This window comes from Pseudomonas sp. AFG_SD02_1510_Pfu_092 (genome assembly GCF_003331055.1).
In the GTDB taxonomy this organism is placed as follows: domain Bacteria; phylum Pseudomonadota; class Gammaproteobacteria; order Pseudomonadales; family Pseudomonadaceae; genus Aquipseudomonas.
Genome location: NZ_PUQD01000020.1, coordinates 1 through 57671, shown reverse-complemented (window position 1 = coordinate 57671; position 57671 = coordinate 1). Strand labels below are relative to the sequence as shown.

Below are 57671 nucleotides of genomic sequence, written 5' to 3'. Positions count from 1 at the left end.
GGTCAAAGCCACGGGCGCCGGCCTGCTGGGCTTTCGCACGCGGTTGCTGCTGACCTGGCTGGCGCTGTTCGGCCTGTTCGTTGCGTTTTTCCTCAGCTTCGACCTGAAGTTCGCGATCATTCTGGAGAAGTTTCCCAACCTCGCCGGCTTCAAGCTGGGGCCCAACGGCTTTCTGCAAGGCGCGGCGCTGACCCTGTTCCTGTGTTTGTGCTCGATGCTGGTGTCGGTGCTGTTCGGCTTTGCCGCGGCGCTGGCGCGGTTGTCGAACAGTGCGGTGCTGGTGGGGGTCGCCAGCTTCTACACCTCGTTCTTTCGCGGTACACCGCTGCTGATCCAGATTCTGCTGATCTACCTGGGGTTGCCGCAGCTGGGCCTGGTCCCGGGTGCGATCAGCGCCGGCATCATCGCCTTGTCGCTGAACTACGGGGCGTACCTGAGCGAGATCTTCCGCGCTGGCATCCTCGGCGTCGCGCGCGGGCAGCGTGAAGCCGCACTGGCGCTGGGCATGCGCACGCCGCAGATCTTCTGGCATATCGTGCTGCCGCAAGCCATGCGGGTGATCATCCCGCCCACGGCCAACCAGTTCATCTCGATGCTCAAGGATTCATCGCTGATCTCGGTGATGGGGGTGTGGGAGGTGATGTTCCTGGCGCAGTCGTACGGGCGCTCGAGCTACCGCTACCTGGAGATGCTGACCACGGCGGCGGTGATCTACTGGGTGCTGTCGATTCTGCTGGAGCTGGTGCAGGCGCGGCTGGAACGGCATTTCGGCAAGGCTTACCAGCGCTAAGGCCTCAGCCGAACTGGCTCGGCCTTTGTGGGAGCGGGCGCGCCCGCGAACACCGGCGCAGCCGGTGCCAGCCACCGCGTCGCCTGCTTCGCGGGTGAACCCGCTCCCACAGGATTTGTGTGGCCTTTGGGCCTTGTGCAGTACCTGTGCGAGCAACTGTCTTGCTCAATCTTTAAATACTGGCGCAATCCCTGTGGGAGCGGCTTTAGCCGCGAACACCGGCGCAGCCGGTGCCAGCCACCGCGTCGCCTGCTTCGCGGGTGAACCCGCTCCCACAAAATTTGTGTGGCCTTTGGGCCTTGTGCAATACCTGTGGAAGCAACTGTTTTGCTCAATCTTTAATACTGGCGCCAACTCTGTGGGAGCGGGCGAGCCCGCGAACACCGGCGCAGCCGGTGCCAGCCACCGCACCGCATGCTTCGCGGGCATGCCCGCTCCCACAGCGCTACAGCGCTTTCATCTCACCGATATCCCGCGCCACCTGATCGGCAGACTGGTCGAACATCGCCTGCTCCTGCGCATCCAGCGGCAACTCGATCACCCGCGCCAGCCCCTCTTCTGCCAGTACGCAAGGCACGCCCATGGCAATATCCGTGCGCCCATACTCCCCTTCCAGAATCGCCACCGCCGGCAAAATGCGGTTCCGCCCATTGGCGACCGCATCCACCATCTGCGCAATGGCCACACCCGGGGCATCGCAGGCGCTGCCCAGCTTCTTCAGCCCAAGAATTTCGCCGCCACCCTTGCGCGTGCGCTCGACGATCTGCTCGATTTGCCCAGCAGACAAGAACTGCGACAGCGGCACCGAGCCGATCTGGCAGTAACGCATCAACGGCACCATGCTGTCGCCATGCCCGCCCAGCACCAGCGCGGTGATATCACGGGCGGAAAACCCGGTCTGCTCGGCGATGAAGCACTTCATCCGCGCGGTATCCAGCACACCCGCCTGGCCGAACACCTTGTTGCGCCCCTGCCCGCTGAGGCTCCAGGCGCGATAGGTGAGCACATCGACCGGGTTGGACACCACCAGCACCGTCGCGCTCGGCGCATGCTGCTTGATGTCCGCCATGATGCCGTCGATGATCGGCAGGTTGGTACTGAGCACATCCTGCCGCGACTGGCCGGGCTTGCGCGGCACCCCGGCGGTGATGACCACCAGTTCGGAACCCTGCAGCAAAGCGGCATCGCCCCCGCCATGCACACGGGTATCGGAGCCGGACTCCACCGCCGCCTGCCACACATCCAGCGCCTTGCCCCGGGCCATGTCACCCTGCACATCCATCAGCACCAGCTCACGGCACAACTCTTCCCGGGCGATGATCTGCGCCGCCGCCTCGCCGACCATGCCGGCGCCCACGATAGACAGTTTGTTCACCTGACACCTCCTAGCGGCGCGCGCCACCAGGAACACGCCTGTAATTCAGAAGTATCGTCTGCCGCCAGCAAAAGGCCACCTGAGGTGGATGTACGGCCAGCCGTGTTCTGCTCAGGCCAGCATGGGCGCCAACACGCCGGGCGTCTGCGCACCGAATATAACCGTACCGTTGATGCGGAACGAGGGGATCACACGCCCGGCCCAGGCCGCGACCGAGGCTTCTATTTGCTCGAGCTCGACGGCACACGCGTCGCTGCGCATGAATGCCAGGATGTCGGCAAACGACACCCCTTCCGCACTCAGCAACCGTTGCAAAACCGCCTCGTCGCCAATGTCCTGGCCGTGGCAATACAAGGCCTCGAACACGCGCTCGACGAATGCCACAGCAGGCTTCCCCGTGCGCTGCAGCCAGAGCACCGCTACCAGCGCCGGGCAAGTGTCCGGAGCGCTACGGATTGCGCTGAACGCCAGCTCGATACCCAGCTTCTGCATTTCCGCCGCAACGAGCGATTGATGCACCGCCGCCTGGGTGCCGAAGCGGCGCTCGAGAAATTCGGCATACGCGCCCCCGGCAGCCACTCGGCTCAGCGGCGAACGGCAAGGTTGAAACAAGACGTCGAGTGGCTCGCCGACCTGGGCCATCGCAATCGCAAGCCGACGCACTGCAACCCAACCCCACGGGTCAAGAAAGTCAAAGGCCAGTTCGGGTGCAGTGTTCATCGTCAATATCCTTGAGGCTGTGTTCGCCTCAAGGTTAAGGAGTTGCCGGAACTTGCAGTAGCCATCCAGCACGCAAGGGAGCGTTGCGTCGGCTGCTAGGCGATGTTCAGTAGCTCTTTCATGAACTGGGCGAAGACTCTGATACGGGTCGATTCGCGATTGATCGGCAGGTAAACGATATTGATCGAAGCGTTTACCGCTGTCGGGTTGACTTCATATTCCGGCAGCAAGCGGGTCAGCCGCCCGTGTTGCACATCTTCTGCCACCAGCCAGTCGGCCAACAGCGCCACGCCCTGCCCCGCCACCGCCGCCTGCCGCAATATGTCGGCGTTATTGCTCTGCATCCGGCCCTGCACCGCCACAGGCACGGTCTGGCCATCCACCTGGAAATGCCAGTCCCTCAATGGGCCACCGTAATCGAAGCGCATGCACGCATGGCCCGACAGCTCGCCCGGTTGGGTCGGGGCGCCATGCTGTTGCAGATAGGCCGGGCTTGCCACCAACCAGCGCTGGAAGTGGCCGATGGTGCTGCAGATGACTTCTTCACTGGAAACCGTCGACCCCAGGCGAACGGCCAGATCGACCCGGTCCTTGAACAGATCGACCATGCCATCGTTCAGGTTCAGGCTCACCTCCAGTTCCGGATGCGCTGCCAGAAAGCGCCCGAGGTGGGGTGAGATCAAGCGGCGGCCGAACTCCACCGGAACGCTGACCCGCAGCTTGCCTTTGGCTTCGCTACCCCGGTCGGTGACCAGGCTGTCGGCGGCGGCGAGTGCATCGAGAATGGCCACGGCATTATCGAAATAGGCCTGGCCCAGGTCGGTGGGGCTGTTCTGCCGTGTGCTGCGGGTAATCAGCGTGGTACCCAGCTCCGCCTCCAGCGCAGCCACCTGCCGCGCTACCGAGGATGTCGCCACGCCGAGCTTGCGTGCGGCGGCGGAGTAGCCGCCGCAGCGCACGGTCTCTACAAACATGCTCAACGCGAGAAACTTGTCCATCTGTTCAGCTCCGCTGATGATCCATGAAGGGCTGCGTGGCGCCGCCCTTCGAGGTTGCAGGTAGTCTGGATCATAGTGACCTGAACGGCTTCGAGCTATGACGAGTGTGCTGCGCAGGCGTCAGCGCTTGCCGGCGTGCTTGCCGAGGAAAATCACCAGTGCCAGCGCGGGGATCACAGCGGCAACCAGGCTTGTGGTGGCCCAGCCAAAGCGCTCGTAGAGCGGGCTGGCGACCATCGAACCCAATGCACCACCGACGAAGATACTGGTCATGAACACCGCGTTCAGCCGTGCCCGGCTGTTAGGGTCCAGCGCGTAGACCTCGCGCTGGCCAAGGACCATGTTCAACTGCACCGCGAAGTCCAAAGCAACCGCAGCAGCGACCAGGCCCAGATAGCCCAGCCCCGGAATACCCCCGATCAGCAGCGCCGCCGGCGCCATAAGCAACGCTGCCAGCGTGCTGACATGGCCATGGCCGGCATCGGCCAGGCGACCAGCGATTGGCGCGGCGATGGCGCCCACGGCACCGACCAGGGCGAACAGCGCCACACCGTTCTGGCTGAAGCCGTAATGACGGATCAACTCGATCGGCACCACGGTCCAGAAGAAGCTGAAGCTGGCGAACAACAGCCCCTGATACAACGAACGCTCACGAAGCACCGCATAGCGCCTGGCCAGGCCGAACACCGAGCCGATCAACTGACCATAGGTGGTGTGATGGTTAGGCATACGCTTGGGCAGCAGCACCGCCACCAGCGCAGCGATCACCACCATCAGCACGGCGGCGCTGAAAAACACCCCGCGCCAGCCAATATATTCCGACACCAGGCTGGAGGCCGGACGCGCCAGCAGAATCCCCAGCAGCAGGCCACTCATGATGTTGCCCACCACCCGGCCCCGGCTGCTCTCCGGTGCCATGTGCGCGGCGAGCGGTACCAAAATCTGCACCGCGACAGAGGTCAGGCCGATCATCAGCGAGGCGATCAGGAACAACGACGGCGATTCGGCAACGCCTGCTGCGGCGAGAAACACGCCGACCACCAAGGTAAAGCCGATCACGAGACGCTTGTTTTCCATCAGGTCGGCCAGCGGCACCAGAAACAGCAGGCCCGCGGCGTAGCCGAACTGGGTCAACGAAACGATCAGGCTGGCATGTTCGGGCGACAGGCCGATGCTGGGCGCGATGAGTTCGACGATGGGTTGTGCGTAATAGAGGTTGGCGACCACCGCGCCACAGCAGAACGCAAGAAAGATGACCAACGCCTTGGACAGGGTCGGCGCTGCTTCGGCATGCGCCGACGATGAAGCGGTTACATCAGGGCTGCTCGCTGACATGGCGACATCTCCGAATGGGGTGAGAAAGTTCAGGAGAAAGCCTATTCGCCAGGTACCGTTGTTGGAATACGAACTTGCAGCAACGAACTTATGCACGTTGCGCAAAGCTGGCAGCGTTATGTGAGTGATCTGTGCCCCCAACCAAGCGGCACCCGAGGCAATGTCACAGGTCGATTTGTGGGAGCGGCCTTGCGTCGCGATGGGCTGCATAGCAGCCCCAATAACGCCGCCCATACCCGCAAGCCCGCATCAAGAAAAAGCCCCTCACAAACACGCACAAAGCCCATGCCATTTGCTCAGCTGCAGATCGTGCGCACATTCCTGGACTAGCACGGTCCTTAGAGCAACTGTCTTGCTCAATTTTGAATATTGGTGCGATCCCTGTGGGAGCGGGCGTGCCCGCGAACACGGGCGAAGCCCGTGCCATCCACCACGCCGCCCTCTCTAACAAGTAGTACACAAATCTTGAACACACCGCGGCCAAGGTAGGAGCTGGCTTGCCTGCGATGGGCTGCACAGCAGCCCCATAACCCGCTTGACAGAAACAACCCCCAAGCAACCGCAACAGCAGACCAGCCGCAACCACGGCGCCTGGCCCGCCACTCCTCAATAACCCCGCCTATGTCTCGGCGGCGTCCTGATCGTTCCGCGCCATCACCTTCCCACACTGCTCACTGGTCAAACGACTGATGATCCGGATCGCCTGATGGATACCAGCCGTGTTGCGAAAGCTCAGGTGCGGGTTGTGTTCGCATTCCAGCGTTTCATCGTGCTGGACCAGGGCCTCGCCGAGCAGTTCGAGGGTCCAGGCGTAGCTTTGGATGGTGGAGAGGCGTTCTTGGTTAGTCATGGTGGGCCTCCGTTTTTGCGGAGATTGGGCGGGGGTGACTGGAGATAAAATTTCTGGAAACCGTCGAGAAACGGTGGTGGTGAGCGGATGTGAGGATGTTCAACGAATTTACGATGGTCATGCATGCGTTCCTTTCGTGATGGAACCGCCACCGCTCGCGGCCAAGCAAGTTAAGGTGGCAGCAGTACGCGGGTTGGCCGACCGGGACGAAAGGAGCCCGGCACACCCGAAGGTGTCCCGCGCACCACCGCCATAACGCGACATCACGAGCACAAAAAAGCGCCTGCGATGAAGATTGGGCGCTGATACGCCTTTCGATTCCGACCGGCCAAGGTCGCATCGCCGATGCGTCGGCGACGGGGGGACTTTATTCCCTAGGGGTTGGTTTCGCAAGTTTCCAAGGGTACGAAAGGGCTGCGCGCTTTGTGGGAATATGGTTGTTTACCAATTGGGGGCAAAGCGAACGCGAGCTTCGCTGTCGTCCGCCAGCCTTAGCCTGCGTAGCAACGCCAGTGCGGCCGGTACCTCAATCAGCGAGCGAAGGGTGGGTTAAGACGCTGCGAAACGTGATAAGTAAACCGGGCGTTTCAAAATCATCTCTAAACGACGAAACCATTACCTAAAAAGCCACAGTCCCCCGTCGTGAAAAAAACAGGTACAAAAAAGCCCCGCAGAAAGCGGGCATTTGCTTGATGCCAGACAGCGAAAACTCGCTACAACTGACTCTGGTGCGGAGAAAGGAATCGTATCAGCGCTCAAAGCTCTGAATTTATTCATATTTGTCCATCACGGCAAAAGTCCTTACCCAAAAGTTATCCTCAGTCTATTTTCCAGCTAACGAAACGCTATACTCCTAGAAAAACAATGGTAAATGCAAAAGCGATTGGCCATGCACAGACCAACTAAGAAGCAGGCCTTATTAATACAAAGCAAATCTCAAGCACATCCATATGCAAAGAGATCATACTTATGTGAAAAGAACCATTGAGAATAGCAAAACCTAAAGCGCAACCACACCCTAGATGTTCGCCACCTCAACACTATAATACTCATAGTGCGGATGTAGATTATTGAATACGCTACCAAAACCCAACATAAGGCTACTCGTAAAGCTGTCATTGTTAACAGATTTACTCGCGCCGTTCCCAGCAAGCACCCGATTCACCTTCTTCATTGCAGCTGTAGCGAGAAAGTGACCTCGCATAAAATCAAGAGCTCTATGCCCAGTCGCTGCAAACACGGCTTTTGTTGCAGTCATATGAGTATGCAAATTAAGGTTAGCTGCATGTTTCACTAGTTCTGCCCCGATCTTGGCATCACATGGGGAGCACGACTTCTGACTAGTCATAAACCTCGTACAATTGTCCGAAAGTACTGACTCTCCAATTCCATTAATTTGATTAGCTGCATCATAGAAGATTAAATCTTCAAAACTGTTCTCCAAACCTTCCATCCAATCGTCGAAATCCACCTCCGATATCGTACCGACTGGGACCCGACCGTACACCCTTGCAAGATGAACAAGCCCAGGTGATGTGATCAGTGTATTTTCGATTGAGTGTCCATACGTCACAACAACATCTGGAACGGCAACATAGCTCAAGTCCAGCTTATTAAAGTCCGAGTCCCTGGCCGCAGCCGAATCAATATCGCGATTAGCAATTTTGATAATCTTTTTCTTCAGCTCTTCAACTCCGCCCACAGACTCTACTTTATATCCGTCTTTTCCGAAGGCGCTTAGAATGGACTCCCAGAAGATGACGTCATCATCACCTTCAACATAAAGCATACGATTTTGGCCAAAAAATGCCGCCCGAACATTCAAGGCCTCATCCGAATATTCAAGCCCGGCCATTGATGACACCCTTCATATCAATGATATTATCGCGATATTTTGAAGCCACCTCCGGCGAGTGAGTAGCTGCAATTATTTGAGCATTTTGATTGAGTTTCTTAATAGCAGGGATAATTTTCCTCTGCCAGTCTATGTGCAATGAGAGTTCAGGTTCATCTGCGAGATAAACATAATGCCTTCCTCTCTGAAGCAAGGCTTCTGCCAGAAGGATTATTAATTGCTTCTCCCCGGAAGAAAGTTTAGCTATTGGGATTTCTTCGCTGTCGCCCTCAGTACTGCTAACTTTCAGCTCGCCAGAGCTTATACTAAAGCTTTTATCCGGAATGAATTCTTTTAGCGTAGACGTGAACTGATTCATCTCGCTATATATATCAAGCGTCTTCTCTTCTGCCATGAGGGACATCTCTACAATATTTTGAGTCCTCAAGAACGACTCAATGGCAGTGAAGTGCTTATCTTTCATATCCTTGGCATTATGCGTATAGAAAACCTTAAAAGCTTCGTCAACAGCCGCTATATGCGAAGAAATCTTTTTCTGAGTATTTGTATCGCTAGCTCCAAGCCTTGTATAAGCATTAACGAGCTTCCGTTGCTCTTTATCTTTTTCAAAATTTGCTGGCACTCTTCGGGAGCTTGTGGAACTTTCGGTAAAAAGGATTGACGCCAGCACGTCTTTTTGTAGAGTCGACGAAATCTCGCGCGCCTTAACAGATAGTTCGTACTGATATTTTGTTATATCCGCCCTTAATTGCATAAGCCGGAAGTCAATAGGCGATATCAGCCGCCTACCTGCTCGGTCCTTGATTTCATAATCTTCCGAGCTTTTAAGCCGATATACTGAGAGGGACGACAAACTGATAAGTTCAGCAAGACAGCTACGCACAGCTGCTGCCTCTTCTAGGATTCGTTTCTTGAACCCCATTGGCACGCGGACTTCGTCGCTACTAGCGATAGCCCTAAGGGAATGCCGCCTATTTGAAATCTTATAATCAATGGAATGAAAATTAAAACTCGGACCATCACTTTTTGTCACTCGAATTAATCGACTCTTACTGCCATTAACAAGTTTAATAGTAATGGTGGTAAAATCATTCTCAGCCAACTCTTCCAAATCTACCGTCAAAGCAGCGTGCAGCATATTCATGAAGGTAGTTTTGCCAGTGCCGTTACGTCCAATGATGATGTTTACATCGTCATTAAATGTGCATTTGGCATCCAGTCTATGCCAAAAATTATCTATTTTAACTTCCCTGACAGTGTACATTATAGCTCCGACTTATTTATGGTCTTCCCCGACATCACTCAGACACGACAAGCAGGCCCAATGCCATCACGGAAATGTACTACACCTGCTTCTTGCCTTGAAAGCCTCTGTTGAGCTAAAGCCTCACATTCCTGTTCTGCCAGCTTTTTTCAACTCCTTGGCAGAGAGAAACGTATCCACGAGGCGGCCATCTGCTTCGGAACGCCTAAGTTCGTCCATTATTTCTTCACCTGGCACCGAAGCCACATGGCTTTCCCAAGCGACAAGCAAGCAGTCTCACGGTCAACAGGTAGTAATATCTTGTAGCCTCGGGTCGTCCAGTTAGGCGCTGCTAAAGAAACCATACCAAATTTTTTTTCCGCCAAGCCCAAGGCGTCTCTAACTGCCAGCGCTTTGCGATTCAGCTTGGATAAGCTTCGCCGGCCTAAAATAGCGCTGCCTCGTTGCATTCGAGCCCGTCAGCACTGCAATCAAGAACAGCTCCATGTCAAATGGTTTGCTCATGCTCGACCACCATAGGCAGCGACCACATCGATTCTACCGTGCCCCAGCTCATAGCTGATCTTCCTCCTGGTCTCTTGATCAAGCTTAGACTGCACCGGGCTTGATCACCTCTTTCAGGTAATCCATGGCGGTCTCGATGTAGGCAATTTTCGGCAACCGGTGTGTGCTGCCGGCTTTCCCTTCGAGCTGCTGTCGATGTAAGTCGGCCAGTGCGGTGTGGTTGCCCTCGATCTTGGCCGACGCCAAGCTTTTCAGGGTGCGGAAAAAGAGTTTTCAGCTAAACGAACACCTAAGGTGGGGTGTCGCCCTCCAGCCTCAGTCTGCGGAAAAATTCCAGTTCGGCCAGTAGATCAACCAGCGACGAGTCGAAGGGTGGGTTCAGCAGCTGAAAATCGTGAGGAGTAATTGGGGGCATTTCAAAAATTTATCTCTAAATGACGAAACCATTATCTAGAAAAATCCCGGCTTTCACCCCGTAAACATTGGCCGAAACCTAAACGACAGATAACTATTATCTAAAAAATCCGGCAACCCTAAATGGAAAACGGCACGCCGCGAAGTGAAAAAACCACAGCCCCGCCGTGAAAATCCAGACACAAAAAAACCCGCACTAGGCGGGCTTTCTCTTGCTGCCAGTCAGCGATAAATCGCCAAAGGCCAATGGATTCTGGTGCGGGAGACAGGAATCGTATCAACACGAAATGTCCTGAATTCAATGGGTATTATTCTTAAGGGTACAACTCTTTATCTCTAAAATTATCCCCAGCATATTTTCAGGATCCCGACCACTGCGAAATGGCATGACAGGGTGATGGAGGACGGCTACCCAATCGCCAAAACCAGGCTCAGGCTCTTCTGGGGAAAGGCAGCTATCGACCCTTAGCGGCCCATCGGGGCGGACTGCTAAGGGCCACAAGACGCGGTTCGTAGTTGTCTAAAAAACTAAGATTTTTCAAATATATGGCGTCTCCTTTGCGCTCGACCAACACGGGGTTTGGCAATCGCTAAAATGGAGCTCGCGACTGCTAGGCACTGTACGAAAAGTAGTGTCGTAGACACCGCCGGCAGCAGGCCAATGTGACCATCGCCGCATAACTTGTTGCGAGCTTACAGTAGCGGGTCGACAGGCGGCAGTGCTCCTTCAACCAGCCAAACAGGCGCTCGATGAAGTTCCGCTCCCTGTACTTGGGCTTGTCGAATAGCCGCGGCAGACCTGGCTTCGGCTTGCGCTTCATGGCTCGGTAAGGGATGACAGGCTGCATGCGATAGCGGTCGCAGTACTGCCTGAGTGCTTCAGCGTCGTAACCCTTGTCTTCCATGAGCTTTCGGCATCGCTTGCGAGGTCTGCCCCAGCCTGTGTGCACCTGAACTCCATCAAGTAGAGGCTGAGCATGCGAGATATCGCTGGCCTGTCCGCCGGACAAGGTGAAATGCAGTGGCACACCGCGGGCGTCGCAGACCATATGAATTTTCGTCGTTAGCCCTGCCCGACTTCGCCCAAGTGCGTGGTCCGCTGGTTCTTCCTCCCCCCTTTTTTCCTGCTCCAGAGGAGGCCCGGGTTGCTTTGACTGCCGTTGAATCGATGCACCAGGTATCCAGATTGATCAGCCCTTGTGCGTTGAGCTTGACGTGCATCCGCCTGAGCATCTTGTTGAAGGTGCCCTGGTTTCGCCAGTCTCGAAACCGCTTATAAATCGTGGACCAAGGACCGTATCGCTCAGGCATGTCACGCCAGGTCGCGCAGCACCAAGAACACACCGTTGAGCATCACTCGATCATCGGCTGGTGGGCGTCCGGTGCGGCGGGGTGTATTGAAGAGATCGGCGACCAACTCCCAGTCGGCGTCGGAGATTTCGTATCGCTGTTTGGGCATGGCAGAGCCCTGCGCTAAAAAGCTCAGAACTCTACGGAAACTCAGGCGGGTTGGGGCGTTGGCGGAATTTCAAAGGATTTCGTACAGAGCCTAGTCCGAGAGTCTCTGCCTTTGCGCCCCCCTCAATCCCTTTGCAAAGCCGTTGCATCTTCAGTTGCGTACGACCGTATTGATAAATTTTATGCCATCCTCGGCTCATCGTGCGGCACGCTCAAAAACCAAGGAGAAATGGTGACTTTTTTTCAAGTAGACAGAACTCAATACCCAATCGGCCAAGGTAGCTTCCACGCCACTGCAATCCGCCGAAGAGGGAGCAAGCTGAGCATGGTCATCGACTGTGGTGGAGCCACTGCGGCGCACCGCGCCGTGCTGATTGATGAATTTGCTCAAGGGCAACGCCGACACGACATATTGGCCATCAGTCATTTCGATCAGGACCATATCAATGGTATCGAGGAGCTACATGCTGCTGGGGTGAGCTTCGACTCGGTGTTTTTACCCCATGCAGAGATTCGTAGCTATCTGCTATGGATGACGTTGAAACTCAGTGGTGAAGAGTTAGCCGACGAGGACATAGCCAACGTCATTCGTATAGGCGGGCGCCTTTACGGAGGTGACTTCGGTCCGGTGGTGCTGGTAGGCACAGGGTCTCCGGAGCAGCCTGGTGAAAGAGATTTGGGCCCGGACTCAACGAATGTGTTGAGGGACCAGCTCACAGATGACGCCTTCGAAGCGTTAAAACGAGCAAGAGAAGGCGGTCAAATTTTCTCTTGTTCGCAGTCGCTGAACATGAGAAATGTTGACTGGCTCTTTCGGTTCTATTCACGCGAATGGATCTATCCCGAGGAAGCGCGCGTCATCTGGAGCCTACCACTCTTTGCCGGTTTGAAGGCCGTGGTCAATCAAGCCAACCAAAAGATGACCCAAGCACAATGGAGCTCTTTCGCCTCCGCGCTTGAAGTCGAATTGTCGCGCAAAGTTTCGCACGCAGATGCCCCTCAGATCAGGAAGATCTTGGGGGCCGGGTTGAGCAAGACGGACACTCGACAGGAGCCGTTGCGAAGACTGGCTCATAAAATTCGGAATACGCCAGGGCTAAGTTGCAAAGAGGTGCTCACTACGCTGTATTCTCTTAGCCAATCACTGGAAGACTATAATGATGCATCGATGTGCGTTTACTCAGGACCAGCTCAACGCGGTACCGACACTTGGCCCGAACAGTTCTCACGAACGGTCCACCAAGGACAGCGGGCCCTGCGCAACGAGAAGCTGTTGTTAGCACACAATCGCGAAGTCGGCTGGATCACCACTGGTGATGCAGATTTTTCTACGCCGGAAAAAATGAAAGAATTCCTGCGGCATTACCATGCCGAAACAGCGCTGACCTCGGTGTTTGTGCTCCCCCATCATGGCTCGCGAAACAGCTACGACTCCAATATGGACCGACTGCGGGAACTTATCGCTAACCTTTGTGATAGGCCGCTGTTCATTGCACCAGCGAACCCGGAGCATAAAAAATTTCGCCATCCGCATTGGCCAGTTGAATCTACTTGTCGTAAAGCGGGAGATTTTTACATCGTCGACAACGACTTCGCCTCTTACTATCGTGAGACCATAAAGCCAGTCCGAGCGCTCGCCGAAGTACTCTCCTGGGAGTGGCCGTAACGAGTGACCTTGAGTTTCTCAAAAAGACAAAGCCCTTGTTACTCCAAGACTCGGGCTTTACATCAAGAATTTTGGGGATCATACAGACAGCCAAAACCTCCAACTCAGCTGATCTGCCCAGCACCCACTCCCCCCTCAGCGCGTACTACTAATCACGAATGCACGTTATGAGATTTGGGAACGGTGGGCCGTAGATATCTATACAGCCTGGTGACACACTGGGCCGTTCCATCGGCCGCTAGTTGCTATGGATCAATAGGTTCTGTGTACCAGATTAAGTTGAATTCTTATATTGGAGGGCAAGAATCCAAATTTAGGTATAAATGGCTGAAATTCCAGATTTTATTCATTCAGCGACTTCTTCCACTCTCACCAATACAATCTGATGCTGGTCAGTTATAGCCTCATCCCATTTACTCAAGCCCAGGCGCCTTTCAACGTATTGGCGCAATGCTATCCGTGTGCGGATTTTTATCTCCCCACTCACCATGTTGTAATCATGTTCTATGGCTAGCCGACGCGGTTCCGAGTAATTGGGGTTTGGCGAAATAACCAAGTCAACAAACTTATTCCACTCTATGTCTGGCGGAACGTTCTGTATATCGTCTTCGGCTTCAGCGATGGTGCGAATTCTGCCTAAAACAAAATCTTTATACATGGCGGATCTGAAGCAGTAAGCACGTAAGTGCCATCTGAATCCATCGAACCCGAAAGCGCTTGGGTATATTGTCCTTTCTGTTGGTTCGGGATGCGCCATAGATTGGTAGCCAACCTCTACTGCGCATTTGTTTCTTAATGCTCTAAGTAAATGTATGAGTACTGGAGTAGGAACATGGCGGTTGGGAAACGGCACAATGTCGGCTTCAGGGGACCATCCGATAAAACTTTCGCTCGGACTCAGCGAACCTGATTGGCGCCCAAACAATTCTTTGAGAAAGGTGTCGCTGTCCCGGCGACAGAGAATTGGTTCGAAGCCTGCCGTGGCCAGATAGGCTTTAGCCGTTCGATCGTAGACCAGGTTATCTGGAGCCAACTCGATATACCGGGCCAAATCCAGCGAGGCTTGGGGAGTAGAGATTTGGAAGAAGCCGATAAGGTCGGCACGGTTCAGCCGTCCCTCCCACATCAACCGAAAATCGATAAATTCGAGGCGGCGTTCTTGGCCCCAACGGCCCGTTCGCAGTGCCTTCTGGCTCATTTTGCTTACCTTCATCCCATCACACGATTAAAAATTATACGTCCAGTATCTAGACGGGTCTAGTTTTTAGGCTTAGCATCCTTCGCATTGGATCCAACTACCAAAATCGGAGGTCTCTCTTGGGTGCAAAGATTACGTTTTTCCCCGTTGCTAACGGGGACATGACACTGATCCGCCTCGCGGACACTAGGGTTACGACCATTCTGATTGACATTAAGATCCGGAAACCTGCTGACGACACTCCAGACGTCGCTGCGCAGTTGCGCAAACGCCTGCAATACGACGCCAAGAATCGCCCTTTCGTGGATGTTTTTCTGCTCAGTCACCCCGACCAAGACCACATTCTGGGCTTGCAGAAGCATTTCTGGCTTGGGCGCCCCGAGGACTATCCAGACGACGACAAAAAGGCATCTGAGCGGCGCATCATAATCAGGGAGATCTGGTCGTCCCCCATGGTTTTCCGACGTCATGAGAAAAATAATCATGTGCTTTGCCAGGATGCTAAGGACTTCGCCACCGAGGTACGCCGGCGAGTGAAGCACTGGAAGGCGAATCGCACCGCTGGTCCTGGCAACCGCCTGCTCATCCTCGGCGAGGATGAAGGCAACAAAACCGACGACTTGCAGGAAATTTTGATCAAGACGGGGGAAACACTGGACCGCATTGGCGGTGAGTCATTCTCTAGCCTGTTCTCCGCCATCCTCCTCGCTCCGGCACCGCGCCAGGACGACGAGCTTGAAGAGAAGCTGTCCAAGAACAACTCAAGCGTCATCCTGCGCATGAAGATCTTTGCCGCTAAAGGGTCGGCCAACCACGTGAAATTCCTTAGTGGAGGAGACGCTGGTGTAGTGATCTGGGAACGTATGTGGGACAACTACAAAAACGAACCGGAAGTACTGGAGTACGACCTTTTGCAGGCCCCTCACCACTGCTCGTGGCGGTCACTGTCCTATGACAGCTGGTCGGACAAGCAAGATGAGGCCAAGGTATGCGAGGGTGCACGCGAGGCCCTGAGCCAAGCTTTGGACGGCGCCACCATTGTCTCCAGTAGCGCCAAGATTGTTGATGATGACAATGATCCTCCCTGCATCCGCGCGAAAACTGAGTACAAGTCTATCCTGCGGTCGGTAGATGGTGCGTTCCTCTGCACCGGCGACGACAAAGCTGGGAACGAGACCGAGCTCGAGATTCAACCCAACGGAAAACTGGTGCGTGTTGTGGTCGGAGCGTTGGCCGCCGGTTTGAGTGTCGCGGCAGCTGCAGCGCCGAGGGCGGGTAAGCAATGACAGAGTACTTCGAGCCCGGGGAACGGGTGTGCCTCAATGACTACACCCCAAATTTCCCCCAGACTCGGGCGCTTTTGAATGCTTGTGAAGCGAATCCCTTCGTTGAGGTGGTTGAGCTGAGGCTCTCGCAGCAGCCACGCCTTACAGAGCTCATTGTGATAGATGCCGGCGACGCGACGATCGAGCACGCTAGCCCATCCGGCATCAAACGTAATGAACGACTAGCAATCAGGGTTTCGGACTCTACTACCGCCCCTGTCGAAGTGCTGGCACTGCGCAAAGACTTTCCGAGCCTTTCGCACCTGAACCACACCTTGGACAACGAACCTAAGTCCCTGTGCTTGTACAACGTTGACTGGAGTACAACTGAGCGGACCTGGACTGCACCGAAGTTTTTGCAGCGAATTTTCTGGTGGCTGAGGCAATCAGCAATTGGACAGCTACACCGGCCTGATCAACCGTTGGAGCAGCTTTTTTACATGAGTCCGTACCAGCTGTTTCTGCCCGCTGACTCCCTTCAATACGCCGCCGGCCAGGATAAAAAGCTGGCAATCCATTCGATCGATGGCCAGCACGGCATTCTTCGAGCGGTGCCGTTAACCAGCCCACTGCACAACCCTGCCTCCAAAGGACGTTTCCAACTCCTACCGATCGAGGTGGCGTCACTAGAATCCCATGAGGTGGTCGCGCCGCCTCAGACCCTCGGTCAGATACATGACCGCCTCGTTTTATGGGGAAGCGATTTGGTCACGCCACTGGCTGACAGCGTGAAAAACGCTTTTGGGGATGGCTCCGGCGTACTCACAAGTACGCTTTCAGCCATTACCGGGCTGGTGATCTTGATCGGCATCCCAAGAACCCGGCAGGGGGTTTTTGATCGCCATGACGTCCTAGGTTATCTCGCCCTAAAAAACCCGGCTGAGCTGGCTAACATGCTCGACTTTCCGGTTCAGGAAATTGGTGAGAAATCCTACCTGACGACATTGATAGGAAAATCATTCCCAGAGCAATCGGAGAAATGGAGGAGCTTGCCTGTCAAGCTCATTGAAATCCGGCGTTGTCTGGACAGTAAGTTTTCCCAAAAATTATCCGGTATTGATTCAGAGACCGCAGACTTCCGCGGTGTTCTGGCTGGCGTTGGTGCTCTCGGCAGCTTACTTGCGGATATATGGGCCAGAGAGGCATGGGGGTCATGGACCTATGTCGACCCCGACAGGGTGCTGCCGCATAACTTGAGTCGCCACATCGCGGTCGACGCCAACCTGGGCTTGGCCAAAGCAGAAGTCGTCCGAGCACACGTGATCAGTATCTTCCCTGATTCACCTCCACCGGTTGCTATTCATGCCAGCGTCACCGATGACGAAAGCGCGCTAGTCCAGGTCCTCTCGAACGCCGATGTGCTTGTGGACGTGACGACGACATTAGGCGTACCTCGCGAACTCTCCAACCGCCCAGACTGTCCTCGCCTGGCAACTCTGTTTATCACACCATCAGGAAACGGATGTGTTCTGCTCCTTGAGGACCAGCAAAGAGATTTGCGGAGCAAGGCCATCGAAGCGCAGTACTACCGAGCCATTCTCAACAGTGAATGGGGTGAGGAACACTTGGCAAACCACCATGGCGACATCTGGGTTGGGGGAGGCTGCCGAGATATCTCAGTCAAGCTAGCACCTGAGCGTATTCACCTGCATGCAGGAATTCTGGCCAGGCAGTTAAGACGCAGCCTGCAATCTACGGAGGCTCGAGCATGCGTGTGGGTAGTCAATGATGAGAGCGATGCCGTCACGCATATGGAACTAGAACTGCAGGCCTCCTGCTCGGTTGACACTCAAGGCTGGAAGATCATTTACGACCGGGGGTTGGTTGCCAAGTTTACTCAGTATCGACGCGAAGGATTACCGCGCGAAACCGGCGGCATGCTCCTTGGCGTTACCGACACTAAAAATATGGAAATTCTAGTTGTCGATGCTCTGACTGCGCCACTGGACAGCGAAGCGAGCGCTTGTCACTTCATTCGAGGTAAAGAGGGCCAGCAGGAAATCCTGGAGCGATGCCATCAGCGTACTGCGAACCTCGTGGACTATATCGGCGAATGGCACTCACACCCATCAGGGTATCCATCCAATCCAAGTGCGGATGATCGAGCCCTCCTTGCTAGTCTCACGGACAGAATGTCGAATGACGGCTTGCCGATGCTCATGGTGATTGTCGCAGAGGACTCGATCAGTTTTACCCTAGGTGTACCGCCCGTAGCGTAGATCGTCATTTACCAGTTCCCCGGGATCAGCCTATCCAAGGAGCAATTTCCAACTATGCTGTACGTCATTTTTCTTTACCTGCTGCTCCTGCTATTCGGAGCGACCTATTCAATCAGCGCCATGGAACTGGGCTGGCTCTCTCTGCCTTATGAGGTAATCAGGGTGCCACTCATGTGCGCCGCAATAGCTTGTGTGGGTGGTTGCCAGTACTGCCTCCGGGCTCTTTACCTCAACAAGTGCGTTCACAAACGCTGGGATCCAGACTGGTATGCGTGGTACTTCATCCGCCCCATCACCAGTATGGTGGCGGGCGCCATAAGCTACCTGTTCTTGAAGGCAGGCCTGCTGGTACTTGAGTCAAGCTCTAAAGAAAATGCCAGTGAGATCGGTTTCTTCGCCCTGGCGTTCATCGCTGGCTTCAACGTTGATAAGTTTTTCGCCAAAATCGAGGAAGTTGCTAAAGCGGTTTGGGGAATCGAAAAGTCTCGTGCATCCGAACCCCGTACTGGGCCACAGCCACCGCAGACGCCATAAGGTTAAATCTACTCCATATGTAGAAGGAGCTTCCGGTGCTTTCATGGATAGGGCAGTGGATGGGAAAAGCCTCCCATTACAGCTATGAGCAACGATTCGATCAAGCGCTGAAACGAACAACTGCATGGGGGCTGCCAGAAACACTATTCTGCCGATCACCCGAACGCTTTGTGAACGAGGACAGGTGCCAGATCTTCCAACAAGTGGTGACAGACGCCTTGTCACCGCTTCGTGCTGAAGAGGTTTCTCAGCAGTGCTTCACCATCACCGCGGCGCTGAAAGCACCACTCGAACACGCGCTACAGATACCTCTCGTATATACATTGGGCTATGTTGAGTACAACCATGGCAAGGTATTCCATAGCGATGTCCAGCAACTCAAGGAGTTGCTGGACAACGGAATAACATCTCCAAGCTTGGACCTGCATGCCTGGCTCACGCTACCAAGTCATGAAATCATTGATATAACGTTCGGTACAACATATGGAATTCTGACAGGTACGCCAGACTGCGTTGGAAAAATGTGCCTCTTGCATCCGGATGACATGCCAGTTGAAATGCAGTATCACCCTCAGTTGGTCGGTGAAGACTATTTGGAGCGAATTGGCGGAATGTATTCACTGACGGTACTGAATTTGGGACGTTGCACCTGACTTGATCAAGCGTTTGTATCCCACTTGACCACCTGTTTGCATTCGACTTGACCAGCCATTTGCATCGGATGTGGCCAGCGCACGGGTCCGTTTTGACCGGCAGGTATCGACCCGAAGCGGACAGTGGCATGAGCTGAATCAGCCGATAGTGGTTGGGAATGTCACTGAAAGTTTGTGATGATAAATAGGGATTGACGACAGCTCTGGTTCGTTTGGTATTCCCCACAGTCGTGAATCAAGCCATCTGAAAATAGCCAGGATCAGGATTTAATTCACTATCCAACCCTATCAGAACAATTTATTTATTTCAGAAGAACGTTCTATATCAGGTCGAAAGACCTCAATAATCAGCTTCTTAGTATTTTCCCGGATGGCACTCAAGCTTTGCATAAACTCACCTTCCGATATTTCTTTGTTACAAAGCAAAATTTTCCTATACAGCAAATTAAAATTATCTTCTTTTTTACCACTCCTTTGATTCATCATTAGAAGCGAAATGTAAACTATAGATTCCTTGATTGCCTCATCATTCATCAAGCCAGATAATTCCTTAACCCTTCCTTTGTTGCCCTCAAGTAAAAATACGAAAGGAGCAATAAATATTTGGTTCGTGCCAGGCTTTTGAAGAACCTCCTCAGTTGCAAGTATGTAGAAATAAAAGTCAAGATGAGCATTGAAAACAAACCAATATTCAGGCTCATTCATTTTGAATTTTCTAGAATACCCATTGACTACGGACAGAAAGGCATCTATAAAATCGGAGGTAGGTTCACCCTTGATCGAAAACACGTTAGAAAATAAACATATGCTTGGCGCTTTTTCTATATTTCTGAACTCTGCATTCTTTACGGCAAGCTCTTTCTTTCGCTGCAACTCCAGCTCACGCGCTTCGGATCTAGCCAAGTCATCCTTGTAATAATTTATTTGATCATACAAAAATAATGAGTAATACTTGAATGCCGAATAAAAATAATTCGCAGTTTCTTTAGCTACGCTTTCCTCTAGCTCAGGTATATCTACGAGCCGCTCTGCTAGATTCTTAAGATTCTCATCAGATGCAATGTATTTCCGAATGCTCTCTTTGTCTTTGAAGTTATCTTCCCCCATTAGCTCCACAATTGTCTCTTTGTTGGCATTCATTTGAACGAACGAGGCAAACGCCACAACCGAGTCATTGGATGAGTAATTGACGAGGATAGACCCTCCATGTGCATGATTAATAACATCAATCAGAGAGGCGTCATTTCTTTTCAAGCAAGAATATACAACCCTAAATATATCGCACACCACCTCAAACGATATTTTTCTAAAAGTCAAGCCTGTCGATGAATTTATTATTATGTCTGACTCTACAAATTCTATACTTGAAATCCTGAAGAAAGGAATATGCCCACTCTCGCCAAGAAGGTTATACACAAGATAATTTTTTGTAAAAAGAACCCCTTCACCCCATAGCCCTAAAAAGCTATCATCAAGGAAAAGTAAGCAGTCATCATCTGCCATGATCTTAAGGTTAGCGCGGGTCAAGAAATTATTCAGTTTGTGTTTTTCAATTTCGCCTTTAATGAAAACCCTTCTTAAAGATGAGAACTCATTGAAATCACTATTCCTTAACATTATTCCTTCCTTTAATAAGAACTAAACCTAGAAAACAATTCCACGAAATCAGGGTCAATTCATGCGCTCTTCACAAACCTCAAGTGGCTAGCATTCTTGAATACTCAGCGTCGAGATATGCATCCACCGCATCTGCGTCGATAGAACCTGCCATGTAGATCGCCTTGACTTCCTTAATCGCAACTGTTCCAAATCGAACCCAAGCGATCATATTACTGCGCATCAGGAAGGCGACGATGTTCCCACCCGAACGTAATCCTGCGTCAGCCACGTCTACTAAACACAATGAGCCGTGGCCGATGAGCAACATCCGGCGTAGTTCTGGGTTATTGGCTGACGGGATGCAGTTACGCCAATCTTGGCCATGATAGAACCGGCGTTTGATCACCCACATCATCCGGGTAAACAGCTCTGTGATAAGAACCGGGATGGCTATCGCGAGGCCATGCCGCATGTCGTAACCAGACTCAAAAACCTTCACTGCGATGGTCGAAAAGGTCTGACGATGCTGTCCGAATGAACCAACGTTAACGAACTGGAGTAGCGAGTAGAAAGGAATTGGAATGCCAGAGCCTCGTCCGCCACTTACGCCCCCGCGGCCGCCTGATGATCCTGCCATATCTGAAAACAGATGGCCGAGCCAGTTCATGAACCCTGCGAAAATCTTCGCCATCAGGTTGCTGCCGCTAAGCTCAAATGTCTCAGTGTTGATAGAGATCAGCTTTCCCTTGTCTACGAAGTGAGCTGTGCTGGTGAACTGATCTAGAATTGAGAAAAATAGACCGACCAGGTCAGGCGAATGCCCCAAGCTTTTAACGTGATGATTGCTCATCGACATGTTTTTTACCGCACCACCGGTTGCATGCGTGGTAGCGTGGTCATAGTTGATCTTGAATTTCCTTTCTAAGAAGCCGATTGCGCTCGCCGTGCCGTCGCCTTCCTTGCCCTTGCGACTCCATCCATTCAATTTGGCAAAGCGCTGTACTGCATTATCGGTCTGCGTGTCTGCCCATTTGCCAAGCGCTCCTTTGCCTGGCACCCCTACAAAAAATACGTCTACGAGCCCACCTATGAGGCCGCAGGTCCCCGCAATCATGTAGTCGTATTTGTCGCAGTTAGCAGCTTTAAGCGAGAAGTCTTCCTTGATGCGCTTCTCCAGCGCGATACGCTGGGTATCCGTCATCAGGTGACGGAAGGGGTCCTCGGTAGGCTCAATGCCTTGCCTCGCTGCATAGTCATCCAACTGGGTGAGATAAGAAGCCCAGCCGGCTGTTGGATCAGCGTCGACAGTGTCGAGCATTTCCAGCGGCTGTAGTGTTGGTTCATAGGTTGACGATGCTTCTACGAGGTAATCGTCAAAGACCACTTCAACACAATCATCCATCACGAACTCGATGGTCTGCCCGTCAACGATACTTTCAGCTTGAGCTATGAGGCTATCCAAAAGAGCATCATTGCTGCGCTGATCCTGAGCCATGGCATCAAGCGACCCGAGCATTTTGTCGAGATGCTGATTTGTCTGATCGAGCTGGTGTTGCTGAATCAGCATCGCCTGCGCTTGATCATCCAGTAGGCGTTTCTGGGTCATGAGAACAGACCGCTCAGCTTGTCACGGGCTTTGCCTGCAACGTCGGCTGCGGTTCCCTTGAGGACGTCGCTGACGTTGAAGTATCCGATGGCCTCAAATGCTCTGGCCAAGCTTTCCAGCTCTTGGCTACTTCTGCCGGACTTGATTACAAGCTTGGTGACTATTTGCTTATCCTCATCCTTGCTGGCTGCAACGATTTCTCGTTCTTCATAGAAGCCGAAAATGAAGTCATAGAGTTCAGCTTTGGTAGGTTCGCGCGTCAGTGCCTTGAGTTTGCCCTCATCGAGATACTGAGCGCAGCGAAGCTTGTTAGCGCTGGCCTGGGCAGAGCTGGATTTATCGGTCAGCACTGTTCCGGCACTCGTCATCTGAACCATTAGCCCCATGAGCTTTTTGATTTTTTCGTCCTGTGCACCATGAGCCTGAATGTACTCATTCAGTTTGCCAGTGATGAAGTTGATGTCCTTCATGACGAGAGATATGGTCAGTTGGGTTTGCTTGATGACCTCGTTGAGCATCAGCTCGCGGCGTTTAGAGCGGTTTATCTCGTTCGCACCTGTGAGCTTTCTAACACCTGCGTAAGCGCCGACACCGATCAGCACTGCGACCCCGATCCCGGTCATCATGCCTGACATGCCGAGCAAACCGCCCATGCCTAGGCTGGCAAGCCCCGAAGTCAATCCAGCAGCAGACATGCCGACCACGGAGCCGGATAAATACACGGCAGCCAATGGCGTGCCCACGGCGGCTGCTTTCGCTGACAACAACTTTAGAGCAGAGACGATCTGGTCATCAGTCATGTCATCGCGAAGCATGTCGTGATCGTTTTTGATGGCCGAGATCGCCAGCTCAATCTCTTCGTCGCTAACCTGCAGCAGAGCACGATTTTTCTGAAGAAAAGCGAAACTAGCGACGTCGCGGCCGCCAGTGCTGTAGAACAGATTGATCAGGTCTTTCACCAGAGAGATGTGCAGAGCCTTGATCTGACCAGCTGGACTCTGAGTATTGATTTGCTCAACCAGAGTCGCCAGAGGGATCTGCGCGCTGCTGGAAGCCATATAGGCCCTTAGCGTGAACCGCGTATCAGGGCTCAGATCCAAGCGCGTCATCAACTGAAGTATCTCAGCGAATTCTTTGTCATCGACTACGTCGTCGTTGTCGTAAGCCATGTTGATGACAGCTTGAACATAGGCCATCTTCAAGTGTTCGCTCAATTCAGAGATTGGAACGAGCTGCCGTTCTTCCTTGAACTCTTCAAAGCCGTCGATGCATCCCTGTAGCGTCTCGGCTAATTTTCTGTAGTCGCAATTGATGAGGGCAGTGATTGACAGATCGCTAGCGTCACGTCGAGAAATTAGGACTGATGCCTCAATTTTGTCCTTCTTACTACCAGTTAAGGTCTCGACGTAAGCAGCGGAAGCGATCGATGCATACGGCACGCTGATTGGATCTGAAAAGCTGGCGCGATAAATTATCTGTTCACCCGTGAACAGGATGCCATCTTTGCCGCTGCCCATTAGCGTGTTATCGAGCAGAGCTACTACGTTTGATGGGCTTCCAGAGAAGCCGAATGCCTTGACCGCGTTGTTGAGTTTTTTCTCGTCGATGTTCGGTGCGATGGAGATCTTGCTGGTAACGTTGGCGAGGTTTTCTCGCAGGTAAACGTTGACGTTGGTCATTGCACGTCCTTGTGAAAGAATAGGGTGTAGTGGCTTGTTGCTATCTCGGAAACTTATCAAATTCGATCGAGCTTTGGTACAGGATTGTCGGCCACAGCGTCCTTTCTGGGGTCGTAGCCTGGGTACGGGCATGTATACACAAAGGGTGAGTACGCATGGAAACCGGACGCTGGAGACATTCCGACCGAACCGCCGGATATTTCCGGTGTACGGTATGGGGGTAGGCTGTGGGAGTGGAGTAGTGGTGGCTAGATTGCTTCGATGGGCGATGCGCCGGAATTTGATGAGCCCAAATTTTTGCGCGTTTTCCATCTTCACTGATTTCAGGACTCGCCAGTTTTGCCCGAATGCGGTTTGTCGTGAATATCAATCGCGTATTTGGCATTTGAAGACCCATGGCTTTTCTAAACGACCCACAAGCAGCCGCACCGTCAACAGGTAGTAATACTGAGTCGACTCGCATCGTCTAGCCAGGCGATGCTCAAGAAACCAAGCCACATGTTTTCTCCGCCAGGCCCAAGGTGTTTCGAGCTGCCACCGTTCTGCTATCTCCGCTTGGATGATCTTTGCTTGACGTAAATGGCGCTGCCGCGTTGCGTATGACCCCGTCAGCACCGCAGACAAGAACAGTTCCATGTCGAATGGCTTACTCACGCGCGCCCTCCAATGTAAGCAGCTACCACATCGACCCGAGCGTGCCCCAGCTCGTAGCTGATCTGCTTCCGGGCTTCACGATCAAGGTTCCTATCTACCTGGCATAAGTGGCCGCCATTGATAGGCGCACGGTGTTGGGCGATTTGCTCATAGCGCTCACAAGCGTATGCCGCTCGTAGCTCATGGAATCCTTTGAGGTTGTGTGCATGCAGGATGTTTCGCGCAGGGCGGATGATTCGTTGCAGAAGGCTCAGGTAGCTTTCGTGTGGCGCAATCAGGTTGCGGCTACCTGCAGGCGAAATCTGCCGCGCAAACCCAAGGGCACCTCGAACATGGTCGTCCACCGCAATCCAACGTGGCGCTGAGGCACCGGCGCGGCCACCTTTGGTGCCGTTCTGAATGTTGATCCTGCGTAGGTCGTTAGCCTCACGGCTCAGCCGTGGCAGGTCAGCCAAGATGGCCTCGCGCAAGCGCATGCCGGCGGCTCGGGCCAACAGAACAATTGCGGCGGCCCGTAGCTGATGTTGGCGACAAAGTGCATCGACGATCTGTTTAACCTTTGCGCGGTCTTGGCCATGCGGCACCGACTGTCGAACCCCGCTGCGCTGCATACCCAACGCCTTGCTCGGGCTGGGCAATTTCACGTACTGATCACCGCGAAGCGCTGCCATGGTTCTGTTAACACTGGATAGCCGATTTTGCGCGGTGCTGATGGCGAGGTCACCGCGCCTAACTACCTCACGCAGATGATCCGCATAGTCGGCCAACACCTTCCGATCAATCTGCCGTGCATCATTCAATCCGGGCCCCTGTTCGGAGCGGCACCATTTGACGAATGCCTGCCAGCGATCACAGTGCGCTTTGACCGTACCGTAGTGACCAGCGCCGAACATGTCTTTCATTGCCTGCGGCCCTGCATAGCTCAATTGTCTGCCGTAACCGAAATTACGGCCATCGCGCCTACCCACCAATGTCATGTCGGTCACCTCATCTTCCGATCTCCGATCCTCGCCCCACGTCATCCCGCCAAGAATGCTGAGTGTTATCAGGGATCAAGGCCCCTGCGACCTGTGGGGAATGTCCTCTACGCGGGACTGGCGGCTCCTTACGTCCGGGAGCTAGGGCATCTCATGATCTGGCCTCCTTAACACCGTTGCCGGTGGGCGGGTGGAGGCAGTGCTGGCTGACTAAACCAGCGCCTGAAGATCCTGAGCCGGGTGAGCGCAGCAATGCGATGACCGGGGCATGCCTGACTGTCAGTCAGGTGCAGTCCATTCCGTGGTCTGCGGCACCATCATCTACATCGCTGTTGCTGGTGACATCAGCGTTTGTCACGCCGATTGTCACGAGTGGAGTAGCCGCAAAGCCAATTGCGATGAGGGCTGCAGCAGTGTTAGAGGCGCCCGTCTCTTTCCAGGAGAAAGAGACGGGCGCAGGTTGGCGCAAGATTCGGCCAAGCGGAAAGGTTGCTGCAGGGCAGCGAAGTAGGAAGTGTTGTCTGGCGCACGAGGGCCATCATCTGAAGTAGGCATCCATCACCGGGGAGGTGACCGGGCGAGCTGCCGGATGCGAATCGCCATTTGGGGGGAGAACCACCGCAGAAGCGGCGTGACCTTGAAGGCTCGAGTCACCTAGGGTGCTGTCAACGACAGCCTTTGCACTGTCTTTTCTACGCCCGCAATCCGAGAGGGTCAAGCGATGTGCACCGCATGGTTTTGCGATTGAAAATGGTACTGGCCGTATGCGGAACACCGTGGCACCCAGTGCCCGATGTGGTGCTTTTGATCTTTTTAGGTAAGGTCCATCCAAACAGGGCGGCTTTGCAGCCCTGTTTGGATGGACCCGCATGGAAAGCAGATCACCGAAATTTCAAAACCGTGCGCTCACTCGACTGCGCCACGCCTTGCTCTTAGGCTAGAAACGTTTGCCCCGGTCTGATTGGCGAACTCATGCGGCGAGATATGCTCCTGCCGGTTCGCTTCGAGATAACGGCTCCACCAACTCATGATCATTCGCCGTTCCTCCAGGAACTCGGCCTTGTGGATATACGCCGCCCGAACGTTGTTGCGCTCCCTGTGGCTCATCTGCCGCTCGATAGCGGTCTCTGACCACAGCCCGGATTCGACCAAGGCACTGCATGCCATGGACCGAAAGCCATGTCCGCAGATTTCGGTCTTGGTGTCGTAGCCCATGTTCCGCAAAGCGCTGTTGACCGTGTTCTCAGACATCGGCTTCCACGAGCGAGCATCACTGGTGAACACCAGATCGAAGTACCCCGTGATCGCGTGAATCTGTTCGAGCAACGCCACCGCTTGCGGTGACAGAGGGACCAGATGGATGTGGCCCGCCATCTTCGTGCCTCTGGTCGAATACGGGACGCCATCCAAAGCGGGCCGCGTATCAGGTATCTCCCATATACCGCGCTTCAGATCGAACTCACTCCAACGTGCGAAGCGCAATTCGCTGGACCGGACAAACACATGCAGAGACAGCATGACGGTCAGCCGAGTGAGCGCACGTCCCTTGTAGTTCTCAATACGGTCCATCAACTCAGGCAGGCGTGACAGCGGAAGTGCGGGCCGATGCGTAACCCGCGGCGCGCTGATGAAGCCCTCAAGGTCATACGCAGGGTTGACCGTGATCAGCCGTAACCGCTTCGCCTCACGCATGATGCTCTGAAGGTAGTTTTGTACCCTTAAGGCCACATCGATCGTGCCGCGCTTCTTGATCGCCTCAAGCGGCTGCATGAGGTCGAAGGTATCCAGATCGACGATGGCGCGTGCGCCTAGCAGCGGGAATACGTGAGTCTTCAAACGACTCAGCACGGTCCTCGAATGGCCAGGCGCCCACTTCACGGACATTTCCTTATGCCAGTCCAAGGCAACGCGCTCGAATGTGTGGCCTCTGACAACCGCCTCGACCTTGGCCTGATGCTTAGACGCAATCGGATCAATGCTCTCAGCCAGCATCCTCTTAGTTTCCAGGCGCTTCTGCCGAGCATCTGCAAGACCAATGACGGGATAGTTGCCAAACGAGGTCAGCCCCTCTCGCCCATCCGGTTTCACATACCGGAAGCGCCAGCCTTTACGGCCATTGGGGTAAACGAGGAGGTAAAGACCGTCACCGTCAAAAAGCTTGTACGGGCGGTCAGTAGGCTTGGCCGAGCGGCATGCGGTGTCGGTCAGGGGAGCAGTAGTACGAGCCATAAGGGTAAACCCCTTTATCGAATCGACTTTATCCCAAACGTTACCCCTAAATCGGCTGGCAGCTGTCGGAATCCGACGGAACGCCATAACGAAAAAACCCGCCAAAATGCGGGTTTTACGGGGGTTCCAGAGATTTTGGTAGCCTTCGCTGGAACCTGAACTGGTGCCGGAGACAGGAATCGAACCTGCGACCTTCGCGTTACGAGTGCGCTGCTCTACCGACTGAGCTACACCGGCGTGTAGCGCAACGTACCACTGCTCGCACCCGTTACGCAAACCCCTGTTTCCCCTGGCTTATTCCCCCACCCTCAAGGCGCCTTGCACCCCTTCGGCGCCAGGTCTGTCTCGATGTCGGTGGTGCAGGCCCACCCGCTAGCCGAGCGCGTCAGGGTCAGTGCCTTGCCCAGCACCGTGGCGGGTGCATCCACCAGGGTGCACACGATGCTCCCGGTGCCATCCGCCGCTTTACCGCCAGCGGTAATCGCACAATGGGTCGTCGCTGGCTGGCCGCCCAACTCCGCCACACCCGTGACGTCCTTGCCTTCGTTCAAGCGCAGGTCCATCGCCGTTTTCAGTGCGCTGATCTCCAGCAACCCGGCGGCGGCTTTCGAGCGGGACTGGTGGTTGGTGTACATCGGTAAGGCGATGGTCGCCAGAATGCCGATGATCGCGACGACGATCATCAGTTCGATCAGGGTGATACCGCGTTGCCCTTTCATGAACGGTTTCCTTTTGATACGCGTACTCGTTGAGGTCAGGCTCGACCCCGGCTGGCAGCGGCGCAGTAGGCCTGAACAGACACCTTTTGTCACCCCTGCCCGCTTGGGCGTCGTCTTCGCTGAACTACTCTAGTGAGCAACACGGAAGCGCGCCCCTTCATGGACACGGCAAGCTGTTTCCAGGCTTGTCGCACGGGCAAAAAAGGACCTTTGCATGAACACCTCGACCCTCCTTTACAGCTGGCACGGCACCGACGCCAACGGCGCGCCGGTCAGTGGCCGAACGCCCGGGCGCAGCCCGGCCTATGTGCGTGCCGGGCTGATTCGCCAAGGCATCAAGGTGGCCAGCTTGCGGCCCGCCGGCGGGCTGACGTTGAGCCTGCCCAAGCGCCGCGAGAAGGCCGACCCGGCGGGGTTCAGCCGGCAACTGGCGACCTTGCTCAAGGCCGGGGTGCCGCTGTTGCAGGCATTCGAGGTGATGGGGCGCAGTGGTTGCGATGCGCCGCAGGCGGCGTTGCTGGACAGCCTGAAACAGGATGTGGCAGCTGGCCTGGGGCTGGCGGATGCGTTGCAGCGCCACCCGCAGTGGTTCGATGGGTTGTACTGCAACCTGGTGCGGGTGGGTGAGCAGTCGGGCACGCTGGACCGGCAGCTGGAACAGCTGGCCGGCATGCTGGAGCAGCGCCAGGCGCTGCACAGGAAGGTGCGCAAGGCGATGATCTACCCGTTGCTGCTGTTGCTGACCGGGCTGGGGGTGTCGGCGATTTTGTTGCTGGAGGTGATTCCGAAATTCGAGAACATGTTCTCTGGCATGGGCGCTGAATTGCCGGCTTTTACCCAGTGGGTGATCGACTTGTCCACAGGGCTGAGTCGGTTTGCACCGCTGTTGCTGGTGATGGCCGTGGTGCTAGGTTTGGCCGCTCGCCAACTCTACCGGCAGCATGCGCCGGCGCGCCTGTGGATACTGCACAAGGTGCTGGGCTTGCCGGTGTTCGGCACGTTGCTCGGGCAGGCGGCGCTGGCGCGGTTTTCCCGCAGCCTGGCTACGTCCTACGCGGCCGGGGTGCCGTTGCTGGACGCGCTGGGCACGGTGGCCAGGGTCAGTGGCAGCGAGCTGCATGAACAGGCGGTGTTGCGCCTGCGCCAGGGCATGGCCAATGGGCAGGCGCTGAACCAGGCGATGGCGCTGGAGCCGTTGTTTCCGCCGCTGCTGGTGCAACTGACCGCCATTGGTGAATCCAGCGGCACGCTGGAGCAGATGCTGGAAAAAGCCGCCAGCCATTACCAGGAACAGGTCAGCCAGGCGCTGGAGCAGTTGACCAGCCTGCTGGAGCCGGCCATCGTGCTGGTCCTGGGCCTGCTGGTGGGTGGCCTGGTGGTGGCGATGTACCTGCCGATCTTCCAGTTGGGTAGCCTGATCTGAACATGACTTTATGGACATTGCTGGCCGAGCAGCCGGCGTACTTCCTCACCTTGGCCGGCGTGCTCGGCCTGTTGGTGGGCAGTTTTCTCAACGTGCTGGTGTACCGGCTGCCGATCATGCTGGAGCGGCAATGGCAGCGTGAAGCGCAGGAAATGCTGGGGCTGCCGGTAACGCCGCACGCGCGTTTCGATCTGTGCCTGCCCGCCTCGCGCTGCCCGCATTGCGCGCATCGGATTCGCCCGTGGGAGAACATCCCGGTCGTCAGTTACCTGGCATTGCGCGGGCGCTGTTCAGCCTGCAAAACCCGCATCAGCCCGCGCTACCCGTTGCTGGAGGTGGCCAGCGCGCTGCTGTCGCTGGTGGTGGCCTGGCGCTTTGGCGCTTCGGCCGAGGCCTTGCTGGCGTTGCCGCTGACCTGGTGCCTGCTGGCCCTTAGCCTGATCGATGCCGAGCACCAGTTGTTGCCGGATGCGTTGGTGCTGCCCACGCTGTGGCTGGGCTTGATCGTCAATGCGTTCGGCATCTACGCGCCGCTGGCCGCTGCGCTGTGGGGCGCGGTGATCGGCTACCTCAGCCTGTGGTCGGTGTATTGGCTGTTCAAGCTGGCCACCGGCAAGGAAGGCATGGGCTATGGCGACTTCAAGCTGATGGCGCTGATTGGCGCCTGGGGTGGCTGGCAGGTGCTGCCGTTGACCTTGCTGCTGTCATCGGTGGTCGGGGCGTTGGTCGGGCTGTGCCTGCTGCGCCTGCGCCGGCATGCGCTGGGTACGGCGATCCCGTTTGGCCCCTATCTGGCGATTGCGGGGTGGATTGCCGTGCTCTGGGGTGATGAAATGTACGCCTCATACCTTCAACTGCTTGGATTCTGATGACCATTGCGGCCTTTACCCCCTGGATACTCGGCCTGACCGGCGGCATTGGTAGCGGCAAAAGTGCCGCTGCCGAGCGTTTCGTCGAGCTTGGCGTGCACCTGGTCGATGCCGACCAGGCGGCGCGCTGGGTTGTCGAGCCTGGCCGCCCGGCCTTGGCCAGCATCGTCGAGCGCTTCGGCGCTGGCGTGTTGCAGGCAGACGGCCAGCTCGATCGCGCCGCCCTGCGCCAGCTGATCTTTGCCGACCCGGCGCAGCGCAAATGGCTGGAACAATTGCTGCACCCGCTGATCGGCCAGGAGATTTTCAGCTACCTGGCCAAGGCGGAGTCGCCCTATGCGGTGTATGTGTCGCCGCTGCTGATCGAGTCGGGGCAGTACCAGAAAACCCAGCGGGTGCTGGTGATCGATGCGCCGCAGGAGCTGCAGGTGGCGCGCACCCTGGCCCGTGACAACACCAGCGCCGAACAGGTGCAGGCCATTCTCGGGGCCCAGCTGGCCCGTGAGGAGCGCCTGCGCCATGCCGATGATGTGGTGGTCAATGACGGCGACCTCGCCGCGCTGCATCAGCAGATTGACCGCCTGCACCACTTTTACCTGACTTTACGAGGAGGCCAGCCATGAGCCAGCCATTGACCGTCGATTGCCCGACCTGTGGCGCACCTGTGGAATGGAACGAGAAAAGCCCGTTCCGGCCGTTTTGTTCGGACCGTTGCAAGCTGATCGACCTGGGGGCGTGGGCGGCCGAGGAGCACAAGATTCCGGGGGCGGACGAGTCCGAGGATGAGCTGTATTCGGGGGACCTGGAGCCGCGGCATTGAGTTGATAAATGGGTGGCTGTACTGGCCTTTTCGCGGGCTCGCCCGCTCCCACAGGTACTGCACTAGCCTTGAAAGCCGTGGGGTTCATGTGGGAGCGGGCGAGCCCGCGAAAGGGCCGGTACAGCCACCACAAAATCACTGCTCATCCTCCTTCCACGGCGCTTGCAGGTACCGGGTGCGGTTGAAGGTTTCCAGCCACTCCGGGCAAAACACCACCAGCGCACTGATTACCGTGCCGTTGATGAACGCTTCAGGAAACATCATCAGCCACAGGTAGCCGACAAAGTCGCTGAGCCACTCCGGCATGGCGAAGCGCCCGTTCAGCCACAACAGCCCCAGCCCGGCCAACAGGCAGGCCAGTACGGTCAATGCCGCCGGGAAAAACCCTGAACAGAAGATATACACGAACAGGTTGCGCGGCTGGGCGCGCTCCACCCCTATCGCGCACGCCTCGGCAATCAGCACCGGCAGGCCAACCAGCAACAAGCCGTTCACGCCCAACGCCGCCAAGTCCTGGCGCCCCAGCGCCAGCAAGCCGAGCTGGGCCATGAACCCGCCCACTAGCGCCAGCGGCCAGTCGAGCAACAGGGTGACTGCGGTCATGCCGATGAAGTGGTAAGACACGCCGGTATCGAAATCGCGCCGCACCAGCCACAAGGCAAACAGGCAGAACACCGTGCCGAACAGCAGATGCTGACGCCGCCGGTCGGTGAACAGCTCGACCCAGCGCACCCGGCAGACTGCCCAGATCAGCAGCGGCACATAACCAAGCCACCCGATCGTGAGGGTGGTGCCGGACAACACCTGCGCACTGATCACCTTGGAATACCCCTGGCAGCCCTGTGGATAAGGGCGAGTCTACACCCATTCGCCGGCGCGCCTGGCAAAGGCGGCCGGTACCGGGCCGATTTGCGCGCACAAACAGCATCTTATCGTCATCGATTAGCGTCTAAGCTTGTCCCATGGATGACTCAGACTACCTGCGCCTGCTTACCATCCAGGCCGAACAAGCCAATGCCTTTCTCTCCAACGCCCGCAAGTGGGAGCGGGAGCGCTGGGTGTGCCAGCGGCTTTTGCAGGGGCTGAACATCCCCTACCGCAGCGAGGACTTCACCCCGGCCGGCCAGGAACCGCCGGATGTGCTGTTCCGCGACGCCGCCTTCGAGGTGTTTTTCGTGCTGGACGAGGGCCGCCGGCTCAACGATGAATGGCGCGAAGAACTGCAGCGCCGGCGCAGCGCCTTTTCCCTGGCGCAACTGGTGCGCCGCGAAGCACGCCCGCGGCGCATCAGCGCCACCGAGCTGCTGGGGCGGCTGGCGCCGACCTTGCGCAAGAAGGCGCACAACTACCGGGAACGCGGGCTGGAGCTGAACGAGCTGGACATCATCGCCTTCGCCAGCCTCAAGCGCGAGGTGCTGGACCTCAACACCCACTTCCCGCCGCCCACCGAATACCTGCGCCAGGGCTGGCGCTCGCTGTCGCTGGTCGGGCCGACCTTTGCCCGGGTGCTGTTCGCCCACCCCGACGCGCCGGACTTCCTGCGGGGCAACCTGGGCCGCAGCATCGTTTTCGATGTGGGTATCAGTCTTTGATCCGGTGCAGCGAATGTTTGCGATGGCGTACACTCGGCGCCAGAGATAGAAAGCATTATCATTTGTTTCAAGCGCTTGCGTGAACACTGTAGCGTTTACGCAGTCACAAACGTCTACCTGACGAGGCCCACCATGACCAGCCGCCTGAATCCGGAAGATCAGCGTCGTGTCGATGAGTATCTGCGAGCCCCCCAGCACCAAGTCGAGCGCAGGCCCTTCCGGCCGTGGTTGCTCCTGGTCCTGGTGGTGGCCGTGACCATCGGGTTGGGCCTTGTCAGCCGCCTGCTCAGTGGACTGGTGCTATGAGCCGCTTCGCGCTCGCCCTCCCCTCGTGCAGTTTGCGCCCGGCCCCTGGGGCCACGAATTCCGTAAACCTTATGAGATATCCCCATGACTCATCGCATCGTGATTGTCGGCGGCGGCGCCGGCGGCCTGGAACTGGCGACCCGCCTGGGTAAAAGCCTGGGCAAGCGCAAGCAGGCCGAGATCACCCTGGTCGACGCCAACCTCACGCACATCTGGAAACCCCTGCTGCACGAGGTGGCCGCCGGCTCGCTGAACTCCTCGGAAGACGAACTGAACTACGTGGCCCAGGCCAAGTGGAACCACTTCAACTTCCAGCTGGGGCGCATGAGCGGCCTGGACCGTGAAGGCAAGCAGATTCAACTGGCTGCCACCCTCGACGAAGAGGGCCGCGAGCTGCTGCCTGCGCGCACCCTGGGCTACGACACGCTGGTGATCGCCGTGGGCTCCAACACCAACGACTTCGGCACCTTGGGCGCAGCGCAGCACTGCCTGTTCCTCGACACCCGTAAACAGGCCGAGCGTTTCCACCAGCAACTGCTCAACCACTACCTGCGTGCCCATGCCGGCGACGCGGCCAGCGAGAAGATCAGCGTGGCCATCGTCGGCGCCGGCGCCACCGGTGTGGAACTGGCGGCCGAGCTGCACCACGCCGCGCACGAGCTGGCGGCCTACGGCCTGGACCGCATCCAGCCCAAGGACATGCACATCACCCTGATCGAGGCGGGCCCACGGGTATTGCCGGCACTGCCCGAGCGCATCAGCGTGCCGGTGCACAAAACGCTGGAAAAGCTCGGCGTGAAGGTGATGACCAACGCCGCCGTCAGTGAAGTGACCGAGGATGGCTTGAAAACCAAGGACGGTGAGGTTATCCAGGCCAGCCTGAAGGTCTGGGCGGCGGGTATCCGTGCGCCAGGCTTCCTCAAGGACATCGATGGGCTGGAAACCAACCGCATCAACCAGTTGGTGGTGCGCCCTACCCTGCAGACCACGCGCGACGACAATATCTTTGCCTTCGGTGATTGCGCCGCCTGCCCGCAACCGGGCAGCGACCGCAACGTGCCACCACGGGCACAGGCGGCGCACCAGCAGGCTTCGATGCTGGCGCAGAGCTTGAAGGCGCGGTTGGAGAACAAGCCGCTGCCGACCTACGCATACAAGGACTATGGCTCGCTGGTGTCGCTGTCGCGCTTCTCGGCAGTGGGCAACCTGATGGGTAACCTGATGGGCAGCGTTAAGCTGGAGGGCTGGCTGGCGCGGATGTTCTATGTGTCGCTGTACCGCATGCACCAGATGGCGTTGTACGGGTTCTTCCGCACGGCGTTGATGATGCTGGGCAGCAAGATTGGCCGGGGTACCGAGCCGCGTCTGAAGCTGCACTGACAAGCATCAGCATGCCCTGTGGGAGCGGGTTTACCCGCGAATGCGATGGTGAACATGCCGCCGCATTCGCGGGTGAACCCGCTCCCACAGGTGGCTGTATTCGCAGCCAAGAGCGCATTTCTGGTGGGATGAACTCAAGACAAAAAAAAGGGCATCTCATGCGAGATGCCCTTTCTTCATGGTGGGTCGTGTAGGATTCGAACCTACGACCAATTGGTTAAAAGCCAACTGCTCTACCAACTGAGCTAACGACCCGAAAATGGTCGGGGTGAGGGGATTCGAACTCCTGACATCCTGCTCCCAAAGCAGGCGCGCTACCGGACTGCGCTACACCCCGGGTGTTACTAAAGAAAAAGGGCATCTCTTTGAGATGCCCTCTTTACATGGTGGGTCGTGTAGGATTCGAACCTACGACCAATTGGTTAAAAGCCAACTGCTCTACCAACTGAGCTAACGACCCGGAAAATGGTCGGGGTGAGGGGATTCGAACTCCTGACATCCTGCTCCCAAAGCAGGCGCGCTACCGGACTGCGCTACACCCCGAGATTGGCTCCGCGACCTGGACTCGAACCAGGGACCCAATGATTAACAGTCATTTGCTCTACCGACTGAGCTATCGCGGAACTGAACTTCGGTACATCTCTACAGCATCGAAGCTTGTGTTAGCTTCGGTCTCTTGGCTATCCGCTTTCGCGTTGTCGCTGCTGAGGCCGGCTATTCTACATTCTTCGTTTTGCTTGTCAACCACTTTTTTTCTTTCAACTTACTGATTTGTAAGTTGTTTTGCGGTCACCGATGTTGCTGGTGATTCGCTTAGTGCCTGACAACGCGGCGTATATTAGGGGCAGCCGATTTTGGATGCAAGCGAAAATTTCAAAAATTTCAGCAGGTTATCCAGAAAATTCTAAACACCCCGGATTTGCTGGGGCCGCGCCGGCCTCTTCGCGGGCTTGCCCGCTCCCACAGAGACGCCGCAGCCCCGAAATCTGTGCAGGAAACAGGCAAAAAAAGCCCCGCAGATGCGGGGCTCATGGTGAAGCAGATCAGCCAAAGACGATTTCGTCGCCTTCCACCTTGGCGGTAATCGCTGTCCCCGGCATGAACTGGCCTGCCAGGATCAACTGCGCCAGCGGGTTTTCGATCCAGCGCTGGATCGCCCGCTTCAGCGGCCGTGCGCCGTACACCGGGTCGTAACCCACGGCAATCAGCTTGTCCAACGCCTCGGGGCTCAGGCTCAGCGACAGTTCGCGCTCCAGCAAACGGCTGCGCAGGCGGCCCAGCTGGATTTCGGTGATGCCGGCAATCTGCTCGCGGCCCAGTGGCTCGAACACCACCACTTCGTCGATACGGTTGATGAACTCCGGACGGAAGTGCGCCCCCACCGCATCCATCACCGCCGCACGCTGCGCCTCGCGGTCGCCTACCAGTTCCTGGATCTGCGCCGAGCCCAGGTTGGAGGTCATCACGATCACGGTGTTGCGGAAGTCCACGGTGCGCCCATGGCTGTCGGTCAGGCGGCCGTCTTCCAGCACCTGCAGCAACACGTTGAACACGTCCGGGTGGGCCTTCTCCACCTCGTCCAGCAGCACCACCGAGTACGGCTTGCGGCGTACCGCTTCGGTCAGGTAACCGCCCTCTTCATAGCCTACATAGCCTGGCGGGGCGCCGATCAGGCGAGCCACGGAGTGCTTCTCCATGAACTCGGACATGTCGATACGCACCATCGCTTCTTCGGTGTCGAACAGGAACTCGGCCAGCGCCTTGCACAGCTCGGTCTTGCCCACCCCGGTCGGGCCGAGGAACAGGAACGAGCCACTTGGCCGGTTCGGGTCGGACAGCCCGGCACGCGAGCGGCGCACGGCGTTGGCCACGGCGGTTACCGCTTCGCTCTGGCCGATCACGCGCTGGTGCAGCAGCGCTTCCATCTTCAGCAGCTTCTCGCGCTCGCCTTCGAGCATCTTGGACACCGGAATGCCGGTCCACTTCGACACCACTTCGGCAATTTCTTCCTCGGTCACCTTGTTGCGCAGCAACTGGTTCTCAGTCTTGCCGTGCTGGTCGACCATCTGCAGGCTGCGCTCCAGGTCCGGGATCACCCCGTACTGCAACTCGGCCATGCGGCTCAGGTCGCCTTTGCGACGGGCGCTTTCCAGCTCCTGGCGGGCCTGCTCGATCTTTTGCTGAATCTGCGCCGAGCCCTGCACTTCTGCCTTTTCCGAGGCCCAGATTTCTTCCAGGTCGGCGTACTCACGCTCCAGCCGCTCGATTTCCTCGGTCAGCTTCTCCAGGCGTTTTTTCGCCGCTTCGTCTTCTTCCTTCTTCAGCGCCTGAGATTCCACCTTCAGCTGGATCAGGCGGCGATCCAGGCGGTCCAGCACTTCCGGCTTGGAGTCGATCTCCATGCGGATGCGGCTGGCCGCTTCGTCGATCAGGTCGATGGCCTTGTCCGGCAGCTGACGGTCGGTGATGTAGCGGTGGCTGAGCTTGGCCGCCGCGATGATCGCACCGTCGGTAATGGCCACCTTGTGGTGCACTTCATAGCGCTCTTTCAGGCCACGCAGGATGGCGATGGTGTCTTCCTCGCTCGGCTCCTCGACCAGTACCTTCTGGAAGCGCCGCTCCAGGGCGGCGTCTTTCTCGATGAACTGGCGGTATTCGTTGAGCGTGGTGGCACCGACGCAGTGCAGCTCGCCACGGGCCAGGGCCGGCTTGAGCATGTTGCCGGCATCCATGGCCCCCTCGCCTTTGCCGGCGCCGACCATGGTGTGCAGTTCGTCGATGAACAGGATGATCTGGCCTTCCTGCTTGGACAGCTCGTTCAGCAGGCTTTTCAGGCGTTCTTCGAACTCGCCGCGGTACTTGGCACCGGCGATCAGCGCGCCCATGTCCAGCGCTAGCAGGCGCTTGCCTTTGAGGCCATCCGGCACTTCACCGTTGATGATGCGCTGGGCCAGGCCTTCGGCGATGGCGGTCTTACCCACACCGGGCTCACCGATAAGCACCGGGTTGTTCTTGGTACGGCGTTGCAGCACCTGTACGGTACGGCGGATCTCGTCATCGCGGCCGATCACCGGGTCCAGCTTGCCTTCTTCGGCACGCTTGGTCAGGTCGACGGTGTACTTGTCCAGGGCCTGGCGCGACTCTTCGGCATTGGCGTCATTCACCGCCGCGCCGCCGCGCAGGTTGTTGATGGCGTTTTCCAGGGCCTTCTTGCTCACGCCCTGGCTCAGCAACAACTTGCCAAGCTTGCTGTTCTCGTCCATGGCGGCCAGCAGCACCAGCTCGCTGGAGATGAACTGGTCACCTTTCTGCTGGGCCAGGCGGTCAGCCTGGTTGAGCAGGCGCGCCAAGTCCTGCGACATGTTCACGTCGCCGGTGGGGTTCTGGATTTTCGGCAGCTGGTCGAGTTCTTTCACCAGCGCCTGGCGCAGGCTGTTGATGTCGAAACCTACCTGCATCAGCAGGGGCTTGATCGAACCGCCCTGCTGCTCGAGCAATGCCTGCAACAGGTGCACGGGCTCGATGGCAGGGTGGTCCATGCCAACGGCCAGGGATTGGGCATCGGATATGGCAAGCTGCAGCTTGCTGGTCAAACGGTCTATTCGCATGGTGTACCTTCCTTTAAAGGGCAGGTCGGAGCGATGGACAGCGCCTGTTTATGAAGAAACCTGCCTGAGATGACCTTATAGATAAGGCTGATTCTGGAAGATTCAAGCGTAGCGGGGTTGACTGGGGTCAACCTGTTCGATTGGCGCTGGGGCATTCGCGGGTGAACCCGCTCCCACAGGGACTGCACCGCTCTCAAGGCCTGTGATTATCCTGTGGGAGCGGGTTTACCCGCGAAGAGGCCGGTACAGGCTAGCGCCGTTCCAGCCACACCAGGGAAGCAAACCGCCCGCCCTGCGGCGTACGGCGATAGGAGAAGAACCGCTCATCACTGACCGTGCACCAGCCACCGCCATACACGGCAGTCACCCCACGGGCAGCCAGGCGAATGCGCGCCAGTTCATAGATGTCGGCCAGCAGCTTGCCTGGCCGCTCGCCTTCGACGAAGGCCCGCGCCGCTTCGGGATGCACGGCAGTGAACGCATCACGCACTTCCAGCCCGACTTCGAAGGCCTTGGGGCCGATCGCCGGCCCCAACCACACCAACACCTCTTCCGGGGCCAGCGCCAGGCGGTCCAGCGTGGCCTCCAGCACACCGCCAGCCAGCCCGCGCCAACCGGCGTGCGCCGCCGCCACGCGGGTACCTGCCCGGTCGCAGAACAGCGCAGGCAGGCAATCGGCAGTCATCACGGCACAGGCAATGCCAGGCTGGTCGGTCCAGCTGGCGTCGGCTTCGGCTACCACTGCCGGGTCGGCAGCCGCCACCACCCGCCCGTGTACCTGCTTGAGCCAGGCCGGCTGGATGGCGAACGCGTCGCCCAGGCGGCGACGGTTTTCGGCGACCGCAGCAGGGTCATCGCCCACATGGTCGCCAAGGTTGAAGGTTGCATAGGGCGGCAGGCTGACGCCGCCCTGACGAGTAGTGACACAGGCGCGCACCGAGGCCGGGGCTGGCCAGTCGGGGAACAGCAGCGACTGCGTCAGGCCACTCATCCGATAAAGCTCTCGCGGTCCTGGTTCAGCAGCGACAGCAACCAGACGAAATCGTCCGGCAGCGGCGATTCCCACTTCATGACTTCACCGGTAATCGGGTGGGCCAATGCCAGGAAGCGCGCGTGCAGCGCCTGGCGCGGGAAGGTCTTCACCGCCTCGACCATGGTCGGGCTGGCAGCTGGCGGAATGCGGAAGCGCCCGCCGTAGGTCTGGTCGCCGACCAATGGGAAGCCAACGTGGGCCATGTGCACGCGAATCTGGTGGGTACGGCCGGTTTCCAGCTTGACCCGCACGTGGGTGTGCGAGCGGAAGCGCTTGAGCACCCGGTAGTGGCTGACCGCAGGCTTGCCGCCGTCGGTAACCGCCATGCGCTGGCGCATGCCGCCGTGGCGGCCGATCGGCGCATCGATCTTGCCACCGGCGGTGACCACGCCGATCACGATGCACTCGTAGATGCGGCTGACCTTGCGCGCCTGCATCTGCTCGACCAGACGGGTCTGCGCCTGCAAGGTCTTGGCCACCACCATCAGGCCGGTGGTGTCCTTGTCCAGGCGGTGGACGATACCGGCGCGCGGTACGTTGACGATGTCAGGCACGTGGTGCAGCAGGGCATTGAGCAACGTGCCGCTGGCATGCCCGGCGGCCGGGTGCACAACCAGCCCGGCAGGCTTGTTGATGACCATGATATGGTCGTCTTCGTAGACGATATCCAGCTCGATGTCTTCGGCGACCCACTCGCCCTGGGCCTCTTGCTCGGCCTCCAGGGTAAGTTGCGAGCCACCATAGACGAGGTCTCGAGGGCGCACCACGGCACCATCGACCGTCAGGCGGCCTTCTTTGATCCACGAAGTCAGCCGGGAACGCGAGTACTCGGCGAACAATTGGGCGGCGACCTGGTCGAGGCGTTGACCGCCCAGTTCGGACGGCACCTCTGCGCTAAGTTGAATGATCTCGGACATGCTCGATTCGGCGGGCGCACAGCCTTTGGTTTCGGCTGCGAGCTTGTGGTTAAATACGACTTCTTTTGTCCCGGGGTTGGCCGGGGCGCTCATCATAACAGGACGGCACCGCCCAAGACAGCGGCCGTCAAAGGGACGCAAGCCGCCATGCAAGTGAAACACCTGCTGCTGATCGCCATCCTCGGGCTCACCGCGGCCTGTTCCTCCAATAAGGAAGTCATCGACGAGAACCTCAGCGAGGCCGAGCTGTACCAGCAGGCTCAAGCTGACCTGGACAACTCCAGCTACACCAGCGCCGTGAACAAGCTCAAGGCCCTGGAGTCGCGCTACCCGTTCGGCCGTTATGCCGACCAGGCGCAGCTCGAGCTGATCTACGCCAACTACAAGAACGCCGAGCCCGAGGCTGCCAAGTCGGCTGCCGAGCGCTTCATCCGCCTGCACCCGCAGCACCCGAACGTCGACTACGCCTACTACCTCAAGGGCCTGACCTCGTTCGACCAGGACCGTGGCCTGGTGGCGCGCTTCCTGCCGCTGGACATGACCAAGCGTGACCCGGGCGCCGCGCGCGACTCGTACAACGAGTTCGCCCAGCTGACCAGCCGCTTCCCCAACAGCCGCTACTCGCCCGATGCCAAGCAGCGCATGATCTACCTGCGCAACCTGCTGGCTTCGTACGAAATCCACGTTGCCGACTACTACCTGAGCCGCCAGGCCTATGTAGCCGCCGCCAACCGTGGCCGCTACGTGGTCGAGAACTTCCAGGAAACCCCATCGGTCGGCGACGGCCTGGCGGTGATGGTCGAGGCGTACCAGAAGATGCACCTGGACGAGCTGGCCGCCACCAGCCTGGAAACCCTGAAGCTCAACTACCCGGACCACCCGAGCCTGGCCGATGGCGAGTTCCAGCCCAAGCAGACCGAGTCTGACGGCCGTGGCTGGCTGTCCAAGGCCACCCTGGGCCTGATCGAGACCGAGACCCCGCTGCCGCCGGGCGAAACCCGCGCCAACCAGGATGTGGTCAAGCAGTTCCAGGATGCGCGCGACGAGATGCCGCGCGAGCTGCTGCCGACCGACGAGAATGGCGACCCGATCGTGCCGGAAGGGCCGAAGGAAGCCGAGCAAGACCGCTCCTGGTTCAGCTACATGACCTTTGGTCTGTTCGACTGACCCAGCGCGGTACATGAAAGGGAGGCCCAGGGCCTAATGCCAGTCAGTTAAGCTGACTGGCATTAGGCCCTGGGCCTCCCTTTTTTATTGGCCGCGTCCTAGACTGTCGGCTTCTTCAACCGACAAGCTGGACACCATGGTTCGCCTACTTTTCTGGATCGCCCTGATCGCCGCCGCGTTCTGGCTGTGGCGCAAGTTCAAAGCCAGCCAACAGTCGCACCCCGAGGCGAAGCTGGATGCACCGCTGACGATGGTGCGCTGCGCCCATTGCGGCGTGCACCTGCCCAACGACCGGGCGTTGCAGCAGGGCAGCGAGTGGTATTGCAGCCAGGCACATCTGCAGCAAGGGCCTGGCCGCCAGGACTAGACTCAAATCTCCTCTGGCCTCTTCGCGGGCACGCCCGCTCCCACAGGTACAGCACAAGGCTCAAGGCCTGTGGGGTACCTGTGGGAGCGGGCGTGCCCGCGAAAAGGCCCTCAGCCCAGCCGCCCCTCTGGCGCATACGGCGCCGGGTCGATGATCGGCTCGGCACCGGTCAGCAAGTCGGTAAACAGCTGACAAGAAGCCGGTGCCAATACCAGCCCGTTGCGGTAATGACCGCAGTTCAGCCACAGCCCTTCATGCCCAGGTACCCGCCCGATGTACGGGATACCTTCCGGCGAACCCGGCCGCAGCCCGGCCCAATGCGCCATCACCTCGGCCCCCTCGAGCCCTGGCAGCAATTCCACTGCCGACGCTTTCAGGCTTTCCAACGCATCAACGGTGGGCGTCTTGTCATACCCGGCGTGTTCCAGGGTACTGCCCACCAGAATATGCCCGTCACGCCGCGGGATGGCATAGCGCCCTTTGGCCAGCACCATGCTCGGCAAAAAGTCTTCGGCGCACTTGAACAGGATCATCTGGCCTTTCACCGGTTCCACCGGCAGTTCGAGGCCAAGCGTGCGCAACAGGTCGCCGCTCCAGGCCCCGGCGCTGAGCACCACTTCATCAGCCGCCAGCACACCATCGGCCGTCTGCACGCCGCTTACCCGCCCGCCCTGCTGGACGAAGCCGGTGATCTGGCAGTGCTCGCGCAAGGTCACGTTGGGCAGCGCCAGCAACGCCGCCTTGAGCGATTTGACCAGGCGCGGGTTGCGCACGTTGGCCACCCCAGCCATGTAGATGGCACGCTTGAAACCAGCGCCCAGCACTGGCACGGCGTCGTAAACCGCCGAGATATCCACGGCGCTCAGCGGCCGCTGCTCGCGCCCGGCCCAGGCCAGCGCTTCGGCTTCGTCGTCCAGGTCGAGCCAGTACAGGCCGGTGGTGTGTACTTCGGGGTCGACACCGGTGCTGGCGAACAAGCGCTCGCCCAGCTGTGGGTAAAAGTCCTGTGACCAGTGTGCCAGGGCAGTCACTGCCGGGCTGTAGCGCCACGGGTACAGTGGCGAGACGATGCCACCCCCGGCCCAGGACGATTCGCGGCCGACTTCACCCTGGTCACACACCACCACCTGGCCGACCTTGGCCGCCAGGTTGAATGCCGTCAGCAGGCCAATCACCCCGCCGCCGACCACCACTACTTGCTTGCTCATCTGTCGATCCAACACCTGAAGTAAATCCGCGATGCACCGGGCATCATTCAACCTTCAGCTTCCCCAGCAGTGCTCGCCGCCGGCAACGGCCCCTGGGTTGCTCCGCACGCCGGCCTGGTCGAGCTGGAAATCGCCACAGCGGTCCTGCGCCATCAGCCCGCTCGGCAGCCTCCGGGCACGCAGCGTGAAAGTGTCGCTGTCGCGCTGGGCCTGCAGGCTGTAATAACGGTTGGCGGCGGGCAAGGCCGGGTCGCCTTCGGCATATTGGCCGGTGCGCACGCGGTGGCGCTCCAGGCGCAGGGCGGCATCGTGCAGCAGGCCGACCACTTCGCTGCGTGCGGCTCGCCGTAGCTGGTCGCTGTAACTTGGGTAGGCAATGGCTGCCAGAATGCCGGTCACGGCCAGCACAATCAACAACTCGATCAGGCTCATGCCTTGCTGCATGTCAGTCTCCTCGCAATCTTTGCCGCCAGGTGATGCGCCGGGGGCTGTCGTCGGCCACCGCGTAGACAGCTTCCAGCACATGCCGTGCCTGCGCCTGCAGGCTGACCGCGGTGACCCGGTACAGGGTGACCAGCTGGCGTTCCGGCATATGCGCAACGCGTTCGCTGGTGCCAAGGTTCTGCAGCTGGAAGTAGCCGGTTGGCGTGCGCTGCCATTGCCCGGCCAGTTCATGCGGGCGGCTGGGCGGCAGGCAACCGTCACACTGTTCAGGAGGCGCCCGCTCGAGCTCGCCCGCCCCCACCAGCAATGTGGCCTCGGCCTGCTCCAGCGCCAGCAAGCCTTCGCTCAGGTAGCCGGTCATCCGCGTTTCCATCAGCGCAGCGCGCAAGGCGGACGCTGCTAGCAGGCCCAACAGCAGGCTCAGGACCAAGGCCAGCAACAGGACCACACCACGCTGGCGGTTCATGAGGCGGGTACCCGGTTGCGCAGTGCCACGCTCAGTGCGTGATGCTGCTCCAGCTGCAATGTCGGCTCATACAATGTCAGCTGCAAATCAACCCGTTCGCCTGGCACATGCACCACCTGCAAGGCTCGCACATGCTCGACCAGCGCCCGGTTGATACCACTACGGTTGAAGAACAGCTTGTTGTTTTTCAGCACATAAAGATGCTGGCTGATGGGGACAGCCGTAAGGTTTTTGCTGCCCGGTACCCAGCCCTTGTACACCCGGGCCTCTTTAGTACAGTCTGTCAACAAGGTCCACTCCGGGTCGCCGGCATGCCCGGGCAACTCGGCTACCACCAGGCTCAGGCTTGCCGTGCCGACCACCAATGGCCGGGCGAAGACCTGCTGGTCGGCGGGGTCCTGGAAATCGTCAGGCTGAAGGCGCAGGCAGCCGAACATCCCGGCCATGCGGATATCCTGGGCGATGCGCAGCAGCGCGAGGCGGGCATCTTCGTGCATACGCGTTGCCGCCCCCTGCACGCGCCAGGTCTGGTGGCTTGAAACAAAAAGCTGGCTGACTGCGGCCAGCAGCATCAACCCGATAGCCAATGCCAGCATCAGCTCAAGCAAGCCAAAACCACGCTGAACGCGACTCATGAGCGCCGCCTTTCTTGCTCACTGTGCGCCGCCATCGCCGCCTGCCCGTTGCGGCGCGCGTCCTGTGTAGCCTGCAAAGCCTGTAGCTGCAGGGCCGCCGCAGCGAACATGCCCACGGCCACGACCGCTACCGCCAATAACACCTCAAGGAGCGTCATGCCCCGTTGCCTTGCGTGCATCCCTGCACCTCCTGCGACTTTTCCTGCAATTGCCTTGAACCCCGGCGACTGGAACGCATGTCCAACGTCCGTGAAGCTATAGCCAAGCACTTCCTTGGGAGAAATGCACGGTGAAGCAACGAGGCGTAACACTGATACAAATGTTGTCGGCCTTGGCCGTGGCGATGTTGCTGACACAGCTCGGCATGCCGGCCTACGCCAGGTTGAGCGATGACCTGCACAGGGCGGCGGCAGCCCGTGACCTGGCGCAGGCACTGCGCAGTGCGCGCAGTCATGCCTTGTTGCAGGGCCAGCCGGTGCTGGTGCAGGCGCTGGAGGGCGACTGGGGGAATGGTTGGCAGGTGGTGCTGGAGCACAATCAGCAGGTGCTGCGTGAGCAGCGCCTTGCACGGCCCCTGAAAATCACCAGCAATCGCGGTGCCCGGTTCAAGTTCAGTGCGCTGGGGGAGCCCATGCTGCTGGGTAGCAACTGGCTGGGGACGACGCTGCTGGTTTGCGACCGCGCATCTGCTACCAGCCGATATCAAGTAGTGCTGGCGCCGAGCGGGAAAGTCAGCTTGCTTACAGAGGAGCGCAACAGCACCCGGTGTGCGGCCTCTTAGCCTCGGTTGGCTGTGCCGGCCCTATCGCCGGCAAGCCAGCTCCCACAGGTACTGCGTGAGCCATAGCCCTGTGCAATTTCATGTGGGAGCGGGCGGGTTCAGATCAGCGACCGAACCCGCAGCTCTTTGGGCATGGAGAAGGTGATGTTCTCTTCTCGCCCATCCAGCTCTTCAGCGCCGGTGGCGCCCCAGGCCTTGAGCTGCTCGATCACGCCACGCACCAGCACTTCGGGGGCCGAAGCACCGGCGGTGATGCCAATTCGCGCCGCCTGGTCGAACCAGCCACGTTGCAGGTCTTCGGCACCATCGATCAGGTACGCCGGGGTGCCCATACGCTCGGCCAGTTCGCGCAAGCGGTTGGAGTTGGAGCTGTTCGGGCTGCCAACCACCAGCACCACATCGCATTCGTCCGCCAGCTGCTTGACCGCATCCTGGCGGTTTTGCGTGGCGTAGCAGATGTCGTCCTTGCGCGGGCCGCCGATGTTCGGGAAGCGCGCCCGCAGCGCGTCGATGACGCGGCTGGTGTCGTCCATCGACAACGTGGTCTGGGTGACGAAAGCCAGGTGATCCGGGTCTTTCACCTGCAGGTTGGCAACATCCTCTTCGTCTTCGACGAGGTAGATGGCGCCACCATTGCTGGCGTCGTACTGGCCCATGGTGCCTTCGACTTCCGGGTGCCCTTCGTGGCCGATGAGAATGCACTCACGGCCGTCGCGGCTGTACTTGGCCACTTCGATATGCACCTTGGTCACCAGCGGGCAGGTGGCGTCGAACACTTTCAGGCCACGGCCAGCGGCTTCCTGGCGCACGGCCTGGGAAACACCGTGGGCACTGAAGATGACGATGACATCGTCTGGCACCTGGTCCAGTTCTTCGACGAAGACCGCGCCACGGTTGCGTAGGTCTTCCACCACGAACTTGTTGTGCACCACTTCGTGACGCACATAGATCGGCGGGCCGAAGACTTCCAGCGCACGGTTGACGATCTCGATCGCCCGATCGACCCCGGCGCAGAAGCCGCGAGGGTTGGCGAGTTTGATTTGCATGCTCGGCTCCAGGCTTACAGGGCCTTCACCTCGAGGATCTCCACCTCGAAGGTCAGGGTCTTGCCAGCCAGTGGGTGATTGAAGTCGATGGTCACCTGGTCGTCATCGAACGCTTTGACCACACCCGGCAGCTCGGTGTTGGCGGCGTCGTTGAAGATGATCAGCAGCCCTTCGGACAACTCCATGCCCTCGAACTGCGACCGCGGCATGACTTGCACGTTCTGCGGGTTGGGCTGGCCGAAGGCGTTCTCCGGGGCCACCACGACGGTGCGCTTGTCACCGCCCTTGAAGCCGAACAGCGCGTTCTCGAAGCCAGGCAGCAGGTTGCCATCGCCGACCTTGAAGGTGGCCGGGGCTTTGTCGAAGGTGCTGTCGACGGTGTCGCCGTTTTCCAGGTGCAGCGCGAAGTGCAGGGTGACTTCGGTGTTCTGGCCGATACGGGTGTCAGTCATGGACCGGATCCTCGGACTTCTTGCTCTTGAACATATCCAGCGCCAGCATCACCGCACCAACGGTGATGGCGCTGTCGGCCAGGTTGAAGGCCGGGAAGTAATGGCGGTTCTGCCAGTGCACCAGGATGAAGTCGACCACATGGCCGAGCACGACACGGTCGTACAGGTTGCCGATCGCACCGCCCAGCACCAGCGCCAGCGCCACGGCCAGCCAGGTCTCGTTGCGCCCCAGGCGCTTGAGCCACACCACCAGCACGGCACTGACCACCACGGCGATCAGGGCGAACAGCCAGCGCTGCCAGCCGGAGCTGTCCGCCAGGAAGCTGAACGCCGCGCCGGTGTTGTAAGCCAGGGTCCAGCTGAAGTAGTCAGGGATGACCACGATCTGCTGGTACATGGTCAGGGCGTTGTTGAAATACAGCTTGGTGGCCTGGTCGAGGACCAGCACCACCAGGCTCAGCCAAAGCCATGCAAGGCGCCCGAAGCGCCCCGCTACAGGGTTAGGCATAGTGACGCACCTCGCCAGAGCCGCTCAGGTTGTCGACGCAACGGCCGCAGATTTCCGGGTGCTCCGGGTGGCTGCCGACGTCAGCGCGGAAGTGCCAGCAACGGCCGCACTTGGCGTGGCCGGACTTGACCACTTGCAGCTTGAGGCCTTCGACTTCGGTGGCCACGGCTTCGGCCGGGGCCTGCACGAACGGCACCACGCTGGCCGCCGAGGTGATCAACACGAAGCGCAGTTCGTCGCCCAGCTTGCCCAGGTCAGCGCTCAGGCCTTCGTCGGCATACAGGGTGACTTCGGCCTGCAGGTTGCCGCCGATGACCTTGGCGGTACGCTGGTTTTCCAGCTCCTTGTTGACCGATGCCTTCACGGCCATCACGCGGTCCCAATAGGCGCGGTCCAGCTCGGTGCCTTCCGGCAGTTCGCTCAAGCCCTGGTACCAGCCGTTGAGCATGACCGACTCGTTGCGCTCGCCCGGCAGGTACTGCCAGATTTCGTCAGCGGTGAACGCCAGGATCGGCGCGATCCAGCGCACCAGCGCCTCGCTGATGTGGTACAGCGCAGTCTGGCAGGAGCGGCGCGCGACACTGTTGGCGCCGGTGGTGTACTGGCGGTCCTTGATGATGTCGAGGTAGAAGCCGCCCAGCTCCTGCACGCAGAAGTTGTGCACCTTGGAGTAGACGTTCCAGAAACGGTACTCGCTGTAGTGCTCTTCCAGTTCGCGTTGCAGCAGCAGGGTGCGGTCCACCGCCCAGCGGTCCAGCGCAAGCATGTCTTGCGGGGCCAGCAGATCGCGCGCCGGGTCGAAGCCGGACAGGTTGGACAGCAGGAAGCGCGCGGTATTGCGGATACGCCGGTAGGCGTCGGCGCTGCGCTGCAGGATCTGCTCGGAAACGGCCATTTCACCGGAGTAGTCGGTAGCCGCTACCCATAGGCGCAGGATGTCGGCGCCCAGGGTATTGTTGACCTTTTCCGGCTCGATCGTGTTGCCCAGCGACTTGGACATCTTGCGACCGTTCTCGTCCACGGTGAAGCCGTGGGTCAGCAGCTCGCGGTACGGCGCGTGGCCGTCGATGGCGCAACCGGTCAGCAACGACGAGTGGAACCAGCCGCGGTGCTGGTCGGAACCTTCCAGGTACAGGTCGGCACGCGGGCCGGTGGCGTGGCCGATGTCGTGCGAGCCACGCAGTACGTGCCAGTGGGTGGTACCCGAGTCGAACCAGACATCGAGGGTGTCGGTGATCTTGTCGTACTGCTCGGCTTCGGCGCCCAGCAGTTCGGCGGCGTCCAGCTTGAACCAGGCTTCGATGCCTTCCTTCTCGACGCGTTTGGCCACGGCGTCCATCAGCTCGACGGTGCGCGGGTGCAGTTCACCGGTCTGCTTGTGCAGGAAGAACGGGATCGGCACGCCCCAGTTGCGTTGACGCGAGATGCACCAGTCCGGGCGGTTGGCGATCATCGAATGCAGGCGCGCCTGGCCCCAGGCCGGGACGAACTTGGTGTCTTCGATGGCTTTCAGCGCGCGTTCACGCAGCGGCTCGCCGGTGCTCGGCTGCTTGTCCATGCCGACGAACCACTGCGCGGTGGCGCGGTAGATCAGCGGGGTCTTGTGGCGCCAGCAGTGCATGTAGCTGTGGCTGATGGTTTCGGTGTGCATCAGCGCACCGACTTCGCCGAGCTTCTCGACGATGGCCGGGTTGGCCTTCCAGATGAACTGGCCGCCGAAGAATGGCAGCGAATCGACGTACACGCCGTTGCTCTGCACCGGGGTGAGGATGTCGTCGTTGACCATGCCGTAGCGCTTGCAGGTGACGAAGTCGTCTTCACCGTAGGCTGGCGAGGAATGCACCACGCCGGTACCGGCGCCCAGTTCGACATAGTCGGCCAGGTAGACCGGCGACAGGCGATCGTAGAACGGGTGGCGGAAGTTGATCAGTTCCAGTGCCGAGCCCTGGGCGGTGGCGATCACCGAGCCTTCCAGGTCGTAGCGCTTCAGGCACGACTCGACCAGCTCTTCGGCCAGCACCAGCAGGCGCTCGCCGGTATCGACCAGGGCGTACTTGAACTCCGGGTGGATGTTCAGCGCCTGGTTGGCCGGGATGGTCCACGGGGTGGTGGTCCAGATCACGATGGCGGCTGGCTTGGCCAGCGAAGCCAGGCCAAAGGCGGCGGCCAGCCTGGCCTCGTCTGCGACCGGGAAGGCGACGTCGATGGTCTGCGACTTCTTGTCGGCGTACTCGACCTCGGCCTCGGCCAGCGCCGAACCGCAATCGAAGCACCAGTTCACCGGCTTCAGGCCCTTGAACACGAAGCCTTGCTTGACCATTTCGGCCAGGGCGCGGATTTCGCCGGCCTCGTTGGCGAAGTTCATGGTCTTGTACGGGTTGTCCCAGTCACCCAGCACGCCCAGGCGGATGAACTCGGTCTTCTGCCCTTCGATCTGCTCGGCGGCATATTCGCGGCACAGCTCACGGGTGCGGTCAGCGGACAGGTGCTTGCCGTGAGTGACCTCGACCTTGTGCTCGATCGGCAGGCCATGGCAGTCCCAGCCCGGCACGTACGGCGCGTCGAAGCCAGACAGGGTCTTGGAACGGACGATCATGTCCTTGAGGATCTTGTTCAGCGCATGACCGATGTGAATCTTGCCATTGGCATAGGGCGGGCCGTCGTGCAGGACGAACTTGGGACGATCCTTGCCAATTTCGCGCAGCTTCTGGTACAGGCCAATGCTGTCCCAGCGCTGCAGGATCTGCGGTTCGCGCTGAGGCAGGCCGGCCTTCATGGGGAAGGCGGTGTCCGGAAGGTTAAGCGTGGCTTTGTAGTCGGTCATTTCAGGCTCTTCGTTAACGGTTGAGCGTGCCAATGTGCACGTGCGGCGGCGATATCCGCATCGATCGCCGACTTCAGCGCCTCCAGGGAGGCGAATCGCTGCTCTTCACGCAGCTTGTGGTGGAACTCCACCGTCAGGCGCCGGCCATACAGGTCGCCGGCATAGTCCAGCAGATGAATCTCCAGGTGCGGGCGCCCGTCACCGGCAACGGTGGGGCGCACGCCGATATTGCCGACACCCGGCCAGGCCTTGCCGTCGATCTCGATACTGGCCAGGTAGACCCCGGACAACGGCACGCGGCGGCGCTTGAGCTGGATGTTGGCAGTCGGTGTGCCGAGCTGGCGGGCCAGCTTCTGGCCATGCAGCACACGGCCAGTGATGCGATACGGGCGGCCCAGCAGGTGCTCGGCCAGCTCGAAGTTGCCTTCGGACAGGGCTTTGCGCACTTCGGTGCTGCTGACCCGCAGGCCGTCCTGGATCACCGTGTTGGCAGCTTCGACCGTGAAGCCGTACTGCTTGCCGGCCTCGATCAGGAAGGCGAAGTCACCGGCACGGTCGCAACCGAAGCGGAAGTCATCGCCCACTTCGAGGTGGCGTACCCCCAGGCCGTCGACCAGGATGGCCTTGACGAAGGCATCGGCGCCGAGCTTACTCAGGCGCTGGTTGAATGCCAGGCACAGCACCCGGTCGATGCCTTCGCCCGCCAGCAGCTCGATCTTGTCGCGCAGGCGCGCCAGGCGGGCCGGGGCGGTGTCGGGGGCGAAATACTCGCGTGGTTGTGGCTCGAAGATCACCACGCAGGTCGGCAGGCCCAAGGCCTGGCCGCGCTCGCGCAGGCGCGCCAGGATTGCCTGGTGGCCGCGGTGAACCCCGTCGAAGTTGCCAATGGTGGCGACACAGCCCCGGTGCTCGGGGCGCAGGTTGTGAAGACCTCGAACCAGCTGCATAACGCGCTTCTTGCTCATAAAGTGGCCGATTATAACCACACCCGGGCGCCGGTGACAGGCAACAGCGCCCAAGCGCGGCGTGGAATGCGAAAAACCGACGCCTGACCCGCCCGCGGCCTCAGTGCAAGGCCTTGCGGGCGAAATGCCGAGGCCGGAAGCCGCACAGGTACAGGCAGCCGAAATAGGTCACCACGCCCGCCACTACCAGCGCCCCCAGGCGCAGCAGGCGCTCGAGCATGGCGCCCTGCTCCCAGGCCGGCAGGTAGTGCATGCCAGCGAGCAACACCGCCGACATCAGCCCCACCGCCAGCACCAGCTTGAGCAGGAACAGCGCCCAGCCCGGCTGCGGCTGGAACAGTTGCTGGCTGCGCAGCTTCCAGTACAACAGGCCAGCGTTCAGGCAGGCCCCCAGGCTGATCGCCAGGGCCAGGCCGGCATGCGCCAGCGGGCCGATCAGGGCCAGGTTGAACAGCTGGGTGCAGACCAGGGTGAAGACCGCGATCTTCACCGGCGTACGGATATTCTGCTGCGCATAGAAGCCGGGTGCCAGTACCTTGACCAGGATGATCGCCAGCAAGCCCACGGAATAGGCGATCAGCGCCCGCTGGGTCATGGCCGCATCGGTGGCGGTGAACTTGCCGTACTGGAACAGCGCCACGGTCAGCGGCTCGGCGAGCAGCGCCAGGGCCAGGGTGCAGGGCAATACCAGCAGGAAGCACAGGCGCAGCCCCCAGTCGAGAATCCGTGAGTACTCCTCGCGGTCCTTGTTGGCGTAGGTCTTGGCCAGGGTCGGCAGCAGAATGGTGCCCAGGGCCACGCCCAGCACGCCGGATGGCAGCTCCATGAGGCGGTCGGCGTAGTACATCCACGACACCGAGCCTGCCACCAGGAAGGAGGCGAAGATGGTGTTGATGATCAGCGAAATCTGGCTCACCGAGACCCCGAGAATCGCCGGCAGCATCTGCTTGAGCACCCGCCACACGCCAGCATCGCGCAGGTTTACGCGCGGCAGCACGAGCATGCCGATCTTCTTCAGCGCCGGCAGCTGGTACAGCAACTGCGCCAGGCCACCGGCCAGCACGCCCCAGGCCAGGGCCATGATCGGCGGGTCGAAGTACGGCGTCAGCAGCACCGCGAAGGCGATCATGGCCACGTTCAGCAGGGTCGGGGTGAAGGCCGGAACCGAGAAACGGTTCCAGGTATTGAGGATCGCCCCGACCAGGGACGAGAGCGAGATCAGCAATATATAAGGAAAGGTGACCCGCAGCAGATCGGTGGTCAGCTGATATTTTTCGGCGTTGTCGACAAAGCCTGGCGCAGTGGCCCACACCACCCATGGCGCGGCCAGGATGCCAATGGCGGTCACCAGGGCGAGGGCCAGGGTCAGCAGGCCGCTGACGTAGGCAATGAAGGTGCGGGTCGCCTCCTCGCCTTGCTGGGCCTTGTATTCGGCCAGAATCGGCACGAAGGCCTGGGAAAATGCACCTTCGGCGAAGATGCGCCGCAGCAGGTTGGGCAGTTTGAAGGCGATGAAGAAGGCATCGGTGGCGATGCCGGCACCGAAAATACGCGCCAGGATAGTGTCGCGGACAAAGCCCAGCACCCGCGAAATCATGGTGATCGAGCTTACCGCAGCCAGGGATTTGAGCAGGTTCATCGAAAAGATTCACGCCAAGGGCAGAGGACGCTGCCAGACAGCGTCCGAATGTGCGATACTCCCGCGCCTTCGCAGGGGAGCCAAAAATTCCCGAGTTTACAGGTCGCGCAGCAGAAAGGAATCTTTCCCTCCTGTTGGCGCACCGCTCGGCGGAACCTTGCAGGTGGCCTTGACATCCGCTCGACTGATCGGCATGATTCGCGGCCTATTTTGTTTGCTATTTACCTAAAGTCTTTCGAGGAGCTCGACGGTGGCCAACACACCTTCCGCCAAGAAACGTGCAAAACAGGCTGAGAAGCGTCGCAGCCACAACGCCAGCCTGCGTTCCATGGTCCGCACCTACATCAAGAATGTAGTTAAAGCCATTGACGCAAAAGACGCTGAAAAAGCGCAAGCCGCTTACGTTCTGGCTGTGCCTGTAATCGACCGCATGGCCGACAAGGGCATCATCCACAAGAACAAGGCTGCTCGTCACAAAGGCCGTCTGAATGGCCACATCAAGGCGCTGAAAGAAGCTGCAGCTGCCTAAGCGACGCGCTAGTCGAAAAGCCGACCCTAGGGTCGGCTTTTTGTTGCCTGCGATTTGATGGCTTATCAGGGATAGGCTGATCTGGCTCATCGCTGGCAAGCCAGGCTCCTACAGGGATAGCGCCTGGCTTGAAGCCAATGCGGTCGGTGTGGGAGCTGGCTTGCCGGCGATGGGCCGCAAAGCGGCCCCCTCTGCAATCTTACTGGGCTAGCTGAATCTTCGGCGCCCACTGCAGCCATTCATCCTCGGCCTGGTCGAACAGGGCAAAGGTCTGCTGCGGCCGTGCCGGGTTACCCATCTGCTCGCCATCTGGCGTGGCGAAGGCGATACCGCCGTCGATCAGGGTCTCCACCGACTCGGTGCGCACCGTTGCCCCTTTGAGCAGCCCCCAGTCGAAACCGAAGCCACTGCTGTTCCAGAAGCGACTGCCGCTGCGCACCAACGCCGCATAGCGCGGCTCGATCAGAATATGGATCAGCACACGGTCAGCGCTCTGGCCCAATTCAAAGCCCGTCACCTTGCCCACAGCAACCTCACGGTAAGTCACCGGCACACCCGGCTTGATCGAGCCACGGCGTGGGGCGCTGAGCGTCAACGGCAGGCCGACTTCCGGCCCGGCCACCTGCGGGGCATCGGCCAGGGCGATGAAATCGCGCTGCGGGCCACGGTCCTTGGTCGCTGGCTGCACTTCCAGATACTGCCCACCCACCAGGGTGTCGAGGTTCTGGGTACGTACCAGGCCAAAGGCTGGCTTGACCACCCAGAACTGCGTACCGGCACGCGCGATACGGTCCGCCGCTTCGGTAATGCGTGCCCGCAGCAGCACCGCCTGCAGGTCATCGGTCAGGTCGACGCTTTCGACACTGCCCACATCCAGGCCGCGGAAACGAATCGCCGTGCCCGGCTTCAGGCCATCGGCGCGCTCCACGCGGATGGTGATCAAGGTACCGGCACGGTTGACCGCCTCCTGGCTGTCATGCAGGCGGAAGCGCGGAATATGTCGCTTGAGCGGCACATCAGGCCGCGGCGTATCGAATGCGATGCCACCCGCCATCAGCGTCTGCAGCGACTCACTCTTGATCTTGATGCCCGACAGGCCGCCGGTCAGGGTGATACCACTGACGTTCCAGAAGCGCGACGAACCGTTGACCAGTTTTTCGTACTCCTTTTCGATGTGCACACCGATCAGGATGCGGTTGCTGTTACGGGCGAACTGGTAGCTCTGCACGCTACCCACTTTCACCTGGCGGTACATCACCGGGCTACCGACTTCCAGCGAGCCCAGGGTGTCAGCGAACAACACCATGTGCAGGCCTGGTGCCTTGAGGTCGAGCGGCGGCGCCTTGGCGCGAGCTTCGAACTCACGCTCGGGGCGCGCGCCCTTGTCACCGGGACGAATGGCGATGTAGTTACCTTTGACCAGCGCTTCCAGGCCGGTGATACCCGCCAGGGAAATCGAGGGCTTGACCACCCAGAACTGCGTGCCCTCGACCAGATAATCCTCGGCCAACGGGTCCAGCGTAAGCTCGGCCGATGCGCTGGCCAGGTTGTCTTCCATCTTCAGGGTCTTCAGCGAACCTACCTGAATGCCCTTGTACATGACCGGCGTACGGCCAGCCTGCAGGCCTTCATAATCGCTGAGCTTCACCTTTACCCGGATACCAGCCTGGGCGGCGTCGAAGTCCTCGTACAGGCGGAACGGCAGGCTCGAGTCGGTCGGCGGGCTGTCCTTGCGGTGTTCCGGGGTGGCAAAGGCGATACCACCGGCGACAATGCTCGACAGCGACTCGCTACGCACTTTCACGCCGGACAACGAGGCATCGATGCTGACGCCGCTGGCGTTCCAGAAACGCGTGTGTTTACGCACCAGGCTGGCATAGCCCGGCTCGATGAAGACCTTGATCTCGACGGTGCTCTGGTCTTCGGACAGCCGGTAGCTTTTAACACGGCCCACCTGGATCTGCTTGTAGAACACCGGGCTGTCACGGTTGAGCGAACCCAGCCGCTCAGCCTTCAGGGTCAGGTGCAGGCCTGGCTCGGTGTCCGACAGCGGTGGCGCTACCTTCAGGGCGGTAAAGCGCTTGGTCCGCTCCCCCTCCCCCGGGCTGACGGCGATGTAGTTCCCTGACACCAGTGTTTCCAGGCCGGAAATACCTGCCAGGCTGACACTCGGCTTTACCAGCCAGAAGCGCGTACCTTTGGTCAGGTGCGGCTCGGCGGCCTTGTTCATTTCGATGGTGGCGATAACCCCCTGGTTATCACCCTTGGCATCGAGCACCAGGCTTTTGACCTTGCCTACCGGCATGCCTTTGTAGATCACTTCGGTCTTGTTGGCGACGATACCCTCGCCCGACTCGAAGCGGACTTCAATTTCCACCCCGGCATCACGGTAGGCCTGCCAGGCAAGCCAGCCGCCGATCATCAAGGCGATCAAAGGCAAAATCCAGATGGCCGACCAGTTCGAGGCTGGGCGGGTTTTAGCCGTTGGCAGGTCACTCATGGTCGTCATCCGACTCCGTGTTATCCCAGATCAGTCGCGGATCGAAAGTTAAAGCAGCAAGCATCGTCAGGATCACCACAGTTGCAAAGGCGACAGCGCCCAGGTTGGCTTCGACACTGGCTATTCGACCGAAATTCACCACCGCCACGAGGATGGCGATAACGAAGATATCGAGCATGGACCAGCGCCCAATGAATTCGATGAAGCGGTACATCAATATGCGTTGCCGCGCCGAGAGTGGCTGCCGGCGCTGAACCGAGTACAGCAGCAAGCCGATGCCCACCAGCTTGAAGGTGGGCACCAGAATACTGGCAATGAACACCACGGCGGCAATGGGTAACATGCCGTGCTTGAGCAAGGTGATGACGCCGGACATGATCGTGTCGGGGCTACCCTGGCCCAGCGTGCTCACGGTCATGATCGGCAGCAGGTTGGCCGGGATGTACAGGATCGAGGCGGCAATCAGCAGCGCCCAGGTGCGCGCGATGCTGTTCGGCCGCCGGGCATGCACGATCGCACCGCAGCGTGTACAGGTTTGTGACGCGCTGCCTGGCTGCCGCCTGTTCAGCTCGTGACATTCGTTGCAGACAAGAATGCCCGCATCAATCGCCCGCATGCAGGTCCTCCCCCGATAGCGCACTCCAGATCTGATGCGGTGACATCACCACTTCGAGCCACACCTGGACCAATAACAGGCTGATGAAACAGAACAGCCCCAGGCCTATGGTCAGCTCGGCAAGGTCAACCAGCTTGACGATGGCCACCAGCACGCCCATGAAATAGACCTCGAGCATCCCCCAGTCACGCAAGTGGTGATAGATGCGGTAGAACAGCAGGCCAAAGTTGCGCCCAACGTTCAGGCGGATGCTCAACAGCACGGCCAACTGGCAAAGCAGCTTCGCCAGAGGGATGGCCATGCTGCACAGGAACACCACCACCGCCACACCGCGCATTTCCGAGTTGTACAGGCCCACCACGCCGCTCCAGACAGTATCGTCCGATGTCTGGCCGAGCAGGTGCAGCTGCATGATCGGCAGGAAATTGGCCGGCACAAACAGCAGCAGGGCGGTGAGTACCAAGGCCAGGCTGCGGTTGACCACATTGTGCCGATGGGCGTAGAGCTCGTAGCCGCAACGCGGGCATTGGGCTTTTTCATCGTGCTGCAGCACCGGCTTGCGCAGCAGCAAGTCGCACTCATGACAGGCGACAAGCTGGTCCAGCGGCAGGCGGGCCAGGGTTTCAGGTTCGACAGGATTGGGCATATAGCGCTTCTGGATAGGTGCGTGGGCCTATTCTAGTGTTCTGGCTCGAATTGTGGGAGGAGATCACCGGTCAGACTGACAGGGTTGCTGGCGTGGTCCCTGTGGGAGCGGCCGTGGCCGCGAACACCGGCGCAGCCGGTGCCATGCACCGCGTCGTCTGCTTCGCGGGCTTGCCCGCTCCCACAGGGGGCTGCTTTTTTGCGGCACAAAGACAAAACCCCTACCTGCATGTGCAGATAGGGGTTTTGCGAAATGAATCTTGACGATGACCTACTCTCACATGGGGAAACCCCACACTACCATCGGCGA

50 protein-coding genes, 6 tRNA genes and 4 pseudogenes (1 of these 60 running past the window's edge) are annotated in these 57671 nt (G+C 58.8%); 17 read left to right on the top strand and 43 right to left on the bottom strand.

What is annotated here, in order from left to right; genetic code table 11:
* On the top strand, positions 1-790 hold the 3' portion of the coding sequence (locus tag C6A77_RS11480) for an amino acid ABC transporter permease (RefSeq protein ID WP_114169571.1). The gene continues 29 nt to the left of window position 1, outside the view; only the last 790 of its 819 coding nucleotides appear in the window; the start codon falls outside the window, past its left edge; the stop codon is at positions 788-790.
* 445 nt (positions 791-1235) lie between these two features.
* Here the strand turns inward: C6A77_RS11480 and C6A77_RS11465 are convergent, their stop codons facing one another.
* The 11 genes and pseudogenes from C6A77_RS11465 to C6A77_RS11420 form a co-directional block, all read right to left on the bottom strand.
* Complete coding sequence (locus C6A77_RS11465; protein ID WP_114169568.1) at positions 1236-2165, bottom strand: malate dehydrogenase; 930 nt, start codon at positions 2163-2165, stop codon at positions 1236-1238.
* 111 nt (positions 2166-2276) lie between these two features.
* On the bottom strand, positions 2277-2885 hold the full coding sequence (locus C6A77_RS11460) for a DsbA family protein (RefSeq protein WP_114169567.1): 609 nt from the start codon (positions 2883-2885) through the stop codon (positions 2277-2279).
* A 95-nt stretch (positions 2886-2980) separates the two neighbouring features.
* Positions 2981-3883: a LysR family transcriptional regulator gene (locus C6A77_RS11455; protein ID WP_114169566.1), complete on the bottom strand. Its 903-nt coding sequence runs from the start codon at positions 3881-3883 to the stop codon at positions 2981-2983.
* 120 nt (positions 3884-4003) lie between these two features.
* The gene (locus C6A77_RS11450) at positions 4004-5218 is read right to left on the bottom strand and encodes an MFS transporter (RefSeq protein ID WP_114169565.1); all 1215 of its coding nucleotides are present in this window, start codon (positions 5216-5218) and stop codon (positions 4004-4006) included.
* Positions 5219-5837: 619 nt separating this feature from the next.
* Positions 5838-6068, bottom strand: a complete 231-nt coding sequence (locus C6A77_RS11445) for a hypothetical protein (RefSeq protein ID WP_114169564.1) — start codon at positions 6066-6068, stop codon at positions 5838-5840.
* A gap of 1018 nt (positions 6069-7086) precedes the next feature.
* Positions 7087-7923 carry a DUF4435 domain-containing protein gene (locus C6A77_RS11440; protein ID WP_114169563.1) on the bottom strand — a complete coding sequence of 279 codons (837 nt, stop codon included), beginning with the start codon at positions 7921-7923 and terminating at the stop codon, positions 7087-7089.
* Complete coding sequence (locus C6A77_RS11435) at positions 7910-9187, bottom strand: AAA family ATPase (protein WP_114169562.1); 1278 nt, start codon at positions 9185-9187, stop codon at positions 7910-7912. Before C6A77_RS11435 ends, C6A77_RS11440 begins: the two co-directional genes overlap by 14 nt.
* 226 nt (positions 9188-9413) lie before the next feature.
* Positions 9414-9691 (bottom strand): annotated as a pseudogene (locus tag C6A77_RS25965) (hypothetical protein).
* Positions 9688-9774, bottom strand: a pseudogene (locus tag C6A77_RS26175) (integrase); the annotation flags it as partial. The pseudogenes C6A77_RS26175 and C6A77_RS25965, both read right to left, overlap by 4 nt.
* A gap of 7 nt (positions 9775-9781) precedes the next feature.
* Positions 9782-10106: pseudogene (locus C6A77_RS26170) on the bottom strand (Fic family protein); the annotation flags it as partial.
* A 610-nt stretch (positions 10107-10716) separates the two neighbouring features.
* Positions 10717-11564: pseudogene (locus C6A77_RS11420) on the bottom strand (IS5 family transposase).
* Positions 11565-11888: 324 nt separating this feature from the next.
* On the opposite strand from C6A77_RS11420, the gene C6A77_RS11415 reads away from it, so the two are divergent.
* A complete protein-coding gene (locus tag C6A77_RS11415) occupies positions 11889-13229 on the top strand; it encodes a hypothetical protein (RefSeq protein WP_241507412.1) in 1341 nt (446 codons plus the stop codon).
* Between the two features lie 346 nt (positions 13230-13575).
* Here the strand turns inward: C6A77_RS11415 and C6A77_RS11410 are convergent, their stop codons facing one another.
* The gene (locus C6A77_RS11410; protein ID WP_114169561.1) at positions 13576-14427 is read right to left on the bottom strand and encodes a WYL domain-containing protein; all 852 of its coding nucleotides are present in this window, start codon (positions 14425-14427) and stop codon (positions 13576-13578) included.
* 119 nt (positions 14428-14546) lie between these two features.
* Here C6A77_RS11410 and C6A77_RS11405 point away from each other — a divergent pair, with 119 nt between their 5' ends.
* Genes C6A77_RS11405 through C6A77_RS25300 form a run of 4 tightly spaced genes read left to right on the top strand, consistent with a single transcriptional unit; the run spans position 14547 to position 19158 of the window.
* Positions 14547-15713: a metallohydrolase gene (locus tag C6A77_RS11405; protein WP_114169560.1), complete on the top strand. Its 1167-nt coding sequence runs from the start codon at positions 14547-14549 to the stop codon at positions 15711-15713.
* Entirely contained in the window at positions 15710-17971 is a 2262-nt protein-coding gene (locus C6A77_RS11400) for a Mov34/MPN/PAD-1 family protein (protein WP_114169559.1), read from the top strand. The genes C6A77_RS11405 and C6A77_RS11400 overlap by 4 nt, the downstream gene beginning before the upstream one ends.
* Before the next feature lie 54 nt (positions 17972-18025).
* A complete protein-coding gene (locus tag C6A77_RS11395) occupies positions 18026-18505 on the top strand; it encodes a hypothetical protein (RefSeq protein ID WP_114169558.1) in 480 nt (159 codons plus the stop codon).
* A 35-nt stretch (positions 18506-18540) separates the two neighbouring features.
* Positions 18541-19158, top strand: a complete 618-nt coding sequence (locus tag C6A77_RS25300) for a hypothetical protein (protein WP_133295875.1) — start codon at positions 18541-18543, stop codon at positions 19156-19158.
* 288 nt (positions 19159-19446) lie between these two features.
* Here C6A77_RS25300 and C6A77_RS11390 read toward each other — a convergent pair whose 3' ends face one another.
* The 8 genes from C6A77_RS11390 to C6A77_RS11350 all read right to left on the bottom strand — a co-directional run bounded on the left by C6A77_RS11390 (position 19447) and on the right by C6A77_RS11350 (position 28621).
* Entirely contained in the window at positions 19447-20775 is a 1329-nt protein-coding gene (locus C6A77_RS11390) for a hypothetical protein (RefSeq protein WP_133295874.1), read from the bottom strand.
* Between the two features lie 79 nt (positions 20776-20854).
* Entirely contained in the window at positions 20855-22363 is a 1509-nt protein-coding gene (locus tag C6A77_RS11385; RefSeq protein WP_114169556.1) for a hypothetical protein, read from the bottom strand.
* Positions 22360-24042, bottom strand: coding sequence for a hypothetical protein (locus tag C6A77_RS11380; RefSeq protein WP_114169555.1), 1683 nt, complete (start codon positions 24040-24042; stop codon positions 22360-22362). The genes C6A77_RS11385 and C6A77_RS11380 overlap by 4 nt, the downstream gene beginning before the upstream one ends.
* A 366-nt stretch (positions 24043-24408) precedes the next feature.
* On the bottom strand, positions 24409-24696 hold the full coding sequence (locus C6A77_RS11375) for a hypothetical protein (protein ID WP_114169554.1): 288 nt from the start codon (positions 24694-24696) through the stop codon (positions 24409-24411).
* Entirely contained in the window at positions 24693-25673 is a 981-nt protein-coding gene (locus C6A77_RS11370) for an integrase domain-containing protein (protein WP_114169584.1), read from the bottom strand. The genes C6A77_RS11375 and C6A77_RS11370 overlap by 4 nt, the downstream gene beginning before the upstream one ends.
* Before the next feature lie 906 nt (positions 25674-26579).
* Positions 26580-27902 (bottom strand): integrase arm-type DNA-binding domain-containing protein, encoded by a 1323-nt coding sequence (locus C6A77_RS11360; RefSeq protein WP_161959662.1) that lies wholly within the window; start codon positions 27900-27902, stop codon positions 26580-26582.
* A gap of 161 nt (positions 27903-28063) precedes the next feature.
* Positions 28064-28139, bottom strand: a tRNA-Thr gene (locus C6A77_RS11355).
* 71 nt (positions 28140-28210) lie between these two features.
* Entirely contained in the window at positions 28211-28621 is a 411-nt protein-coding gene (locus C6A77_RS11350) for a pilin (protein WP_114169552.1), read from the bottom strand.
* A gap of 214 nt (positions 28622-28835) precedes the next feature.
* Between C6A77_RS11350 and C6A77_RS11345 the strand changes: the two genes are divergently transcribed.
* The 4 genes from C6A77_RS11345 to yacG are packed head-to-tail and all read left to right on the top strand — an operon-like array spanning position 28836 to position 31733.
* On the top strand, positions 28836-30044 hold the full coding sequence (locus C6A77_RS11345) for a type II secretion system F family protein (protein WP_114169551.1): 1209 nt from the start codon (positions 28836-28838) through the stop codon (positions 30042-30044).
* A 2-nt stretch (positions 30045-30046) separates the two neighbouring features.
* Positions 30047-30913: an A24 family peptidase gene (locus C6A77_RS11340; RefSeq protein WP_114169550.1), complete on the top strand. Its 867-nt coding sequence runs from the start codon at positions 30047-30049 to the stop codon at positions 30911-30913.
* Positions 30913-31536 carry a dephospho-CoA kinase gene (gene coaE, locus C6A77_RS11335; RefSeq protein WP_114169549.1) on the top strand — a complete coding sequence of 208 codons (624 nt, stop codon included), beginning with the start codon at positions 30913-30915 and terminating at the stop codon, positions 31534-31536. Before C6A77_RS11340 ends, coaE begins: the two co-directional genes overlap by 1 nt.
* Entirely contained in the window at positions 31533-31733 is a 201-nt protein-coding gene (yacG, locus tag C6A77_RS11330; protein WP_114169548.1) for a DNA gyrase inhibitor YacG, read from the top strand. The genes coaE and yacG overlap by 4 nt, the downstream gene beginning before the upstream one ends.
* Positions 31734-31868: 135 nt before the next feature.
* Here the strand turns inward: yacG and C6A77_RS11325 are convergent, their stop codons facing one another.
* On the bottom strand, positions 31869-32552 hold the full coding sequence (locus C6A77_RS11325) for an energy-coupling factor ABC transporter permease (protein WP_114169547.1): 684 nt from the start codon (positions 32550-32552) through the stop codon (positions 31869-31871).
* Between the two features lie 143 nt (positions 32553-32695).
* On the opposite strand from C6A77_RS11325, the gene C6A77_RS11320 reads away from it, so the two are divergent.
* From C6A77_RS11320 to C6A77_RS11310, 3 genes are all read left to right on the top strand, one after another.
* Entirely contained in the window at positions 32696-33325 is a 630-nt protein-coding gene (locus C6A77_RS11320) for a DUF1780 domain-containing protein (protein WP_013970766.1), read from the top strand.
* Between the two features lie 132 nt (positions 33326-33457).
* Entirely contained in the window at positions 33458-33631 is a 174-nt protein-coding gene (locus C6A77_RS11315; RefSeq protein WP_033744188.1) for a DUF3094 family protein, read from the top strand.
* Between the two features lie 84 nt (positions 33632-33715).
* Positions 33716-35011: an NAD(P)/FAD-dependent oxidoreductase gene (locus C6A77_RS11310; RefSeq protein ID WP_114169546.1), complete on the top strand. Its 1296-nt coding sequence runs from the start codon at positions 33716-33718 to the stop codon at positions 35009-35011.
* A 179-nt stretch (positions 35012-35190) separates the two neighbouring features.
* Here the strand turns inward: C6A77_RS11310 and C6A77_RS11305 are convergent.
* The 8 genes from C6A77_RS11305 to rluD all read right to left on the bottom strand — a co-directional run bounded on the left by C6A77_RS11305 (position 35191) and on the right by rluD (position 40569).
* A tRNA-Lys gene (locus tag C6A77_RS11305) sits at positions 35191-35266 on the bottom strand.
* Positions 35267-35271: 5 nt separating this feature from the next.
* Positions 35272-35348: transfer RNA gene (locus tag C6A77_RS11300), tRNA-Pro, on the bottom strand.
* Positions 35349-35395: 47 nt separating this feature from the next.
* Positions 35396-35471, bottom strand: a tRNA-Lys gene (locus C6A77_RS11295).
* Positions 35472-35477: 6 nt separating this feature from the next.
* Positions 35478-35554, bottom strand: a tRNA-Pro gene (locus C6A77_RS11290).
* 4 nt (positions 35555-35558) lie between these two features.
* Positions 35559-35634 (bottom strand) — tRNA-Asn (locus tag C6A77_RS11285).
* 420 nt (positions 35635-36054) lie between these two features.
* Positions 36055-38619 (bottom strand): ATP-dependent chaperone ClpB, encoded by a 2565-nt coding sequence (gene clpB, locus C6A77_RS11280; protein WP_114169545.1) that lies wholly within the window; start codon positions 38617-38619, stop codon positions 36055-36057.
* 250 nt (positions 38620-38869) lie between these two features.
* A complete protein-coding gene (pgeF, locus tag C6A77_RS11275; RefSeq protein ID WP_114169544.1) occupies positions 38870-39610 on the bottom strand; it encodes a peptidoglycan editing factor PgeF in 741 nt (246 codons plus the stop codon).
* Positions 39607-40569: a 23S rRNA pseudouridine(1911/1915/1917) synthase RluD gene (gene rluD / locus C6A77_RS11270; RefSeq protein WP_114169583.1), complete on the bottom strand. Its 963-nt coding sequence runs from the start codon at positions 40567-40569 to the stop codon at positions 39607-39609. Before rluD ends, pgeF begins: the two co-directional genes overlap by 4 nt.
* A gap of 147 nt (positions 40570-40716) precedes the next feature.
* Here rluD and C6A77_RS11265 point away from each other — a divergent pair, with 147 nt between their 5' ends.
* Complete coding sequence (locus tag C6A77_RS11265; RefSeq protein WP_114169543.1) at positions 40717-41736, top strand: outer membrane protein assembly factor BamD; 1020 nt, start codon at positions 40717-40719, stop codon at positions 41734-41736.
* 136 nt (positions 41737-41872) lie between these two features.
* Positions 41873-42103, top strand: a complete 231-nt coding sequence (locus C6A77_RS11260; RefSeq protein ID WP_114169542.1) for a PP0621 family protein — start codon at positions 41873-41875, stop codon at positions 42101-42103.
* 110 nt (positions 42104-42213) lie between these two features.
* Here C6A77_RS11260 and thiO read toward each other — a convergent pair whose 3' ends face one another.
* Genes thiO through C6A77_RS11235 form a run of 5 tightly spaced genes read right to left on the bottom strand, consistent with a single transcriptional unit; the run spans position 42214 to position 45035 of the window.
* A complete protein-coding gene (gene thiO / locus C6A77_RS11255) occupies positions 42214-43311 on the bottom strand; it encodes a glycine oxidase ThiO (protein ID WP_114169541.1) in 1098 nt (365 codons plus the stop codon).
* 54 nt (positions 43312-43365) lie between these two features.
* Complete coding sequence (locus C6A77_RS11250; RefSeq protein WP_114169540.1) at positions 43366-43755, bottom strand: type IV pilin protein; 390 nt, start codon at positions 43753-43755, stop codon at positions 43366-43368.
* 1 nt (position 43756) lies between these two features.
* A complete protein-coding gene (locus C6A77_RS11245) occupies positions 43757-44221 on the bottom strand; it encodes a hypothetical protein (protein WP_114169539.1) in 465 nt (154 codons plus the stop codon).
* Positions 44218-44856 (bottom strand): prepilin-type N-terminal cleavage/methylation domain-containing protein, encoded by a 639-nt coding sequence (locus tag C6A77_RS11240; RefSeq protein ID WP_114169538.1) that lies wholly within the window; start codon positions 44854-44856, stop codon positions 44218-44220. The genes C6A77_RS11245 and C6A77_RS11240 overlap by 4 nt, the downstream gene beginning before the upstream one ends.
* Complete coding sequence (locus tag C6A77_RS11235) at positions 44853-45035, bottom strand: prepilin-type N-terminal cleavage/methylation domain-containing protein (RefSeq protein WP_114169537.1); 183 nt, start codon at positions 45033-45035, stop codon at positions 44853-44855. The genes C6A77_RS11240 and C6A77_RS11235 overlap by 4 nt, the downstream gene beginning before the upstream one ends.
* A gap of 110 nt (positions 45036-45145) precedes the next feature.
* Here C6A77_RS11235 and C6A77_RS11230 point away from each other — a divergent pair, with 110 nt between their 5' ends.
* On the top strand, positions 45146-45637 hold the full coding sequence (locus C6A77_RS11230) for a GspH/FimT family pseudopilin (protein ID WP_114169536.1): 492 nt from the start codon (positions 45146-45148) through the stop codon (positions 45635-45637).
* A gap of 98 nt (positions 45638-45735) precedes the next feature.
* On the opposite strand, the gene ispH is transcribed toward C6A77_RS11230, so the two are convergent.
* The 6 genes from ispH to murJ form a co-directional block, all read right to left on the bottom strand.
* A complete protein-coding gene (ispH, locus tag C6A77_RS11225; protein WP_114169535.1) occupies positions 45736-46683 on the bottom strand; it encodes a 4-hydroxy-3-methylbut-2-enyl diphosphate reductase in 948 nt (315 codons plus the stop codon).
* Positions 46684-46697: 14 nt separating this feature from the next.
* Positions 46698-47135, bottom strand: a complete 438-nt coding sequence (gene fkpB / locus C6A77_RS11220) for an FKBP-type peptidyl-prolyl cis-trans isomerase (RefSeq protein WP_003258215.1) — start codon at positions 47133-47135, stop codon at positions 46698-46700.
* Positions 47128-47643, bottom strand: coding sequence for a signal peptidase II (gene lspA, locus C6A77_RS11215; protein ID WP_114169534.1), 516 nt, complete (start codon positions 47641-47643; stop codon positions 47128-47130). The genes fkpB and lspA overlap by 8 nt, the downstream gene beginning before the upstream one ends.
* Positions 47636-50467, bottom strand: coding sequence for an isoleucine--tRNA ligase (ileS, locus tag C6A77_RS11210; RefSeq protein WP_114169533.1), 2832 nt, complete (start codon positions 50465-50467; stop codon positions 47636-47638). Before ileS ends, lspA begins: the two co-directional genes overlap by 8 nt.
* Entirely contained in the window at positions 50464-51414 is a 951-nt protein-coding gene (gene ribF / locus C6A77_RS11205) for a bifunctional riboflavin kinase/FAD synthetase (RefSeq protein ID WP_114169532.1), read from the bottom strand. Before ribF ends, ileS begins: the two co-directional genes overlap by 4 nt.
* Before the next feature lie 118 nt (positions 51415-51532).
* Positions 51533-53071: a murein biosynthesis integral membrane protein MurJ gene (gene murJ, locus C6A77_RS11200; protein WP_114169531.1), complete on the bottom strand. Its 1539-nt coding sequence runs from the start codon at positions 53069-53071 to the stop codon at positions 51533-51535.
* A gap of 250 nt (positions 53072-53321) precedes the next feature.
* Between murJ and rpsT the strand changes: the two genes are divergently transcribed.
* Entirely contained in the window at positions 53322-53600 is a 279-nt protein-coding gene (gene rpsT / locus C6A77_RS11195; RefSeq protein WP_003247625.1) for a 30S ribosomal protein S20, read from the top strand.
* 199 nt (positions 53601-53799) lie between these two features.
* Here the strand turns inward: rpsT and C6A77_RS11190 are convergent, their stop codons facing one another.
* Genes C6A77_RS11190 through C6A77_RS11180 form a run of 3 tightly spaced genes read right to left on the bottom strand, consistent with a single transcriptional unit; the run spans position 53800 to position 57362 of the window.
* Complete coding sequence (locus tag C6A77_RS11190) at positions 53800-56100, bottom strand: MlaD family protein (protein ID WP_114169530.1); 2301 nt, start codon at positions 56098-56100, stop codon at positions 53800-53802.
* Positions 56093-56716, bottom strand: a complete 624-nt coding sequence (locus C6A77_RS11185; protein WP_114169529.1) for a paraquat-inducible protein A — start codon at positions 56714-56716, stop codon at positions 56093-56095. Before C6A77_RS11185 ends, C6A77_RS11190 begins: the two co-directional genes overlap by 8 nt.
* Positions 56703-57362, bottom strand: a complete 660-nt coding sequence (locus tag C6A77_RS11180; protein WP_114169528.1) for a paraquat-inducible protein A — start codon at positions 57360-57362, stop codon at positions 56703-56705. The genes C6A77_RS11185 and C6A77_RS11180 overlap by 14 nt, the downstream gene beginning before the upstream one ends.
* Positions 57363-57671 lie beyond the last annotated feature (309 nt).

Bases quoted from the DNA above. Each gene is read 5' to 3' on its own strand.
- coaE (WP_114169549.1), top strand. From the start codon at position 30,913: ATGACCATTGCGGCCTTTACCCCCTGGATACTCGGCCTGACCGGCGGC.
- fkpB (WP_003258215.1), bottom strand. From the start codon at position 47,135: ATGACTGACACCCGTATCGGCCAGAACACCGAAGTCACCCTGCACTTC.
- C6A77_RS11185 (WP_114169529.1), bottom strand. From the start codon at position 56,716: ATGCGGGCGATTGATGCGGGCATTCTTGTCTGCAACGAATGTCACGAG.
- pgeF (WP_114169544.1), bottom strand. From the start codon at position 39,610: ATGAGTGGCCTGACGCAGTCGCTGCTGTTCCCCGACTGGCCAGCCCCG.
- C6A77_RS11320 (WP_013970766.1), top strand. From the start codon at position 32,696: ATGGATGACTCAGACTACCTGCGCCTGCTTACCATCCAGGCCGAACAA.
- C6A77_RS11340 (WP_114169550.1), top strand. From the start codon at position 30,047: ATGACTTTATGGACATTGCTGGCCGAGCAGCCGGCGTACTTCCTCACC.
- murJ (WP_114169531.1), bottom strand. From the start codon at position 53,071: ATGAACCTGCTCAAATCCCTGGCTGCGGTAAGCTCGATCACCATGATT.
- clpB (WP_114169545.1), bottom strand. From the start codon at position 38,619: ATGCGAATAGACCGTTTGACCAGCAAGCTGCAGCTTGCCATATCCGAT.
- C6A77_RS11395 (WP_114169558.1), top strand. From the start codon at position 18,026: ATGCTGTACGTCATTTTTCTTTACCTGCTGCTCCTGCTATTCGGAGCG.
- yacG (WP_114169548.1), top strand. From the start codon at position 31,533: ATGAGCCAGCCATTGACCGTCGATTGCCCGACCTGTGGCGCACCTGTG.
- C6A77_RS11460 (WP_114169567.1), bottom strand. From the start codon at position 2,885: ATGAACACTGCACCCGAACTGGCCTTTGACTTTCTTGACCCGTGGGGT.
- C6A77_RS11315 (WP_033744188.1), top strand. From the start codon at position 33,458: ATGACCAGCCGCCTGAATCCGGAAGATCAGCGTCGTGTCGATGAGTAT.
- C6A77_RS11400 (WP_114169559.1), top strand. From the start codon at position 15,710: ATGACAGAGTACTTCGAGCCCGGGGAACGGGTGTGCCTCAATGACTAC.
- rluD (WP_114169583.1), bottom strand. From the start codon at position 40,569: ATGTCCGAGATCATTCAACTTAGCGCAGAGGTGCCGTCCGAACTGGGC.
- C6A77_RS11235 (WP_114169537.1), bottom strand. From the start codon at position 45,035: ATGCACGCAAGGCAACGGGGCATGACGCTCCTTGAGGTGTTATTGGCG.
- ispH (WP_114169535.1), bottom strand. From the start codon at position 46,683: ATGCAAATCAAACTCGCCAACCCTCGCGGCTTCTGCGCCGGGGTCGAT.
- C6A77_RS11180 (WP_114169528.1), bottom strand. From the start codon at position 57,362: ATGCCCAATCCTGTCGAACCTGAAACCCTGGCCCGCCTGCCGCTGGAC.
- C6A77_RS11240 (WP_114169538.1), bottom strand. From the start codon at position 44,856: ATGAGTCGCGTTCAGCGTGGTTTTGGCTTGCTTGAGCTGATGCTGGCA.
- C6A77_RS11435 (WP_114169562.1), bottom strand. From the start codon at position 9,187: ATGTACACTGTCAGGGAAGTTAAAATAGATAATTTTTGGCATAGACTG.
- C6A77_RS11380 (WP_114169555.1), bottom strand. From the start codon at position 24,042: ATGACCAACGTCAACGTTTACCTGCGAGAAAACCTCGCCAACGTTACC.
- C6A77_RS11370 (WP_114169584.1), bottom strand. From the start codon at position 25,673: ATGACATTGGTGGGTAGGCGCGATGGCCGTAATTTCGGTTACGGCAGA.
- C6A77_RS11310 (WP_114169546.1), top strand. From the start codon at position 33,716: ATGACTCATCGCATCGTGATTGTCGGCGGCGGCGCCGGCGGCCTGGAA.
- C6A77_RS11385 (WP_114169556.1), bottom strand. From the start codon at position 22,363: ATGACCCAGAAACGCCTACTGGATGATCAAGCGCAGGCGATGCTGATT.
- C6A77_RS11415 (WP_241507412.1), top strand. From the start codon at position 11,889: ATGGTCATCGACTGTGGTGGAGCCACTGCGGCGCACCGCGCCGTGCTG.
- C6A77_RS11390 (WP_133295874.1), bottom strand. From the start codon at position 20,775: ATGTTAAGGAATAGTGATTTCAATGAGTTCTCATCTTTAAGAAGGGTT.
- C6A77_RS11265 (WP_114169543.1), top strand. From the start codon at position 40,717: ATGCAAGTGAAACACCTGCTGCTGATCGCCATCCTCGGGCTCACCGCG.
- C6A77_RS11260 (WP_114169542.1), top strand. From the start codon at position 41,873: ATGGTTCGCCTACTTTTCTGGATCGCCCTGATCGCCGCCGCGTTCTGG.
- C6A77_RS11350 (WP_114169552.1), bottom strand. From the start codon at position 28,621: ATGAAAGGGCAACGCGGTATCACCCTGATCGAACTGATGATCGTCGTC.
- lspA (WP_114169534.1), bottom strand. From the start codon at position 47,643: ATGCCTAACCCTGTAGCGGGGCGCTTCGGGCGCCTTGCATGGCTTTGG.
- C6A77_RS11440 (WP_114169563.1), bottom strand. From the start codon at position 7,923: ATGGCCGGGCTTGAATATTCGGATGAGGCCTTGAATGTTCGGGCGGCA.
- thiO (WP_114169541.1), bottom strand. From the start codon at position 43,311: ATGAGCAAGCAAGTAGTGGTGGTCGGCGGCGGGGTGATTGGCCTGCTG.
- C6A77_RS11450 (WP_114169565.1), bottom strand. From the start codon at position 5,218: ATGTCAGCGAGCAGCCCTGATGTAACCGCTTCATCGTCGGCGCATGCC.
- C6A77_RS11360 (WP_161959662.1), bottom strand. From the start codon at position 27,902: ATGGCTCGTACTACTGCTCCCCTGACCGACACCGCATGCCGCTCGGCC.
- C6A77_RS11455 (WP_114169566.1), bottom strand. From the start codon at position 3,883: ATGGACAAGTTTCTCGCGTTGAGCATGTTTGTAGAGACCGTGCGCTGC.
- C6A77_RS11345 (WP_114169551.1), top strand. From the start codon at position 28,836: ATGAACACCTCGACCCTCCTTTACAGCTGGCACGGCACCGACGCCAAC.
- C6A77_RS11445 (WP_114169564.1), bottom strand. From the start codon at position 6,068: ATGACTAACCAAGAACGCCTCTCCACCATCCAAAGCTACGCCTGGACC.
- C6A77_RS11190 (WP_114169530.1), bottom strand. From the start codon at position 56,100: ATGAGTGACCTGCCAACGGCTAAAACCCGCCCAGCCTCGAACTGGTCG.
- ileS (WP_114169533.1), bottom strand. From the start codon at position 50,467: ATGACCGACTACAAAGCCACGCTTAACCTTCCGGACACCGCCTTCCCC.
- C6A77_RS11245 (WP_114169539.1), bottom strand. From the start codon at position 44,221: ATGAACCGCCAGCGTGGTGTGGTCCTGTTGCTGGCCTTGGTCCTGAGC.
- C6A77_RS11250 (WP_114169540.1), bottom strand. From the start codon at position 43,755: ATGCAGCAAGGCATGAGCCTGATCGAGTTGTTGATTGTGCTGGCCGTG.
- C6A77_RS11410 (WP_114169561.1), bottom strand. From the start codon at position 14,427: ATGAGCCAGAAGGCACTGCGAACGGGCCGTTGGGGCCAAGAACGCCGC.
- ribF (WP_114169532.1), bottom strand. From the start codon at position 51,414: ATGCAGCTGGTTCGAGGTCTTCACAACCTGCGCCCCGAGCACCGGGGC.